Source organism: Streptomyces sp. NPDC003032 (genome assembly GCF_053591415.1).
In genome coordinates this window covers 54,869-109,528 of sequence record NZ_JBSFTT010000019.1, presented here as the reverse complement: position 1 = coordinate 109,528, position 54,660 = coordinate 54,869, and the positions used below count along the sequence as shown (strand labels likewise).

The window sequence follows — 54,660 nt, the reverse complement described above, 5'->3', positions numbered from 1 at the left end:
GGGCGCGCGCGCCCGCATCGCGAGCACACAGATGGAGTACTCCCTGCTGCAGCGCGGCGTCGAGCGGGAAGTGCTGCCCGCGGCCGTCGACCTGGGGGTGGGCCTGCTGCCCTCCTCGCCGCTCGGCCGGGGTGTGCTCACCGGGAAGTACCGCCACGCCACGCCCGCCGACTCGCGCGGCGGCTCCGACCACATGGCGCCCTTCGTCGCGCCGTACCTCGACGACGCGGCGGGCCACATCGTCGCCGCCCTCGCGACGGCCGCCGACGGGCTCGCGGCGACCCCGCTCCAGGTCGCCCTCGCGTGGGTGCGGGACCGCCCCGGGGTGACGGCCCCGATCGTCGGCGCGCGCAACGCGCAGCAGCTCACGGCCGCGTTGTCAGTGGAGACCCTTAGTCTTCCTGACGAGATCTGCCAGGCGCTCGACGACGTGTCGGCGCCGGTGCACCGCTATCCCGATCACGACTGGAGCACGCTGTGAGTACGGAACCCGCCGCCGCGGAGGACCCCGAGGCCGGGGTCGAGGCCGACGCCGACGCCGAGGTCGAGGCCGAGCGGGACTCCGAGGCCGCGACGGAGAGCGACGCCGCATCGGAGGCGGCCGAGGCCGGCGCCGAAGGCACGGTCGAGAGCCCCGCCGTGGCCACGGCCGACGGCACCGTCAAGGCCACCGAGCTGTCCGAGGCCGAGGCGGAGATCGCCGCGCAGCGGGAGTTGCGGGAGCGGATCGAGCAGCGCAAGGCGTCGAAGGAGGGGCCGATCGAGGCGGGGACGAAGCTGAGCGGAACGGCCGCCGACCTGCTGGCGGCCGTGCGCGCCGTGGAGAGCGGCGAGAAGCCCGTCGCCAGCGCCTTCCGGGAGCCGGAGACGGCGCGGCGCAGGCCCGCGCCGTCGCCCGCGCAGGAGCCCGTGCGCCCGCGGCAGCCGGCGGTGGCGGCGCCCGCCGAGGAGACCGTCGACGCGGTCCGCGCCGTGCTCGCCGAAGGAGGTGCCCCCGCCGCGCTCGCCGCGCCGACGGCGGCCGCACTCGGCGAGGGCGCCGAGGGGCAACTGCGCGCCGATCCCTGGCAGCTGCTGCGGGTCACCGGAGTGCGGCCCGAGCAGGCCGACGGCTTCGCCAGGGCGCTGCTCGGCTCCGAGTGCGGGCCCGACGACGAGCGCAGGGGCCGTGCGATCACCGTCTGGCTCCTGGAGCAGGCGGCCGTCGCGGGGCACACGGCGCTGGACGCCGCCGCGCTCACCGCGGCCCTGGGGCAGCGCGCGGTCCCGGATCCGGACGCCGCGGTGCAGGGCGCGCTGGCGGAGGGCGACGCCCTGGTCTTCCAGGACGCCGTCGAAGGGGCCGGGGTGCCGGTCCAGCGCTCGGACGACGAGAGCACAGGGGACGAGGAGGGCGAGGAGGGTGAGTCGGAGCGCCCGGTGCGCGTCTTGATCGGCCTCGAACGGTACGCGATGGCGGAGGAGAGCCTCGCCGACGGGCTCGCCCGGATCATCAACTCCCTGCCCAAGGAAGATGGCGGCTCGGGCCCCCAGGACACCGGCTGGGAGGCCGCCGCGGCTCAGGCGTCCGGATCCGCGGCCGAGCTGATCCGCGCCGTCGCCGGGCACGGCCTCGTGCTGCACTCCGGGGGCGAGGCGGCCCGCGCCGAGCCCGCCGCGCTGGTCACCGCGGCCGCGGCGCTGGGCCTTCGGGTCTGCGCCGCCGCGCACAGCGCCGACGGACGGCGCCGCCTCGCGCGGGCGACCGGCATGGACGAGGCGACCGTGACCGTGGCGGGGCTGCTCTCCGGGGCCCAGGGCCCCGGGCGCGACGCGGACGGCGCCCTCGCGCTCGACCTGCTGGTGGTCCTGGACGCCCCTCAGCTGGACGTGGAGACCGCGGCGATGCTCGTGGAGTCGCTGCCCGACGGTGCCCGGCTGGTGCTCAGCGGCGACCCGGGCGTGCTGTGGTCGGCGGGCCCCGGCCGGGTCTTCGCGGACCTCGTCGCCGCCCGCTGCTGCCCGCAGGTCGTCTCGCGCACGCCGGACCCCGGCCCCCTCGGGGAGCTGACGTCCGGCATCGGCATCGGCGAGCTGAACCAGGTCGAGGCGCCCGGCAAGGAGGTCGTGCTCGTCCCGGTGCGCGACGCCGCCGAGGCGATCCACCGCACGGTGCAGCTCGTCGCGGACTCGGTGCCGAGGGCGATCGGCGTGCCCGCCGAGCAGACGCAGGTCATCACGCCCGGACACGGCGGCGCCGCGGGCACCCGCGCGCTCAACACCGCGCTGAAGGAGCGGCTGAATCCCGGCCCGGGCCGGTTCGGCGGCTTCGACCCCGGCGACCGGATCGCCCATGTCCCGGCGGCAGGCCGCACGACGCTCGGCAGTGTGGTGCGGGCCGACGCGGAGGGGCTGCACCTGGAGTGTGACGGCGCCCCCGTCGTCGTACGCAAGGAGCGGGTGGAGCAGGAGGTGCGGCACGCCTGGGCGCTCACGGCGCACCAGGCGACGGGGCTGCGCTGGCCCGCGGTGGTCGTGGTGCTGCCCGGCGACGCGGCGCAGCTGCTGACGCGGCCGTGGGTCTACACCGCGTTCAGCCGCGGCGAGCGGCATCTGTCGGTCGTGCAGGGCGTCGAGCAGGCGCTGCCCCAGGCGGTGGCGGAGCGCCTCTGGAAGGACCGTACGACGCGCCTGGGGACGCTGCTGCGCCCGCAGGTTCCGTCAGCCACCTCCTGAGCGGCGCCCGCCCGCCTCGGCCATGAGCGGGCGCGCCGCCCCTGAGGGAGCGGCGCGCCCGTCGGCGTGACCGTAGGCCGTCAGCGACCGGCCCCGCGGAGACCGGAGCCGGTCCCGTCGGCCTCGCCGGCCTCGCCGGTCTCGTCAGCCCCACCGCTCACGTCGACCTCCTCGATCTCCTCGATCTCCTCGATCTCCTCGATCTCGTCGAAGGGCACCGCCACATCGGGGTCGATGTCGGGATCGATGTCCGGGTCCGCGTCGAGCCCGTCGAGCCCCTCGTCGTCCAGGTCGTCGTCGAAGACCGCGCTGACGTCGAAGCGGCACACCACCCGGTGCGGGTCGGCCTGGTCGAAGGGGGTCTCCAGCCACTCCCCCGGCTCGGCGGGGGCGTCCGACGCGGTGACCCACAGCGTGGAGTCGCCCTCCTCCAGGCCGAACTCCTTGTGCCGGGAGGCGATCTCGTCCGGTTCGAACTCGCCGAAAAGGACACCGAGCGCGCCGTGCACGGTATCGGCCGGTCCGGCGCCCCCCTGCCCGGTCGCGTCGATGTCGGCGACCCGCTGGGCCTGGGCGAGGAGTCGCTGCGGCTCCGCCACGGCGTAGTCGCGGCGGATCAGCACGCTCAGCGCGTTCGCCTCCTCCGGGCCGCGGTACGGCGGAAGCGCGCCCTCCGTGGCGGGGATCTCGAAGGGCGTGACCTCGTCGTAGCGGTCGTAGAGGAGTTCGTCGTACTCCTCGGCCGCGGCGGCGAGTTCGTTGAACGCTTCATAGACGGCCGGATCGTCCTCGCCCGACCTGCGTTCGACCGCGGCCAGGTGGCGGTCGAGCGCGGTCTTGACCGCCTCGGCGGCGGCACGTACCTCGGCAGCGGTGGGCTGCGCAGCATCAGACATAGTGCAGACGCTATCCGTACCGGGCCCGTGCCCGCACAATAGATGCGATGCCGGAATACGAATTTGTCGACGTGTACGTACCGCGCGGGGTCACCCGCAAGGAAGCCACACGTCTGCTGACGGACCACGCGGAGTACGGACACTGGGAGTTGGACCGACTGAGCCTGCATCCCGACGGAAGCCGCAGAGTGCGGCTGAAACGGCGCATCATCCGCCAGGTGCGGGCCACCTGGTGAGTGGGTGCGGGCCGGATTGAGCCGCGGACGGCGCAGACGCCGAGCCGCGGACGGCGGAAACGCCTCGCCGGAACGCCTCGCCGGGAACGCCACGCCGGGAACAGGAGAACGGAGCGGGTCCCCGCCGCTGCGGGGCCCGCTCCGTTCCGGTGTCCTCGGCTCAGACCGGCTCAGGCGGCCGCCCGCGCCCTCCGGTACAGCACGGTGCCCGCGAGCAGCACGCCCGCGCCGACCGGCAGCGCGAGGCCGACCGGTAGCGAGCTGCCGGTCTCCGCGAGCCGCGAGGTGCCCTCGGGCGGGGCGGCGATCTGCGTGCCCGGGTGGTTCGGCTTGACGTGATCGACCGGGTCGTGGGGCTTCCCGGGCTCTCCCGGCTTGCCCGGGGTCTCCGGCTTACCGGGCTGTTCCGGCTTGCCCGGCTCACCCGGCTCACCCGGATTGCCCGGCTCCTCAGGCTTGCCCGGCTCTTCCGGCTTGCCCGGCTCCTCGGGGTCCGTCGGGGGCTTGTCGCCGCCCGGCGGGGTCACCGAGTCCCCGGAGTCATTGGCGCATTTGTTGCCGGCGGCCGCGTTGCCGAGGCCGCCGACGTTGACGCTGTTGCCGCAGACGTTGACCGGCGCGTGCACCGGCGCCTGGACGTTGTTGCCGGAGCCGACGCCCGGCGAGTCGCTGGCGCGACCCTCGGCCTTGGCCCCGCCGGAGGGCCTGGGTGCACCGCCGCCGCCCCCGTGGGATGAATTGGCGCATTTGTTGCCCGCCGCGGAGTTCAGGGCCCCGACGACGTTCACTGTGTTGCCGCACACGTTGACCGGGGCGTGAACGGGAGCCTGGACGGTATTGCCCGACAGCACACCGGGCGAGTTCGAACTGCCCCCTCGGGCGGTCGAGTCCGCGTGCGCGTAGCCGCCTGACACGGCGAGTACGCCGGTCGCGGCCGCCACAGTGATCAAGCCTTTGCGTGTGACCTGTCGCATAGCTGTTCCCTGCCTATTGCCTTCCGAAGTACGTCCGGACGTGTTCGCCCGGACGTGGAATGCCCGTCGGCCCCGAAGCGCATGGCGTGCACTCCGGGGCCGACGGACTCAGACCCTCAAGGGGTGAGGCACAACGTCACTTGTTGACGCAGTAGTTGCCGAAGGTGGGGTTCAGCAGCCCGACCACGGAGATCGTGTTCCCGCAGGCGTTCACCGGCACGTGCACGGGGACCTGGACAACATTGCCCGAGGCCACACCGGGAGAGTTCACGGCGGCACCCTGAGCACCGGCATCGGCAGTGGCGATACCCGCACCGGCGAGCACGAGACCACCAGTAGCAGCCGCAGCAGCGACGACCTTCTTGATCATTATTCCTCCTTGTTGGCAATGCAGTCCCAGCCGCGGACTGCACCACCTGTAACGAGGAGAAAACTGCGGGGCTACGAACCTATGGTCTCTTTCACTCTTTTCAGTCAAGTACGCACGCCCTGGCGATTATTGGAGGGTCGTTTCAGCATGTAAAGCCGCTGCTGTCAGGAAGCGTCGATGAATCGGTCGAGTACCCGGACCCCGAACTTGAGGCCGTCGACCGGCACCCGCTCGTCGACGCCGTGGAACATGCCCGCGAAGTCCAGCTCCGGCGGCAGCTTCAGCGGCGCGAAGCCGAAGCCGCGGATGCCGAGGTCGTCGAAGGACTTGGCGTCCGTGCCGGCGGAGAGCATGTACGGCACGGCGCGCGCGATCGGGTCCTCGGCCCGCAGGGCGGTCTGCATGGCGTCCACGAGCGCGCCGTCGAACGTCGTCTCCAGGGCCTTGTCCGCGTGCACGTCCTCACGCCTGACGTTCGGGCCGAGGATCCGGTCGAGGTCGGCGAGGAACTCCTCCTCGTGGCCGGGCAGGTAGCGGCCGTCGACGTGCGCGGTGGCCTGTCCGGGGATCACGTTCACCTTGTAGCCGGCGCCGAGCTGTGTCGGGTTGGCGGTGTTCTGCAGGGAGGCGCCGATGAGCTTGGCGATGCCGCCGAGCTTGGCGAGCGTCTCGTCCATGTTCTCCGGGTCGAGCTCGGTGCCGAGGGCGTCGCCGAGCTCGTCGAGGAAGTGCCGCAGCGTCTTGGTGACGCGCACCGGGAACTTGTGCCGCCCCAGACGCCCGACCGCCTCGCTCAGCTCGGTGATCGCGTTGTCCTTGTGGATCATCGATCCGTGGCCGGCGGTGCCGTCCACGGTCAGCTTCATCCAGTGCATGCCCTTCTGGGCCGTCTCGACGAGGTAGAGCCGCAGATTCTCGTTGACGGTGAAGGAGAAGCCGCCGACCTCGCTGATCGCCTCCGTGCACCCCTCGAAGAGGTCCGGGTGGTTGTCCACGAGGTACCGCGCTCCGTACGTGCCGCCCGCCTCCTCGTCCGCGAGGAAGGCGAGGACGATGTCACGCGGGGGCTTGCGGCCGGTGCGCAGCCTGTCCCGGACGACCGCGAGGGTCATCGCGTCCATGTCCTTCATGTCGACGGCGCCCCGCCCCCACACGCAGCCGTCCGCGACCTCCCCGGAGAACGGGTGGTGCGTCCAGTCCGCGGCGTTGGCCGGTACGACGTCGGTGTGGCCGTGGATGAGGAGCGCGGGCCGCGACGGGTCCTCGCCCTCGATCCTGGCGACCGTGGAGGCCCTGCCTGGGTGCGACTCGAAGATCTTGGGTTCGAGACCGACCTCGGCGAGCTTCTCGGCGACGTACTCGGCGGCCTTGCGCTCCCCCGGGCCCGAGTGGTCGCCGTAGTTGCTCGTATCGATCTGGATCAGTTCGCGGCAGAGGTCGACGACCTCGTCCTCACCGGTGACGGCCTTGCCCGTGCTGGACCCGCTCACGCTGGGCTCCTCCCGCATTCGCAGCTGGTGGTCCCCCACATCCTCTCTCTCCGTGGCCCCGCGCCCAAGGCCGGGCAGGTGCCGTCATCAGCAGTTCACAGCCCCGGCGGGGGTGATCGAGCGCCCCCGGAAGCCTGGTAATGTTCTCTGTGTCGCCGCGGGGAACACCCCGCGAAGACAGACACCTGGTCCGGGTGGCGGAATGGCAGACGCGCTAGCTTGAGGTGCTAGTGCCCTTTATCGGGCGTGGGGGTTCAAGTCCCCCCTCGGACACCGGCAAGACCCCACTTCGCGTGGGGTTTTTTGCTTTTCCGGGCTGTGGCGTGACCAACCACGTGACCAACAGCCCAGAGACTTCCCAGGTTGGTGTAGCCCGGCGAGTGGTGCCGGACGTTCGCGGAGACCTCCACGGGGTTCTCCCCGGCCTCCAGATCGTTCGTGACCTTGCTGTGCCTCCAGTCGTGGATGCGGAAGTCGTCTGGCAGGTGCAGACGGTTCCGGAGAGTGCGCCACCGCGCCGAGACCTTCTCGGGGTCCTGCGGTCCGCCTGCCTCGCCCCGGTAGAGCTTGAAGCCGTCGCGGGCGAACACGAGGTCATGATCAGTCCACGCGGAGCCGAGGCGCCCCCGCTCCGCGTCCTGGCGCTCCTTCTGCCACTTGAGGACGTTCATCACGGACTGATCCACGTAGATCATGGCGTTGGCGTCACCGTCTTTGGTCAGCTTCCGCAGCCGGTAGGTGTTGCCTTCCTCAACTACGACCCAGCCCAGTTCGATGGAGCACTCCGCCCAGTTGACGAGGGACCACTTCATGCCCAGGGCTTCGCTGCGCCGCACTCCGGTCGCGGCGTAGACGGTCCACAGTGGGGCGTCCCGCAGACAGTAAGGCACTGCCGGACGTGGTGGTGACCGTCATGCAGAGGAACGGGAAGCGCAGCCGGAACCGGTCCCCGATTCGGGGCCGGCCAGAGCGCAGCGGAATGGAGCCACGGTTCTACGGATGGACGCCTACCGTCCAGCGCCCAAGCAGGCCCCGGAGTCCGCGCCCGAACCGAAGCGCCCGGAACCGCTCGGCGACTCCAACCCCTTCCGAGCGCTCCTTTAACCAACCAATGAAGCGAGCCCCCGCCCATCTTTGGCCGGGGCTCTTTTGTTGCTTTGGCCCTACTCGGCCCGTTCGACCAAGGCGACCGATGTGCACAGGCGCCGGAACCGGGTATGCCCTGTCCGGCCGGTGTGGCTCATGCACTCCACATCCACTGTCGCGCCGTCCGCCGCAGGCTTGGCCTCCCAGGCACACGTCAGGCACTTCGCCTCGAACGTCACCTCTGTGTCCGCCTGCTGAGTGATCCGGTGCTTCGTATACCGCAGGATCGAACGGGGCATCGTGGTGCGCTCCCCTCATCAGGTGTGGACGGTCGGGCAGACAAGGTCCGGTGCGGCACGGTTCGGGGAGCACGTCACCAGAGCTACAGATAGAAACGCGGGCCTCTCCAGGTAGAAGCCGTGGGACACGTCTCCACCCCAACTCAGCCGATCGGCAGCGCAGTGAACCAGTAGCGCCAGCCGCGTACTGTCGCGGTCCGACTCGGAGGCGAACCGGGGCGCGTACTCCGCCAGTCGTTGCCCGAGCCATTCCGCCGCTTCCTTCGGCTCCTCCCAGGTACCGCGCACCAGCTTCGCGGGCTTGATCAGCCAGTGCGCCGTTTCCAGCGGCGGCAGGTCCACGGTCGGGAACTCCGCCTTCACTTCCTTGTACCGCGCGATCAGATCCGGCTTACCGGCCGGAGGAGGATCAGGATGCGGAGGCCGCCTCAGCGCCTCGTCGTCGAACCGTTGCTTGGAGCCGGTCCACAGGTAGCCGTGGTGGTGCAACTGTCGTCCCGTTCAGTGCAGGAAGAAGACGAGCGCCCACCGGCCCTGCCTCTCGGGGGTGAGCCAGGACCGGGGGCGCCAGGGATGGCCCGTCAGGCGGACAGGCCGAAGCGGGCCGGGTCGATACCGGCCGCGTCCAGTTCGGCGGTGGTGAAGCGCAGCGGGGCCAGGTCGGGGCGCTTGTCGTCGCCCAGCGCCCATGCGTCCGGGCCGATCTTCGCGAGTGTCGCGCACGACTCGCCGTCCGGATGCGTGTTGCCTCCGCACGCCTTGAAGAACGTGGCTCCGTCGAGAGGCAGGCTGTACAGGTCGGTTCCGGGCATGGGTGTGCCTTCCTGTGAGGTCAAAGACGAGACAGACTCAGAGCTGGTACTGATCCGACTTCGACACGAACACGACACCCGGGCCAAGAGCCGTTGCGCTCTCCCGAAAGGTCTCGTGCAGTATCGACCTGGAGTTGTCGCGCATCGCGTTGGTCAGGTTGTCGGCCAGCAAGGCGGCTTCAGACGGGAGCAGGACCATTTCTGTGTCTGCCATATGCCGACCGTTCTTCGTCAGCCACACGGGGACGCGAATGTTCCCATCACCATCCTGGTACGCCGGACGGCTCGGGATAGGGTCCATCCGCCAACCGCTGGGGGCTGTCTGCTGGCTTGGCTCTTTGTCGGTCGGCATGTACGCATCGTTCTCGCGGGCGATGCCCCCGATCCACAAACTTGCATGAGCTTGCACAGCGATTAGCGTGGCCAGTAGCTGTATTGACGATGTCTCTGCTGGTCGACGACGCTCGTGCAAGTCCGAGCAAGCCCCTAGACCAGGGAGCCAGCCATGGCTGCGAAGTTCGTCGGCATCGACCCTGACACTGACCGGGACCACTGCCCCACCGTGTGGGCGGACGAGGAAGCGCAGGAGATCTTGTTGCAGGGGTGGAAGCCGACCCCAGAGACGCAGGCGGAATGCGAGGGCACCAGCCCCGCGAATGGTCCGGTGCCCGACAGCGAGGCCATCGTCAGGATTCCGGCCCGGATGATTCCAATGATCAGGGAGGCATGTGATGCCGTCGAGCGTGCCCAGCTTCGCTGAGCTGCTTGGCCAGTGCGAGCGATCCGCCGTCCACCTGGAGCTGCGGGACTCGTACGCCACAACGGACCGGTTCGAGGCGTGGAAGCGTGGCGAGCGGATCAATTGGGAGGATCGCGAGTCCTGGTGGCACCCCTATGACCAAATGATCGCTGACACAGTGGCCAGAGGCGTAGTGATCCGAAGGGCGCGGGTGGTCTCCGAGCCGGTATCGGAGTACATCCGCTGGGAGCACTACGTCACCCACGCCAACGTCACGGCAGGTGAGCGAGTCCGCTGGCTGCCACGGCGACGGGCCACAACTGTCGCCCTGCCGGGGAACGACTTCTGGCTTTTCGATGACACCGTGCTCCGGGTGCACCACTTCTCGGGCGATGGCGCGGTGGTGGAGGACGAGATCACGGCCGATCCGGAAGCCGTGAAGCTGTGCTCCGCCGCGTTCGAAGCGGTCTGGGAGCGAGCGATCCCGCACCACCAGTACAAGATCTGACGAGGGCCGGCTTCATGACCCAGCATCCCTCTTCACGCGTCCAGAAGGCCCGAGAGAATCTTTCGGGCCGCCTGAGTGAGATCCGGAAGGACGCGGGGATCAGCGGGCGTGAGCTGGCTGTCAGGTGCGGCTGGTCAGAGTCGAAGTCGTCCCGGATCGAGAACGCCAGGACGCCTCCGTCCGACGCCGACATCCGAGCGTGGTGCCGGGCCTGCGCCGCTGAGGAACAAGCACCCGACCTGATCGCGGCCAACAGGCAGTCCGCTGAGGCACATGTGGAGTGGAAGCGGCTCCAGCGAACGGGTCTCCGGAGACTCCAAGAGAGCACCGGCGACCTGTACCAACAAACTAAGGCCTTCCGCGTCTACGTATCCGACGTGATTCCCGGATTCCTTCAGACTCCGGGGTACGCCTCCGCGTTGCTCTCCTCCATTGCGGATTTCCGTGGGACACCGGATGACGTGAGCGACGCCGTGACAGCTCGGATACGGCGTAACGAGGTGTTGAGCAAGGGCGGACGCCGGTTCTCCTTCGTCTTGGAGGAGTCGGTGTTGCGATACCGGTTGTGCGGTGCCGACACCATGGCGGCGCAGCTTGGTCACCTGCTCGGGGTCATGGAACTTCAGAACGTCGCAGTGGGCATCGTTCCGTTCTCGGAACAGCGGGTCATCTGGCCCATGCCGACCTTCACGATCTTCGACGACCAGAGGGTGCACGCTGACACGCTGGATGCCGCCTCCACCCTCACACAGCCGAGTCAGGTCGAGCTGTACGCCCGTGCCTTTGAACGCCTCTCTCAGCAGGCCGCTCGGGGAGCGGCGGCCCGCTCTCTCATTGCGGGCGCGGTGGCGGCCCTGGGCTGACCAGAGATCGCGACACCATGCCACAGACGATCGTGGGTGGATGGGCGAAGGGGCCCTGCCCTGCCCTGGTTGGTCACGTGACCAACGCATGACCAACGCCAGCCGTCAACTCCGCGGCGTGTTGGGCATATCAGTGCAGGTCAACAAAGTAAACTGCTGGTGCCCGAGTGGAGAGTTCAAGTCCTCCCTCGGATACCGGCAAGACCCCAGTTCATCGAACTGGGGCCTTTCGCGTTGGGGGCGCCCGCCGTCGGCCGTTGGGCCCGTCAGCTGTTTCCGGCCTCTTCCCTGAGAGCGATGTTGAGCTTGAGGACGTTGACGCGGGGTTCGCCCATGAAGCCGAGGGTTCGGCCTTCGGTCTGGTCGTCGACCAGTTTCTGGACCCGCGCCACGCTCAGGTGGTTCTTCTTCGCCACGCGGTGGACCTGGAGGTCGGCGTAGGCCGGGGAGATGTGCGGGTCCAGGCCCGAGCCCGAGGAGGTGACCGCCTCGGGGGGCACGTCGGAGGGCTTGACGCGGTGGGTCGCGGTGGAGTTGTCCTTGATGACGGCCGCCTTGGCGTCCTTGATCTGGGCGATCAGGGCCTCGCTGTCGCCGGACAGGTTCGTGGCGCCGGACAGGAGCAGCTTGTATTCGGTGTTGACGCTGTTCTCACCGAGGCCGTTGGAGGGGCGCGGCTGGAACCACCTGAGGTCGGGCCCGGGTGTCTTCCGGCCCTTCTTGGGCGGCAGGTCGTAGCGCTGGCCGATGAGTTCGGAGCCCACGACCTTGCCGTGCGACTCGATCTCGGAGCCGTTGGCCTTGTCATGGAAGAGGGCTTGGGCTGCGCCTGTTACCGCGAGCGGGTAGAGGACGCCGCAGACCACGGTCAGGACGGTCAGGGCGCGCAGGCCCGCGCCGAGCAGCCGGGCGGTGTTCCGTACGGAGTTGTTCATGGGCGCGTCATCCAATGCCGGGGATGAGAGAGATGAGTACGTCGATGATCTTGATGCCGACGAACGGGGCGACGAGCCCCCCGAGGCCGTAGACGCCGAGGTTGCGGCGGAGCATCCGGTCCGCGCTCATCGGCCGGTAGCGCACGCCCTTCAGGGCCAGCGGCACGAGCGCGACGATGATCAGGGCGTTGAAGACGACCGCGGAGAGGATCGCCGACTCGGGCGACGAGAGGTTCATGATGTTGAGCTTGTCGAGGCTCGGGTACGCCACCGCGAACATGGCCGGGATGATCGCGAAGTACTTCGCGACGTCGTTGGCGATCGAGAAGGTCGTCAGCGCGCCCCGGGTGATCAGGAGTTGCTTGCCTATCTCGACTATCTCGATGAGCTTGGTGGGGTTGGAGTCCAGGTCCACCATGTTCCCGGCCTCCTTGGCGGCCGAGGTGCCGGTGTTCATGGCCACGCCCACGTCGGCCTGGGCGAGCGCGGGGGCGTCGTTGGTGCCGTCGCCCGTCATCGCCACCAGCTTGCCGCCGGCCTGCTCGCGCTTGATCAGGGCCATCTTGTCCTCGGGCGTGGCCTCGGCGAGGAAGTCGTCGACGCCCGCCTCGTCCGCGATCGCCTTGGCGGTCAGCGGGTTGTCGCCCGTGATCATGACGGTCTTGATGCCCATGCGGCGCAGCTCGTCGAAGCGCTCGCGCATGCCCTCCTTGACGACGTCCTTGAGGTGGATGACGCCGAGGACCCGGGCGCCCTCGGCGTCTTCGACGGCCACCAGGAGCGGGGTGCCACCGGCCTGGGAGATGCGGTCGTTGAGGGCCTGCGTGTCCGCCGCGACGGCTCCTCCGCACTCCTTGACCCAGGCGATGACCGAGCCGGTCGCGCCCTTGCGGACCTTGCGGCCGTCCAGGTCCACGCCCGACATGCGGGTCTGTGCCGTGAAGGGGATCCAGTCGGCGCCGGTCAGTTCTCCCTGGTGGCGTTCGCGCAGGCCGTACCTCTCCTTCGCGAGTACGACGATGGAGCGGCCCTCGGGCGTCTCGTCGGCCAGCGAGGAGAGCTGGGCGGCGTCGGCCAGCTCCGCCTCGGTGGTGCCGCGTACCGGGACGAACTCGGCGGCCTGGCGGTTGCCGAGCGTGATGGTGCCGGTCTTGTCGAGGAGGAGGGTGGAGACGTCGCCCGCTGCCTCGACGGCGCGGCCCGACATGGCGAGGACGTTGCGCTGCACCAGGCGGTCCATGCCCGCGATGCCGATCGCGGAGAGCAGGGCGCCGATGGTCGTCGGGATCAGGCAGACGAGCAGCGCCGTCAGGACGATGAGGGAGGTCTGGTCGTCGGCTCCCGCGTAGATCGCGAACGGCTTCAAGGTCACTACCGCGAGCAGGAAGACGATGGTGAGGGACGCGAGGAGGATGTTGAGCGCGATCTCGTTCGGCGTCTTCTGGCGTGCCGCGCCCTCGACCAGGTTGATCATGCGGTCGATGAACGTCTCGCCGGGCTTCGTCGTGATCTTGATGGTGATGCGGTCGGAGAGGACCTTCGTACCGCCCGTCACGGCGGACCGGTCGCCGCCCGACTCGCGGATGACCGGCGCCGACTCGCCCGTGATCGCGGACTCGTCCACGCTCGCCACGCCCTCGACGACGTCACCGTCGCCGGGGATGATGTCGCCCGCCTCGCAGACCACCAGGTCGCCGACGCGCAGTTCGGTGCCGGGCACCGACTCCTCGGAGGAGCCGGTCAGGCGGCGGGCCACGGTGTCGGTCTTGGCCTTGCGCAACGTGTCGGCCTGCGCCTTGCCGCGGCCCTCGGCGACCGCCTCGGCGAGGTTGGCGAAGACCGTGGTCAGCCAGAGCCAGGCGGTGATCGCCCAGCCGAACCAGTCCCCCGGGTCCAGAGCCGCGAGCACGGTGGTGACCACCGAGCCGATCAGGACGACGAACATGACCGGTGACTTGACCATGACCCGCGGGTGCAGCTTGCGGAAGGCGTCCGGCAGGGACTTCAGCAGCTGGGCGGGGTCGAAGAGACCCGCGCCGACCTTGCCCTCGCCGGTGGAGCCGTGCCGCTGGGTCGCGTCCTGGCGGGGCGCGTCCTGGCGGGTCGCGTCCTGGCGGGTCGCGTCGTGGTGGGGAGCGGTGACCGGACCGGTGTCCGGTGCGGCCGTCTCCTGCTTCTTGGTGTGTGTGCTCATGACGCCAGCCCCTCGGCAAGCGGTCCCAGCGCGAGCGCGGGGAAGTAGGTGAGACCGGTGATGATCATGATTGCGCCGACCAGCAACCCGGTGAAGAGCGGCTTTTCGGTGCGCAGCGTGCCCGCGGTCCGGGGGACGGGAGTCTGCGCGGCCAGCGAGCCCGCGAGCGCGAGGACGAACACCATCGGCAGGAAGCGGCCGAGCAGCATGGCGAGGCCGATCGTGGTGTTGAACCAGTCGGTGTCCGCGCTGAGGCCGCCGAAGGCCGAGCCGTTGTTGTTGGCGCCGGACGTGAAGGCGTACAGGACCTCGGAGAAGCCGTGCGCCCCGGAGTTGAGCATCGAGTCCTTGGGCGTGGGCAGCGCCATGGACACGGCCGTGAAGCCGAGTACGAGTGCCGGGGTGATGAGGATGTAGCAGGCAGCCAGTTTGATCTCGCGGGTGCCGATCTTCTTGCCCAGGTACTCCGGCGTACGGCCGACCATCAGGCCCGCTATGAACACGGCGATGATCGCCATAACGAGCATGCCGTAGAGACCGGAGCCGACACCGCCGGGCGCGATCTCGCCGAGCTGCATGCCGAGCATCTCGATGCCGCCGCCGAAGCCGGTGTAGGAGGAGTGGAAGGAGTTCACGGCGCCCGTGGAGGTGAGCGTGGTGGCCACCGCGAAGATCGACGAGCCGCCGACCCCGAAGCGGGTCTCCTTGCCCTCCATCGCCCCGCCCGCCAGGTCCAACGCCGGGCCGCCGTGGTGGAACTCGGTCCACATCATCAGCGCGGTGAAGCCGAGCCAGATCGTCGCCATCGTGGCGAGGAGCGCGTAGCCCTGCCTGACCGAGCCGACCATCTTGCCGAAGGTGCGGGTCAGCGCGAAGGGGATGAGGAGGATCAGGAAGATCTCGAAGAGGTTCGAGAAGGGGCCCGGGTTCTCGAAGGGGTGGGCGGAGTTGGCGTTGAAGTAGCCGCCGCCGTTGGTGCCGAGCAGCTTGATGACCTCCTGCGTGGCGATCGCGCCGCCGTTCCACTGCTGGGTCCCTCCCGAGAACTGGCCGACCTCGTGGATGCCGGAGAAGTTCTGGAGGGCCCCGCAGGCGACCAGGACGAGCGCGCCGATGACGGAGATCGGCAGGAGGACGCGGACGACGCCGCGCACCAGGTCGGCCCAGAAGTTGCCCAGCTCCCCGGTGCGGGAGCGGGCGAAGCCGCGTACGAGGGCCACCGCGACGGCGATGCCCACCGCCGCCGAGACGAAGTTCTGCACGGCGAGGCCGGCGGTCTGCACGACGTGGCCCATGGCCTGTTCGCCGGAGTACGACTGCCAGTTGGTGTTCGCCACGAACGAGGCCGCGGTGTTGAACGCCTGGTCCGGGTCGATGGCCTTGAAGCCGAGCGAGCCGGGCAGCGAGCCCTGGAGCCGCTGCAGCAGGTAGAGGAAGACGACGCCGACCGCGGAGAAGGCGAGGACTCCGCGCAGATACGCGGTCCAGCGCATCTCGGTGTCGGGATCGGCGCCGATGGCCTTGTACATCCACTTCTCGACGCGCAGATGCTTCGTCGAGCCGTAGACGCGGGCCATGTGGTCGCCGAGGGGGCGGTATGCCAGGGCGAGCGCCGCTATGAGAGCGAGCAGCTGGAGCACGCCGGCAAGGACGGGGCTCATATCCGTACTCAGAACCTCTCCGGAAAGACGAGGGCGAGGACGAGATAGCCCAGGAGGGCGACGGCCACGATCAGGCCGACGACGTTCTCGGCGGTCACAGCTTCGTCACCCCCTTGGCGACAAGTGCCACCAGCGCGAAGACCGCGATCGTGGTGGCGACGAAGGCCAGATCGGCCATCGTGAGCTCCTGAGGAAGTGGACGGGTGAATTGCTTGGTCCGAGACAAACTCCCTTTCAGCCGTTTCCGGCCGCCGTTGACGCCGTCCATACGGCGTCAACAGGCGTCTTGACGGGTCTCTTACGAAAGTCTGAAAACCGGGGCGGCTACAGGACTGGGTCGGCTATGCGGAGAGCGCGTGACCCGTCGTGGCGTCCACGTGGTCGGGGACCTCCTCGTGGCGGTCCCCGACGGTCGGGGTGCCGGTGGGCTCGAAGAGCAGGATTCGGGCGCCTTTCGGGGCGTACGGCTTGTGTTCGGTGCCGCGCGGGACCGTGAAGACGGAGGCGAGGGCCGCGTCGAGAGCGATGGGTTCGCTGCTCGTGAGTTCCGTGTTCGTGGGTTCCGTGCTCGTGGGTTCCGTGTTCATGAGTCGATCTTGCGGCGTTACGGGCCCCCGCCACGAGTGCTAGAAACCGCATATGACGCAAGGATCCTCGCAACCGCTCGTGGGACAGAGGCCGCACCGGGTCGTGGTCGTCGTCGACGAGGGGACCAATCCCTTCGACGTCGGGGTACCACGGGTTCTTCACCCTCACCGGCGTGCCCGGACTCGACGCCGTGGAGAGCGCGGACACGTTGATCATGCCGGGACGGCCGGACGACACCGTGCCGCGCGCCCCGGCCGTACTCGACTCCATCCGGCGGGCCCACGCCCGCGGCGCCCGGATCCTGAGCCTGTGCACCGGTGCCTTCGGTTTCCGGCCGTGCGGCTCGAACCGGACGTGCTCTTCGTGGACGACGGCGACATCCTCACCGCGGCGGGCAGCGCGGCCGCCCTCGATCTGGCCCTGCACGTCGTGCGCAAGGACTTCGGCGCCGAGGTCACCAACTCCGTGAGCGGGCGGCTCGAGCGGCTCGGTGATCCCCTCACCGTGGCCGGCCTCGCGGCCCGCGCGGGGGTCAGCCCGGCAACGCTGCACCGCCGCTTCCGCGCCCGGCTCGGCACGACCCCGCTGGCATGGCTGACCGGTGAGCGGCGCAGGTTCGGGCCCGGCGGGCCCCCGGCGGCTGGCCGGATCCCGGCTGCCGCCATGGCCCGCACCCCGTGAAGACTGGCCTATCCCACGCACCCGGGCGCCGGCGCCCACCGCGCGCCCCGGCCACCGAGCAGAGGCGGAACGCCATGCCGAACGGAGCGCAGATCCTGATCAACGGCCTCGTGGACGCGGGTGTCCGCGCGTGCTTCGCCAACCCCGGCACCTCCGAGATGCACTTCGTGGCCGCGCTCGACGAGGTCCCGGAGCTGCGGCCCGTGCTGTGCCTCTTCGAAGGCGTGGCCACGGGCGCCGCCGACGGCTACGGGCGGATGACCGGGCGCCCCGCGTGCACGCTGCTGCATCTGGGGCCGGGGCTCGCGGGCGGCCTGCCCAATCTGCACAACGCGCGGCGGGCCGCGACGCCCCTCGTCAACGTCGTCGGTGACCACGCCCTCGGCCACAAGCGGTTCGACGCGCCCCTGGAGTCCGACATCAGGGCGCTCGCGCGCACGGTGTCGGCCTGGACGCGGCGTACGTATCACGCCACCGACATCGCCGACGACGTCACGCGGGCCGTCGCCGCGGCCACCGGGCCGCCCGGGGCCATCGCGACGCTGGTGGTGCCCGCCGACGTGTCCTGGTCCGAGGCGGGGCCGCCGCCCGTGGCCGCGCCCGCCGCCGTCGCGCGGCGGGGCCTCGTGTCGGTGGACGCGGTGACGGGCGCCGCCGAAGCGCTGCGGTCCGGCGCCGGCGTCGCCCTGCTGCTCGGCGGGGAGGCCGCGCGCGGCGCCGGGCTCGTGGCGGCGGGACGCGTGGCCGCGGCGACCGGCGCGAAGCTGCTGTGCGAGACCTTCCCCGCCCGTCTGGAGCGCGGCGCGGGGCGGCCCGTCGTGGAGCGGCTGGCCTACCTCGCGTCCGGCGCGGGGCAGCAATTGGCGGGCGTACGGCACTTGGTGCTCGCCGGGGCGGCCTCGCCGGTCGCCTTCTTCGCCCACCCGGGGGCGAGCGGCGCTCTGGTCCCCGAGGGGTGCGCCGTGCATACGCTCGCGGCGGGCGCGGAGGATGTGACGGCGGCGCTCGAAGGGCTCGCGGAGGTGGTGGGTCCCGGCGCCTCTCCTCTACGGGAAGGCGCCGCCCGGCCCGCGCTGCCCTCCGGTGAGCTGACCGCCGAGTCGGCCGCCGCCGTGATCGGGGCGCTGCTCCCGGAGGGTGCCGTCGTCGTCGACGAGGCCAACACCTCGGGCATCTGGCTGCCGGGCGCGACGGCCGGGGCGCCGCCGCACGACTGGCTGACGCTGACCGGCGGTTCGATGGGGCAGGGTCTGCCGCTCTCGGTGGGCGCGGCGGTGGCCTGTCCCGGCCGGCCCGTGCTGGCGCTGGTGGGGGACGGCGCCGCGATGTACACGCCGCAGGCGCTGTGGACTCAGGCGCGGGAGGGGCTCGACGTCACCACGGTCGTCTTCGACAACCGGGCGTACGCGATTCTCGGCCTGGAGCTGGGTGCGGCGGGCGGGGCGCGGGCCCGGCGGCTCCTCGATCTGTCCGGGCCCGCCCTGGACTTCGTCTCGCTGGCGCGCGGGATGGGCGTCCCGGCGGAACGGGCCACGACGGCCGAGGAGTTCGCGGCGTCGCTCAAGCGTGGCTGGGCGGAGCCGGGGCCGTTCGTCATCGACTGTGCCGTACCGGCGCTGGCATGAAGCGCGCGTAAAGCGCATGAAGCGCGTGAAGCGCATGAATCCAGCCCCTCCGGCGATCGAGGAGCGGGGGCCGGGGCGTCAGCCGTCCCACAGAGCCCCGTGCCGCCGGTGCGCGTCCGTCAGCCCGTTGGTGAAGTACCTCTCGTAGTACTCGGTCTCGACATGGTGGACCTGGAGCCACACCCCCGGCACGTGGATGGCGTCCGTATGCGCCGGGAAGCGGCGGTGCGTCCGCAGGATGTACGTACAGATGTCCCGCGCGCAGTCGACCACCCGCTCCTCGTACTCGCTCGCCTCCGCCAGGTACCGCTGCCCGTAGTCCTCCCGGTAGATGCGGGTGAAGACGTCCTTGTCGGCGTAGACGCCGCCGGCGCCGAACTTGGCGCGCATCACGGAGTCGACCGCCGCCGCCATCGTGCGGTGCGCGGGCGGGCACGCGGCCTCGATCAGCGGCTCGCCCTCGGGAGAGGTGAGGCCCACGGGGTGCGAGCGGACGGCCGCGTACTTCGGGAGCGGGACGTGCCAGCGCCACAGGTCCGGCAGGCGCCAGCGCGGGGTGACGAAGGTGAAGCCGAGCATCTTGCCGTAGGTGCGGGAGAACTTCGGGTCGCCGAGGGCGATCTGCGGGTTGATGGAGGCGTGTATCCAGGCGCCGAGGCCCATCGCCTCGGCGGTGAGCATGAGGTTCTGCAGGAGCAGGTCCGCCTCGATCTGGGTGCGCAGCGGGCCGAGCGCGCCGAGCGGCAGCTTCAGATCGCCGTTCAGGAAGCCGTTGCGGACCCACTTCTTGACGCCCGCCGGACGGTGGAAGTTGCGGTCGTCGACCAGGGTGGGGCGGGCGTCGTCGGGCTGCGTGAGCAGATACATCAGGGCGTTGATGTACTGGTGGGAGAGGTCCACCACCGGGAACAGGACCGTCGTACCGGGAAGGTTGGACAGGAAGCGGTTCGAGTCCAGGTAGGCGGGGAAGTCGCGCAGGTCGTCGGCGACGTCGAGGCGGTGGTCGAGGACGCGGACCTTCGCCTGCCGCGCCCGCTCCACCAGGCTCGTCGCGTCGAGGGGTTCGGAGGGTGCCGGGGGCAGTCTGCGCAGGAAGTACGTCCCGGAGTCGTTGATCAGGAAGAAGTGCGTGCCCTGCGCGTTGTCGGGGCTGCCCGCGGTGCGGCCGGCCATGGTCATGTTGGGCTTGGCCATGATCGGTTTGCCGTCGCGCGGGTCGTCGAAGGGGCGGTCCGGCATGGTCAGGCCGGTGCAGCCCGTCAGCGCGATCAGGACCGCCTCCTCCAGCTCCGTCAGGGGGCGCGGCTCGTGCGGCGAGCGGTAGGTCATCGAGCCCGCCGGCACGGTGGCGCCGCGGCTCACCCGGTGGGTGCGGCGGCGCCAGACCGTTTCCAGGAGGGGCCGGGCGAACAGGTCGGCCAGCCCCTCGTGTCCGTCACCGTTCGCCACGCCCGCCGCCTTCGCCCATCGGCTGCACGTGCCGCCACGGCGCGAACGCGCTCGCGCCGCGCGGCAGCAGGCCCGCGAGTTCGGGGCAGTGCCGCAGCAGGACGGAGTTCATGCCGCCCTTCTGGACCCAGTCGATGCCGAGCGGGGTGTAGATCTCGGGGCGGAAGTCGACGGTCAGGAAGCGGTCGCTCTGGAGCCGCCGGGTGGCCATCAGGATGAAGACGCGGAAGGCCGTGTCGCTGAAGCCGAAGCCGTGCGGCGGGTTCTCGGCGAAGAGGCCGACCACCGTGTCGATCTCGTCGACCGAGCGGTAGACGTCCTTGAGGCGGGCGACGGTCTCGGGGTCCTGCGAGAGGTCCTCGAAGCGGCGTATGCGCTGCTTGTGCAGGCCTTCGCGGAAGTCGTTGTAGCGGGGCACGCCGCGCCTGCGGGTGCGGACCAGGTCGACGACGGACAGGTCGATGATCTCCCCGTCGCGCTCGAACTGCTGGAGTGCGCGCGGGAAGTTGTGGAGCGTGATCGCGCCGGGGTGGGCGATGCCGAAGGAGTAGAGCGTGTCGGCGAGGCCCGTCTTGCGGATGGCGCCCTCGGCGGCGGCGCCCTGGATGTCCCGGAAGCCGAGCGTCTCCAGGCGCTGCCCGAAGTGGTGCTCGCGCATCTCGAAGTCGTCGGGGATCAGCGGGTGCATGCGGTAGACGGTGACGAAGTCCTCCGTGAGGGAGTACGGCGCCGTGTGGTGGTCGGGCAGGGTCTTGGGGATGCCCGTCAGCGAGTGGGATTCGAGCAGCCACAGGCCGAGCTTCTGGAGCCACTTGTCGGGCGCTCCGTCCCAGTTGGTGTGCAGGCCGAGGTCGATGGCCTCGGTGGCGAGGATCGCCGGGGTCCACTCCACGGTGTGGATCTTGGCGATGAGGGCGGAGACGACGAGGCGCGCCGTGTGGTAGACGCTCTCCTGGCTCATCGACGGATAGGTGTGCCGCAGCGCGTCGCAGACCGCGTTGTGCTCGCGGGCGAAGAGGGTGTGCATGGCGCTGAGGCCCGTCCACCAGCTCTCGGCGAAGCCGGTCAGCGGTACGCCGTTCGGGCCGAGCGGCAAGTGGCCGTCGTCCAGGCGGAGTTTGGCGCCGCCGTCCGGCTCGCGCAGGTACTTCGCCGTCTGTTCGTTCTCGCCGTACACCTCGGAGCCGTCCCACCAGTGGGAGGCGGTGTTGGCGAAGAGGATGGGCGGCCGCTCGCCGGGGACTTCGATGCCTTCGTTCTCGGCGAAGCGCATCACGCGCTCGGCGGGCCCGCCGGGCGTGTTCTGCCAGGTGCCGCCGGGTGGCAGCGGCACCTCGACGGCCTTGCCGCCCGGCTTGTGGCGGCGGTGGTTGACCCAGTCGTGGACCTGGAACTGGATCCAGGCGGCGGCCAGGACGTTCAGCGAGGTGGCGGGCAGGAACGTGTCGCGGTACAGGAGCTGCCTGCTGACCGTCACCGGGTTCGGTACGTCGAAGAGGTCGGGCCGGTAGACGGGCTTGAGGTTGCGTCCGAAGGGCGCGCCGACGGCGCCCATGGCGGGGCGCGAGAGGTCGTTGTACGACCCGTCGTAGGACCGGACGGTGCGCAGCCGCTCGTCGGGCGGGGCGGGCACCGCCATGGTCTTGGGCGGCGCCTCGTGCACGTCGGTGTCGATGAGGTTGGAGCGGCGCAGCGCCTTGCGCAGGAAGACGAGGTTGAGCAGGCTCGCGTCCAACGGCAGCTTGTGCCAGGGCACATAGCGGTTCAGCCGCCGGAAGACGGCGTCGACCGGGGCGCCGAGCAGCTTGTTGCGCAGCGGCTCCTCGGTGACGAAGCGCAGCCCGTGGCGGTGTGCCGCGCTCGCCTCGTACGTGGCCTTGCGGGCCCGGTTGAGGTTGCCGAGGGGGCGGAAGTCGTCGGTGGTGAACCACGGGTTGAAGCCGATGGTCTCGACGCGCCGGCCCGCGGCGCGCGCCCCCGCGGTGTCGAGGTCCTGGCTCGGCACGGTGAGCGTGGCGACGGGCAGCGCGGGCGCGACGGACTCCGCCCACTCCACGGAGCCGTCCTCGACGGGCGTGCGCTGCTCGTCGACGTACCTCTGGACGCACAGGTCGAAGGTGATGTCCTGGCGGGCGAGGCGGGTCTCCAGGTCGCGGCGCAGGAACTGCGGGTCGCGGCGCGCCGGGTCGGACTTGGCGGTGGGGCCGCGGCCGGAGGGGCGCAGCAGATAGCGGACCGGGCCCGCGTCGGCCCACAGGATGGCGCTGCGGCTCCAGTACGTCTCGGCCGCGAGGCTGGTGACCGTGCGGCGGGCGGCCGACTTGACGTTGCGGCGCATACGGGCGGCCGTGGACGGGCCGACGGCGAGCGGGAGTTTCACGTACAGCGCGACGGCCTTGCGCGGACGGGTCGTGGCGCCCGCCATGGCCTTGGCGAAGGCCACGAACTCGCGGGCGTCACGGGCGTGCGACACCGGATGGTTGGTGGCGAGCAGATCGTGGCTCTCCTCGGCGGACACCGCCACGCGCACGGCGACGCCCCGCAGGTCGGGTGCCCCGTCGGCCTGCCGGAAGCCGCTGGCGTTGGAGAGCCGCACGGTCGCCGGGTACGCGGCGCCGGGCTGCGCGAAGCCGCCGCGCAGGGCGTCGGGGAGGTCGTCGTAAAAGCGCAGCCGGGCGTTATCCACGCCGAGGGCGGGCTTGGCGTGCAGGGTGCGTTCCAGGTCGCCGGACCGGCTCGCGCGCCGGTTCCTCTCCTGGACCCTCATCAGCTCGTGGGCCAGGCGCTCGAAGATCCGGCGTTCCGCTTCGGGAGTTCCTCCCATGTAGCGCTCGTAAGTCTGCTGGGACTGCTGGTGCTGCTGGTGCTGTCCGGTGTCGGCCATCGGGAGCCTCTTCCATCGCACGGCGTACGGCGTACGGGACTGCGTGAGGGAGGGGGGCAGGCAGACGCTACTGGCGGTGCCGGGCGGCCGCAGCGAGGGTTCCCGCCTATGTGCGCGGCGGTCCAGGGGGCTCGAACAGGCGGCCGGTACAGGACGTTTGGGCCCGTCGGCGGCCTCGCGGCGGCTCCGGCGAGCGGCCGCGCGCCGCCGGAACACACCCCGTGTGAACCTCCGCTTCCCAGCAGTCCCATGCGCACGGGTGCGCGGGTGGCCGGGTCCCGACGGGTGTGTGCGTACGAGGTGTGCGCGTACGCAGTGTGCGCGTACGGGGGTACGCGTCAGCCGTGTGCGTCGGCTGTGCGCGTCGGCTGTGCGCGTCGGCTGTGCGGTGTCCCGGCCTCAGTCGATGAACGTGCCGTCGACGTACACCCACGCCCCGTCGAGCCGCTCGAAGCGGCTGCGCTCGTGCAGCGCGTCGGGGCGGCCCCCATCGGTGTACCGGGCGCGGAAGGTCACCGTGCCAGTGGTGTGGAACGCGGTGCCCTCGGTGGTGTCCTCGATCTCCAGGCCCACCCAGCGCAGCGCCGGGTCGAACTCCACGCGGGGCGGCCGGGTCCCCGGATGCCAGGTGCGCAGCAGATAGGCCTCGTCCCGCACCGCGAAGGCGCAGTAGCGGGAGCGCATCAGCTCCTCGGGCGCGGTGGCCGCGGCCTCGCCCCGGTGCAGTCGGCCGCAGCACTTCTCATACGGCTCGGGGTGCCCGCAGGGGCAGGACGTGGGGCGTGGCGTGGCGCGTCGGGACATGGCGTCCATTGTCGCCGACCCGCTGACCCGTCTGCGCGCCCGGCGTCAGGGTGCCAGGATGTCCAGTTCCTCCAGCGCGCCGAGGGCGATCTCCCGCGTCAGCGCCTCGGCGCGGGCCGCGTCGCCCTCCCTGACGGCCTCCGCGACCTGGACGTGCAGGGAGACGGCGGGCGGGTCGGGGTCCTCGAACATCACCTGGTGCGCGGTACGCCCGGTCAGGACCTCGGCGACGACATCGCCGAGCCGGGCGAACATCTCGTTGCCGCAGGAGTTGAGGATGACCCGGTGGAAGGCGACGTCGTACTTCAGATAGCCCTCCAGCTGGTGGCCGCGCGAGTGGGCGACCATGCCGAGCGCGCACTCGGTCAGCTCGGCGCACTGCGCGGCCGTGGCGTGCCGGGCGGCGAGCCCTGCCGCGACCGGCTCGATCGCGGAGCGCAGCACGGTGAGGGAGCGCAGCTGCCGCGGCCGGTCGGCGCCGGCGAGCCGCCACCGGATGACCTGCGGGTCGTAGACGTTCCACTCCTCGCTGGGCAGCACGGTCACGCCCACGCGGCGCCGGGACGCGACAAGGTGCATGGACTCCAGGACCCGGACCGCCTCGCGCATCACGGAGCGGGACACCTCGAAGCGCTGGGACAGCTCGTCCGTGCGCAGCACGCTGCCCGGAGGGTACTCGCCCGCGGTGATGGCGGGCCCGAGGCTTTCCAGTACGCGGGAGTGCAGCCCTCGGGCCTGTGCGGTCATGACGAAAGCGTACGAGGAGAGCCACGTGAACAATAAGTCAGACTTTTATGTCACAGGCTCTTGAATTCGTCATACCTAATGGGTTTCAGTGACGTGAACGAACCGACCGACCGATGCCGATGAAGACAGCGAGGCAAGCGATGAGCACCCCCCACGTCGTGGTGATCATGGGCGTGGCAGGGACCGGCAAGACCACGATCGGCCCCCTGCTCGCGGACCGGCTCGGCGTCCCGTACGCCGAGGGCGACGACTTCCATCCGCCGGAGAACGTGCGGAAGATGTCGTCCGGCACTCCCCTCACCGACGACGACCGTTGGCCCTGGCTGGACGCCATCGGGGCCTGGGCGCAGGGGCGGGAGGGGCGCGGCGGGGTGGTCAGCGGCTCGGCGCTGAAGCGGAGTTACCGGGACCGGCTGCGGGCCGTGGCGCCCGGCGTCGTCTTCGTGCACCTCACCGGGGACCGGAAGCTCATCGAGGACCGGATGAGGCAGCGCAAGGGGCACTTCATGCCGACGGCACTCCTTGATTCGCAGTTCGCCACGTTGCAGCCCCTCGGGGCGGACGAAGCGGGGGTCGACGTCGACGTCTCGGGTGCCCCCGAAGAGATCGCCGGCCGGGCCTTCGAGGCCCTGCGGAGCCTCGACTGAGCGCTGCGCCGGAAGGCCGCTTTCCACACCTGCGGGCCGCATGTGGCTGGTCGCGCAGTTCCCCGCGCCCCTGACGGGGCGCGCCCACACCCACGTCCAAGGAACCCACCGTGACCCATCTCAGCGTCGAGATGCTGGCAGCGGACCCCGCCGTCGAACCGATCACCTCGGCGGGCCATGCCCAGCTGGGGATCGCCGTCCTCGCGGGCATCGCCGTCATCGTCCTGCTCATCACCAAGTTCAAGCTGCACGCGTTCCTCGCGCTGACCGTCGGGTCGCTCGCGCTCGGGGCCTTCGCCGGCGCCCCGCTCGACAAGGCCATCACCAGTTTCACCAGCGGCCTCGGCTCGACCGTCGCGGGCGTCGGTGTGCTCATCGCGCTCGGCGCGATCCTCGGCAAGCTGCTCGCCGACTCCGGGGGCGCCGACCAGATCGTCGACACGATCCTCGCCAAGGCGGGAGGGCGGGCGATGCCCTGGGCGATGGTCCTCATCGCCTCCGTCATCGGTCTGCCGCTCTTCTTCGAGGTCGGCATCGTGCTGCTGATCCCGGTGGTCCTGATGGTCGCCAAGCGCGGCAACTACTCGCTGATGCGGATCGGCGTCCCGGCCCTCGCCGGCCTCTCCGTGATGCACGGGCTCATCCCGCCGCACCCCGGCCCGCTCGTCGCCATCGACGCGGTCAAGGCCAACCTCGGCGTCACGCTCGCGCTCGGCGTCCTCGTCGCGATCCCTACGGTGATCATCGCGGGGCCGCTGTTCTCGAAGGTCGCGGCCCGCTGGGTGGACGTACCGGCCCCCGAGAAGATGATCCCGCAGCGCCCGTCGGAGGACCTGGAGAGGCGTCCCGGCTTCGGCGCGACGGTCGCCACCGTGCTGCTGCCCGTCGTACTGATGCTGGCCAAGGCGCTGGTGGACATCGTGGTCGACGACCCCGGGACCACCGTGCAGCGGGTCTTCGACGTCATCGGCTCGTCGCTGATCGCCCTGCTCGCCGCGGTGATCGTCGGGATGTTCACGCTGGGCCGTGCGGCCGGGTTCACCAAGGACCGCCTGTCGACGACCGTCGAGAAGTCGCTCGCCCCGATCGCGGGCGTGCTGATGATCGTGGGCGCTGGCGGCGGCTTCAAGCAGACGCTCATCGATGTCGGCGTGGGCGAGATGATCCTGGACTTCTCCAAGGACTGGTCGATCCCCGCGCTGCTGCTCGCCTGGCTGATCGCGGTGGCCATCCGGCTCGCGACGGGCTCGGCGACGGTCTCGACGATCTCGGCGGCGGGCCTGGTGGCACCGCTGGCGGCGGACATGTCGACCTCGCATACCGCGCTGCTGGTGCTGGCCATCGGTGCGGGGTCGCTGTTCTTCTCGCATGTGAATGATGCGGGGTTCTGGCTGGTCAAGGAGTACTTCGGACTGGACGTCGGTCAGACGATCAAGACCTGGTCGGTCATGGAGACGATCATCTCCGTGGTCGCGGGGGGCCTGGTTCTGCTGCTGTCCCTCATCATCTAGCGGCCTGCGGTCGACACCGCCTCGGGGCTCCGGCCCGTGGCCGCGCTGCTGATGTGGCGCGGCCACGGACTTTTGAGCCGTCCGGCGATTGAGGACGAACTCGGCGAAGCCGGTGATCCGACCGAGCGAAGAGCAGCGCAGCGCAACGCGGCCCCCGTCACGCCCCCGGCGAGGAAGACGCCTTCTCCAGTTGGAACGCCTCGTTCCCGAGGCCGATCCGCGCATGCGCCGCCGGGTTCCGCGAACGCAGAATCGCGCCGTAGACGACGCCGATGGCCGCCGCCAGGAAGATGATGCCGGGCAGCAGCCAGCTGAGTGCCGAGTCCGGGCCCGCGCTCACCAGGACGTCGAAGTCCTTGACGGTGTATCCGGCGATGACGAGCAGACCGACCGCCGCGAGCGCGGACGCGGCGATCCGCCAGGCCTGGGCGCGGGCGGCGCCCCTGCGGGCGAAGAAGACGATGACGGCGACGGACGCGGTGGCCATCAGCAGGATCACGCCGAGCGCCCCGATGTTGCCGCCCCAGGTGAACAGGTGCAGCACGGGCGCGGTCGGGTCGCCCGCCTTGCCGTCGTCGGCGACGGCGAAGCCCACGACGACCACGACGGAGACGACGGTCTGGAGCAGCGAGCCGGTGCCGGGCGCCCCGGTGGAGGTGTTGGTGCGGCCGAACGCGGCGGGCAGCAGCCTCTCGCGGCCCATCGCGAAGGCGTAGCGCGCGACCACGTTGTGGAAGCTGAGGATCGCCGCGAACATGCCGGTCACGAACAGGACGTGCAGGACGTCGGTGAAGGTGCCGCCGAGCCGGGACTCGGTGAGGTTGAAGAGGAGTCCGGCGCTCTGTTCCTGAGCGGCGGGGACGATGCCGGAGGGGCCCGCGGCGACCGTCAGCGCCCAGGAGCTGAGCGCGAAGAAGACGGCGACGAAGCCGACGGCGAAGAACATCACGCGGGCGACGACGACCTGCGGGCGGCTCGTCTCCTCGGCGTACACGGGCGCCTGCTCGAAGCCGGTGAAGGCGGCGATGCAGAAGCACAGGGACGTGGCGACGCCCGCGCCGGTGAGTGTGTCCGGGTTGAACGCGTGCAGGGACAGGCCCTCCTTGGCCGGGTCCGCGATGGCCGCGATGTCGAAGATGACGACGAGCGCCACCTCGATGAGCAGCAGCACACCGAGCACGCGCGCGTTCAGGTCGATCTTCAGCCAGGCCAGGACGGCGACGACGGCGACGGTGACCAGCGCCGGGATCCACCAGGCGACCTCGATCTCGAAGTACGTCCGGAGCAGCCCGGACACCTCGAAGCCGAGCAGGCCGTACAGGCCCGCCTGGAGGGCGCTGTAGGCGACGAGCGCGACCAGCGCGGCGCCCGCGCCCGCGGTGCCGCCGAGGCCGCGGGATATGTACGCGTAGAAGGCGCCGGCGTTGTGGACGTGCCGGCTCATCTCGGCGTACCCGAGGCTGAAGAGCGCGAGGACGACGCCGAGGATGAGGAAGAGCAGGGGCTGCCCGACGATGCCCATCACGCCGTACGTGGTGGGCATGACGCCCGCGACGACCATCAGCGGCCCGGTCGCGGCGAGCACGGAGAGCAGCAGGCCCGCCGTGCCGAGCCGGCCGGCGCGCAGCGCGCGTTCCTGGCCCTTGTACGTGCTGATCTTGCTGTCGCCCGTCTGTTCGCCGACGGATCTGGTCCCGCTCGTGCTCGAACTGCCCGTCGCCATGGCGCGGTTGTCCTTTCAGGGAGTACGGATGTTCAGGCCGATCCGAGCGCGGTGGCGCGCGCGGCGGTGAACGCTTTGTACGGGTCCCGGTCCGGGTACGACCAGGGGGCCGGGGTCGCGTGCCGTCCGATGCGGTGGAAGAGGACGGCGGCCTCGGCCGCCCTGCCCTCGCAGGACTTCGCGTGGGCGAGGAAGTTGAGGTCGATGTGGCAGCGCGGGTGGGCCGGCTCGTCGGGCGTCTCCCACTCCAGCCACCAGTCGAAGGCGGCCTTCATGACGCCGCGGGCGCGGCGCCCGGTCCAGTGCCCGGAGGCGATCGGGTCGGCCGGTTCCATGCCGGCGGTGGCGAGGACGCGGTAGCGCTCGGCGTGCGCGACGACGGGCAGGACGGCCAACGGCGAGTCGGCGGGTGCCTGTTCGGCCGCCCAGGAGGCGAAGTCGTAGACCTCGTGCAGCGGGTCCTGGCCCGCGCCGGGGCGCCGCTCGGCGAGCCGGGCGACCATCAGATGGTGGGCGTGGTGGTGCTCGGGGTGGCGGTGGCGGACCTCGTCGAAGAGGCGTACGACGTCCTCCTCGCGGCCCAGTGAGCGTTCGAGCAGGAGCAGCGCGAGCCAGGGCGTCGGGTCGGCGGGGACGCGGGTGGCCGCCTCGCGGCACAGGGCGCGCACCTTGTCCGAGCGTTCCTTGCCGCGCAGCGCCTTGTGCACGGCGGCGAAGGCGAGCAGCACCTCGGCGTCGTAGCTCTCCGGCTCCACGAGCCGCCAGTCACGGGCCCAGGCGGTGGTGGTGGGTTCCTTCCCGAGGACGTCGAAGCGGTGCCCCCTGCGGTCCCAGTCGTCACCCGTGGCGGCGAGCAGCGCACGGACCTCGTTCCAGCGGCCCTGGCCCAACGCGGCGCGGGCGTCGACGAGTTCGGCGTCGTCGAGTGCGGCGTCGAAGGCGTGCGCCGCGGCCCTTTTGCGGGAACGGCCCAGTGGAGGCGGGGGTGGTGACACCGCGGGACTTCCTCCCCGGCGCGGCTCGCGTACGGATGATCACGCACAGCAAAGCGGTAGATACTGGTCCGCGTCAAGGCCAGCCTAACCTTCGTTGTTCACCAACTCGTTTCCTAATCCGCGCACTTCGCCCGCGACCTGGACCAACCTCTTTGGCAAAGAGCTGCTCAACTCACCTCGCGGGCCGCCGCACGGCCCGCCGTGCGGCCCGAGAAGAGGCAGCCGCCGAGGAAGGTGCCTTCGAGCGAGCGGTAGCCGTGCACTCCCCCACCGCCGAACCCGGCGGCCTCCCCGGCCGCGTACACGCCGGGAAGGGGTTCGCCGCCCTCGGTCAGGACGCGCGAGGAGAGGTCGGTCTCCAGGCCGCCGAGCGTCTTGCGCGTGAGGATGTTGAGGCGTACGGCGATGAGGGGGCCCGCCTTGGGGTCCAGGACGCGGTGCGGGGCCGCTGCCCTGATGAGGCGGTCACCGAGGAACTTGCGGGCGCCCCGGATGGCCGTCACCTGGAGATCCTTGGTGAAGGGGTTGGCGATCTCGCGGTCGCGGGCGGCGAGGGTGCGGCTCAGCGCGGCCTCGCCGATGAGGGGCTCCTTGGTGAGCGCGTTCATGCCGCGCACCAGCGCGCCGAGGTCCTTCTCCACCACGAAGTCGACGCCGTGGTCCATGAACGCCTTGACGGGGCCCGGCACTTCGGAGCGCGCCCGGCCGATGACGCCGCGCACCGACTTGCCGGTCAGGTCGGGGTTCTGCTCGGAGCCGCTGAGCATGAACTCCTTGCCGATGATGCGCTGGTTGAGGACGAACCAGGTGTAGTCGTACCCGGTGCTCATGATGTGGTGCAGCGTGCCGAGGGTGTCGAAGCCGGGGAAGAGCGGCACGGGCAGCCGGTCGCCGCGGGCGTCCAGCCACAGGGACGAGGGGCCGGGCAGGATGCGGATGCCGTGCCGGTCCCAGATGGGGTTCCAGTTCTCGATGCCCTCGGTGTAGTGCCACATGCGGTCGCGGTTGATGAGGTGCGCCCCGGCGTCCTCGGCGATGCCGAGCATCTTGCCGTCCACGTGTGCGGGCACTCCGGAGATCATCTTCTCGGGCGGGGTGCCGAGCCGCTCCGGCCAGTTGGCGCGTACGAGGTCGTGGTTGCCGCCGATGCCGCCCGAGGTGACGATCACCGCCTGGGCCCTGAACTCGAAGGTCCCGGCGACCTCGCGGCTGCTGGCCTTGCCCCGCTCGGTGCCCGAGGGCTCAAGGACCTCGCCGCTGACGGTGTCGACGGCGCCCGCGCTGCGCGAGAGCCCGGTGACACGGTGGCGGAACCTCAGCTGGACGAGGCCGCGCGCGACCCCGGCGCGCACCCGCCGCACGAACGGCGCGAGCAGCCCCGGGCCCGTCCCCCAGGTGATGTGGAAGCGCGGTACGGAGTTCCCGTGGCCCTGCGCGTCGTAGCCGCCGCGCTCGGCCCAGCCGACGACCGGGAAGAACCGCACGCCCTGTCCGCGCAGCCAGGACCGCTTCTCACCGGCCGCGAAGTCGACGTACGCCTTGGCCCACTCGCGCGGCCAGCGGTCCTCGGGCCGATCGAAGGCCGCCGTCCCCATCCAGTCCTGGAGCGCCAGCGCGTGGGAGTCCTTGATCCGCATCCGCCGCTGTTCGGGCGAGTCCACGAAGAAGAGCCCGCCGAACGACCAGTGCGCCTGACCGCCGATGGACTGCTCGGGTTCCTGGTCGACGAGGATGACCCGGCGTCCCGCGTCGACGAGTTCCGCGGTGGCCGCGAGCCCGGCGAGTCCCGCCCCGATCACGATCACATCTGCGTCGTACGCCATAAGGGGTCGTCCTCCTCGACAGGGGCCCGCGAAGTTACCGGTGGGTCAGATCCTGGGTAGCGGAGTGCCGCACGTCAACCGGCCGAGCGGGGGAGATTGCCCGGCCGGCGTGGCCCCTCGCTTTTAATAATGGCCAGCATTACAGTGGGTCCATGGCCAGGACATCAGGTCCCGAGACCCGGGAGAAGCTCATCCGCGCCGCCGAGGAGGTCTTCGCCGCGCAGGGCGTCGACGGCGCCCAGCTGCGGGACATCGTCCGGCTCGCGGGACAGAGCAACCCCTCCGCCGTGCAGTACCACTTCGGCTCGCGCGGCGGTCTCCTCGACGCCGTGATGGCGGCGCGCCAGGAGCGCACGGAGCGGGTGCTCGCCGCCGAGCTGAAGCGGGCCGAGCCGAAGCATGCCGAACCGAAGTGGGCCGAACTGGAGCATGCCGAACCGAAGCGGGCCGAACTGAAGCGCGCCGGGGACACCGCGGCGGACTTGCGCGCGCTGCTCACCGCCCTGGTCACCGCCGAGGCCACCGAGCTGCGCACCGAACGCGGCCGCCGCTGCCTGCGGATCTCCGCGCAGCTGAGCCACGAGAGCGGCGTGCGCGGCCGTTCCCCTCACCCGACCATCGACGGCACCGTCTACTGGGAGCTGATCGGGAGGCTGGAGGACCGCCTCGCCCCCGGTCTGCCGGAGCCGGTCCGCCTGGAACGGCTCGACCTCGCCCTGACGATGATCGGCGCCGCGATGGGCGACCGCGCCCGCCAGTACCTGGCCGGTACCGCCCCCCTGACCGGCGAGGACCTCTTCCTTGCCGACCTCGTCGAGACCACCGCGGCGCTGCTGCGGGCCCCCCTTCCCCCTCTTGCCCTTGTTCCCACCCCTGGAGAGACGACATGACCGAGCAGGACCTCACCGGCAGGACCATCGTCATCACCGGCGCCGCCCGCGGCCTCGGCGCCGAGGCCGCCCGCCAGGCGGTCGCCGCCGGGGCGAACGTCGTCCTGACCGACGTGCTCGACGAGGAGGGCGCGGCCACCGCCGCCGGGCTGGGCGGGCGCGCCCGCTTCGCGCACCACGACGTGACGTCCGAGGAGGACTGGCGGCGCGTCGCCGAGCTGGCGGTCGGCGAGTTCGGCGGCATCCACGGCCTGGTGAACAACGCCGGGATATCGGCCGGCCAGTTCCTGGAGTCGGAGTCCGTCGAGCACTTCCGCAAGGTCGTCGACATCAACCTCACCGGCGTCTTCATCGGCATGAAGACCGTGGTCCCCGCCATGAAGGAGGCCGGCGGCGGCTCGATCGTCAACATCTCATCGGCGGCGGGCCTGATGGGCCTCGCGCTCACCGCCGGGTACGGCGCCTCCAAGTGGGGCGTGCGCGGCCTCACGAAGATCGGCGCGGTGGAGATGGGCACCGCCCGCATCCGCGTCAACTCCGTCCACCCCGGCATGACGTACACCCCCATGACCGCCGAGGTCGGCATCGAGAAGGGCGAGGGCAAGTACCCCAACACGCCGATGGGCCGGGTCGGTGAGCCGCACGAGATCGCGGCCGCCATGGTCTTCCTGCTCTCGGACGCCGCGTCGTACGTGACGGGCGCGGAGCTCGCCGTCGACGGCGGCTGGACGGCGGGGCCCACCGTGAAGTACGTCATGGGCCAGTGATCACCATGGGGTTGGATGGGCGGCATGACTGATGCCGCCGTCGGACGATCCGACCCCCGCGAGGAGATCCTGACCGTCGTCGACGAGCACGACGAGGTCGTGGGCACGGCCCCGCGCGGTGAGGTCTACGCGCGCGGCCTGCGCCACCGCTGTGTGTTCATCCAGGCACGCGACGCCGAGGGCCGCGTCTTCGTGCACCGCCGCACCCCGGTCAAGCTGGTCTTTCCTTCCCTGTACGACATGTTCGTGGGCGGCGTGGTCGGGGCGGGCGAGTCGTACGACGACGCGGCGCTGCGCGAGGCGGAGGAAGAGCTGGGTGTACGGGGGCTCCCGCGCCCCACACCGCTCTTCAAGTTCCTCTACGACGACGGCGCCGGGCACTCCTGGTGGTCGTACCTCTACGAAGTGCGCTGCGAGCTGCCGGTGAATCCGCAGGCCGAAGAGGTCGCCTGGCACTCCTTCCTCACCGATGACGAGCTGGAGCGCAAGCTCGGCGTGTGGGAGTGGGTGCCGGACGGGCTCGACGCCTACCACCGTCTGAGGGCCTTCCGCGCGAGCTGATCACCACGGCTTAGGGTGCGGCCGTGAGCAATTTCGTACAGGGTCTGAGGCTGTGGTTCGCGCCCGAGCGCATCCGCGAGGAGGGCGACACCCCCGACTACCGCTTCTCGCTCGCCAATGAGCGCACCTTCCTGGCCTGGCTGCGCACCGCGCTCGCGCTGATCGGCGGCGGCTTCGCCGTGGACCAGTTCCTGCCGGACCTGCGGTGGGGCTGGCGGATCGGGCTCGCCCTTGCGCTGCTCGCCGCGGGCGTCCTGTGCTCGCTGCGGGCGGTCAACCACTGGGTGCGCTGCGAGCGGGCCATGCGGCGCGGCGAGGATCTGCCCGTCGGCCGCTTCCCGACGGTGCTGAGCCTGGCGGTCGCGGTGGTCGCGCTCGCCATGGTGGTGGTCGTGCTCTTCGGGTGGGAGGGGTGACGGAGCGGGAACAGGTCCGTGATCCCGGGCTCCAGCCGGAGCGGACGCGGCTCGCGTGGCGGCGTACGACGTTGTCCTGCACGGTCGCGGCGGTCCTCGCCGGGCGCGCGGTGCTGCACCGGGGACTCACCGCGTCCGGCGTCCTGGTCTGCGCCCTGTGCCTGCTGCTCTGGCTCGGCTTCCTGGCGGTCGCGCACCGCAGGATGGTCGCGCTGACCGCCCACGCGCCCCGGACGCTCGGCGTGCGGGGCGCGTGGGCGGCGGCCCTGTGCACGCTCGCGCTCGCCGTGTGCGCCGCGGCGATGGTGGTCTGAGCGGTCAGTCCGCCCTGCCCGGTTGAGCGATCAGCCCGCCCTGCCCCGGTCGAGCGGTCAGTCGCCCCAGTCCACCCTGACGACGACCTTGCCCCGGGTGCGGCCCTCCTGGCTCAGCCGGTGTGCCTCGGCGGCCCGCTCCAGCGGGAACGTCTCGTCGACGTGCACCGTCACCACGCCCTGCTCCACCAGCTCGGTCAGCCGCCCCAGATCGGCCGCGTCGGGACGTACGAAGCAGTAGCGGCCGCCAAGGCCGATCACCCCGCCGTCCGCGATGGACGCCAGCCGCCCGCCCTCCGCGAGGAGCTCGACGGACGCCCTGAGGGTGTCACCGCCGACGGTGTCGAACGCCGCGTCGACGCCCTCGGGGGCCAGGCCGCGGACCCGCTCGACGAGTCCCTCCCCGTACGTCACCGGCTCCGCGCCCAGCTCGCGCAGGTAGTCGTGGTTGCGCTCGCTGGCGGTGCCGATGACGCGGGCGCCCGCGTGCCGGGCGAGCTGCACCGCGATGGAGCCGACGCCGCCGGCCGCCGCGTGCACGAGGACGGTGTCGCCCTCCTTGACCTCAAGCGCCTCTTCGATCACCTGGTAGGCGGTGAGCCCGGCGAGCGGCAGGCCCGCCGCCTCCTCGAAGGAGAGGTTGCGCGGCTTGCGGGCGAGGGTGCGCACGGGGGCGGCGACGTACTCGGCGAAGGTGCCGCGCGAGAGGAAGTCCTCGCGTACGTAACCGATGACCTCGTCGCCGACGGCGAACTCCGGGACGGAGGCGCCCGGCTGGACCACCACTCCGGCGACGTCCCAGCCCGGGATCACGGGGAAGACCGCGTCGAGGGCCCCGTCGAGGTGGCCCTCGCGGCACTTCCAGTCGACGGGGTTCACGGCGGCGGCCCGCACCTTCACCAGGACGGAGTCGGGGCCGACCTTGGGGTCGCGCACCTCGCCGTACTCAAGGACTTCCGGTCCGCCGTAGCGGTGGTAGCTGATCGCCTTCATGGGTCGCCTTCCCGGAGGACAGGGAAACATCGACAAGACTTGCATAACGGGATCAAAGGGGCATCGGGGGCTAGCCTGAGAGGGTCAGTCCTCCCCGCAGTCACAGAAGGTGCGCGCCATGACCACGCTCCACCACGAACACCCGGTGCACGACCACATCCATGGCCCGGCCTGCGGCCATCCCGAGGTCCCGCACGGCGACCATGTCGACTACGCGCACGACGGTCATCTGCACCGGCTCCACTCCGACCACTACGACGAGTGCGAGCCGACCGGCCATACGGCCCACCGGGGTCACGACCACGCGCACGGTGACGGCTGCGGGCATGACGCCGTCACGCATGGCGATCATGTGGACTACGTCCACGACGGGCATCGGCATGCCGCCCATGACGGGCACTGGGACGATCACTGATCGGTCCGCCCGCCCACGTCGGAGCCCCGCGCCCCTTAGGGGGCGGGGCCTCTGGACGGCATACCGACTGGTCGGCATCATGGGGTGGCACGCCACCGCCACGCCGATCAGGAGCGAAGATGAGCTCAGACCACCCGCCGGGCCTGGACCTCGACCAGTTGCGCGGCCACCTCGACCGCGAGCGGCCAGGCCTGGCCGGCGGGCCGCTCACCGCCCGGCTGATCGAGGGCGGCCGGTCCAATCTGACGTACGCCGTGACGGACGGCGCGGCGCGCTGGGTCGTGCGGCGGCCCCCGCTCGGCCACGTGCTGGCCACCGCGCACGACATGAAGCGCGAGCACCGCGTGATCGCGGCCCTGCATCCGACGGACGTGCCGGTACCCGCGCCGGTCCTGCTCTGCGAGGACGACTCCGTCCTCGGGGCGCCCTTCTACGTCATGGAGTTCGTGGACGGTACGCCGTACCGCACCGCCGAGGAGCTGGCGCCGCTCGGCCCCGAGCGCACCCGCGCCGCGGTGCTCGGTCTTCTCGACACGCTCGTCGACCTGCACGCCGTGGACCCCGCGGCGGTCGGGCTCGGCGACTTCGGGCGGCCCGACGGCTTCCTCGACCGGCAGCTGCGCCGCTGGGGCAAGCAGCTGGACGCCTCCCGCAACCGCGACCTCGCCGGGATCGACGAGCTGCACGCGGCGCTCGGCCGCTCCCTGCCCGCCTCGCCCGCGCCGACCGTCATCCACGGCGACTACCGCCTGGACAACGTCCTGATCGGCGACGACGACCGGATCAAGGCCATCCTCGACTGGGAGATGTCCACGCTCGGCGATCCGCTCACCGACCTGGGTCTGCTCGTGATGTACAGCGCGCGGCTGGAGGTGCCCGACTCCCCCGTCAGCACCACGGCGGGCGCGCCGGGCCACCCGGACCCCGCCGAACTGATCGAACGGTACGCCGCGCGCTCGGGGCGCGACGTGTCGGCCGTCTCCTGGTACACCGCCTTCGCGTGGTTCAAGCTCGCCGTGATCCTGGAGGGCATCCACTACCGCTACACGCTCGGCCAGACGGTCGGCGCGGGCTTCGACCGGATCGGCGAACTCGTACCCGTGTTCATCGAGCACGGCCTGACCACCCTTCAGGAAGGCTGACCGCACCATGGACTTCGCGTTCGACGCACGCACCGAGGAACTCCGTGCCAAGCTGCTCGCCTTCATGGACGAGTACGTCCATCCGGCGGAGGCCGTCGCCGATGAGCAGCGCGCCCACCTGGCCTCTCCGTGGGACACCCCGGCCGCGGTCGAGGAGTTGAAGGCCGAGGCCCGCCGCCAGGGCCTGTGGAACCTCTTCCTTCCCGACCCCGAGCACGGCGCCGGGCTCACCAACCTCCAGTACGCGCCGCTCGCCGAGATAACCGGCCGCTCCCCGCAGCTGGCGCCCACCGCGCTGAACTGCGCGGCCCCGGACACCGGCAACATGGAGGTGCTCGCGCAGTTCGGCAGCGAGGAGCAGAAGAAGCGGTGGCTCCAGCCGCTGCTGGCCGGTGAGATCCGCTCGGCGTTCGCGATGACCGAGCCGGAGGTGGCCTCCTCCGACGCCACGAACATCACGACGCTCATCGAGCGCTCCCCGGACGGCTCCGAGTACGTCATCACCGGCCGTAAGTGGTACATCTCCGGGGCGATGAACCCCGACTGCGAGATCTTCATCGTGATGGGCAAGACCGACCCGGACGGCTCCGACATCCGCCGCCAGCAGTCCATGGTGCTCGTCCCGCGCGGCACCCCGGGCCTTGAGGTCCGGCGCGCCATGCGGGTGTACGGGTACGAGGACCACTACCACGGCGGCCACGCGGAAGTCGTCTTCGACCGCGTCCGGGTGCCCGCCTCGAACCTGATCGGCGAGGAGGGCGGCGGCTTCGCCATCGCGCAGGCGCGGCTCGGCCCCGGCCGCATCCACCACTGCATGCGGCTGATCGGCATGGCCGAGCGGGCCATCGAGCTGATGTGCGAGCGGGCGGTTTCGCGCACGGCGTTCGGGAAGCCGCTGGCCCAGCAGGGCGTCGTACAGGAGTGGATCGCGGACGCGCGGGTCGCCGTGGAGCAGCTGCGGCTGCTCGTCCTGAAGACGGCCTGGCTGATGGACACCGTCGGCAACCGGGGTGCCCATACCGAGATCCAGGCCATCAAGATCGCGACCCCGCGCGCGGTGGTCGACATCCTCGACCGGGCGGTGCAGCTGCACGGCGCGGGCGGTGTCAGCCAGGACTTCCCGCTGGCCGAACTGTGGGCGGCGGCGCGGACGCTGCGCCTGGCGGACGGTCCTGACGAGGTGCACCAGCGATCCCTCGCCCGGCGGGAGTTGAAGAAGTACCTCTGAAGCACCCTGAAGCACCTCTGAAGCACCTCTGAGGGTTCCGTACGCCCCGTACGCCCCGTGCGTCCTTCTCCACGCCCCTTCTGATGTCGTCCTTCCGGCGTACCATCGCATACGCCGGGAGGGCGACATGACCGACTCAGCACATGCGGCGCTGGAGCGCCTCGTCGTGGGGCAGGCCCAGGCGGTCACGGCCCTGAGCCGCCTCATCGACATGCACTTCTCGTGGTTCGACATGCCGGACCCCCAGCACCGGCCGCCGAACGCGCTCATCATCGGCCCGACCGGCACGGGCAAGACGCACGCCATCAAGGTCGCCGCCGACGCGCTCAGGATTCCCTGCCTGGTGGTCGACTCCACGCGCCTGGTGAGCACGGGCAGTTCGACGAACCTCACCCTTGAGGACATCCTGCAGTCGCTCGTGAAGCGCGCCCGCCCGATGTCCGGGGGCGACGCTCCGGAGGACGTCGCGGCCCGCGGGATCATCTTCCTCGACGAGTTCGACAAACTGCGCTACACCAAGGCCACCGACGACACCGCGGCGGTCCAGCGACGCCTGCTGCAGTTCATCGAGGGCGACAGCCTCGACCTGGCGCCCGGCGAGTACGACACCCCACGCGATCTGGACACCCAGGGAATCCTGTTCATCGCGGCCGGCGCGTTCAGCAACATCCAGAGCGTCAAGCACAAACGCGGGGGGACCGTCTGGGGGGATCTCATCAGGCCCGAGGACGTGCACCGGTACGGCTTCCTGGAGGAGCTCGCCGCCCGCCTCCCGATCATCATCCGCTTCGACGAGCTCGACGCGGAGGACCTGCGCGAGATCCTCGGCCGGGACGAGGTGTCGCCGCTGAAGTTCTACCGCGAGTACTTCAGCCGGCACGGATTCCAGCTGGACATCGCGCCCGAGGCGCAGATCGAGATCGCCAAGGCCGCCGCCGAGTCGAAGCTCGGCGCGCGCGGCCTGCACCAGGAGCTGTTCCCCGTCCTCAACGACCTCGCGAATCAGCTGATCCCCGCCGACTCCACCACGCGCGACGCCCCACCGCACACGCGTTTCGAGGTGACGTCGACGATCCACCGCCAGCTGAAGAGCGGCAGCTTCGAGCTGCAGCCCGAGCACCTGAACCTCATCGACCGGCCAGCGACGGAGCCCGATCTGTGAACGACGAACTGGAGCGCGCCCTGCGCGACCGCAACTACGCGGGCGTCTTCCTCGACCAGGTGACGTGGGACGACTTCTGCACCGGGTTCACCGAGTTCGTGGGGAACATCCGGGGGTTCACCTTCGAGGCGATCCTCTCCGGTGTGGGGCGGTGGGCGAATCTCATCGACGCGAGCCGAGTGGCGCTCCGGCTGCACGGCGCCATCGAGGAGGCGCTCATCGAGGCGCGGTTCGCCAACATCCCGAACCTGGAGACGAACATCAACGACGAGCGTCTCAACTTCCAGTTCCGGGACACCGACTACGCCTTCGGCCTGGATCTCCACGGCGACGGACGGATCCAGATCAGCCGTCCCGGATCCACCCTGCGCACGTTCCACCGCTGGTACACGCACTTCATGCCCGCCGTGCCCGGCATCCTCATCAAGGCCATCGCCGCCTTCGACGCGGAACTGCACCGGACCCTGGAGGGCAACGACAGCGGACCGGTGGCGGCCGACGAGATCGAGCAGCGGGTGAAGCTGCTCACCGCCTCCTTCGCCTTCGATGTCGTCTGCCACAACTTCCGCCCGCACCGCGAGCGCGACCGGCAGGTCCGCAATCTCGACGTCATGATGAAGAACATCGCGATCCGGCTGCCCGACGCGGACGGCCGTATCGACCGCGGCGCCGACGGCGCCCCGCACCACCGGGACTTCGGCAGCTACGGCCGCATGGACTACCGGGTGAGCCGCACGCACCCGGTCCGCGAGGGCATCATCCAGCAGCTCCAGGTCATGGCGCCCTCGGCCTCCGACTGGAGCGGCCTGTTCTTCCAACTGGCGTACAGCGGAGCGGACTTCGGCTCCGACGCGCAGGGGGAGCGGGTCCGTATCGACTCGCAGTACTTCCTTCAGCCCGCCGCCGGGGCCGACGCCTACATCTCCTTCTTCCGCGACATCGGGCTCAGGGGTTTCGTCCACTCCGTCACCGAGGGGTACGACTTCGACACCACGTCCGGAAGCCTCGCCTGACGGAGGCGGGAGAGACGGGGGAGACTCGGGAAAGGACGCGACAGCCATGGCGCAGAACCCGACCGACAGCCTCCTGCGCACATCGCGGGGCGCGGACCATCCGCACCGGGTCGCGATGGGCCTCGCCGACGACGCCGTGCAGCGCTGCGAGGTCCTCCAGCCGTTGATCGTCTTCGGCCCGCAGCGCAGCGGCAAGACCACGAGTGTCGTCATCCCCGCGGTCCTGGAGTGGGCCGGTCCCTGCCTGGTCACCTCGGTGCGGTTCGACGTGGTCGCCGCCACCCTCGAACACCGCAGCTCGCTCGGTGAGGTGTTCATCTTCGACCCGGCCGGGCTCACCGAGTCCATCGGGCAGCGGTTCGCGGCGCACTGCGTGGGATGGAGCCCCCTGGACTCGATCACGGTCTGGGACGACGCGGTGCGCCAGGCGGACGCGCTCTCCACCGGCACCGACTTCAAGAGCGTCACCAACGGCGACTTCTGGTCCAGCCAGGCACGGCTGCTGCTCACCCCACTGCTGTTCGCCGCGGCACGCACCGGCGGCACCATGGGTGACGTACTGGAATGGCTCGGGATGAACGCGGCGGAGCTGGTGGACGTCCTGGCGGAGCGGCGTCTGCTGCTGAACAGCGAAACGCAGTCCAGCGGCTGGCGCCGCTGCCTCGGCCGCCTGATCAACTACGAGAACTACGACAGCACCACCTACGGCTCCATCTGTGCCACGGCCGCGACGACCCTGGAGGCCTTCGCTCTCGAAGGTGTCGACCGGCGCTGCGCCCAGACCAGGCGCCTGTCGCTCCAGACGCTCCTCGACGGCGGCCACCACACTCTGTTCCTGTGCGCACCGCCCCATCAGCAGCGGCAGTTCATGCCGTTGTTCACCGCCCTGGCCCGGCAGGTCGTCAACGAGACGATCGACCGCAACGGCAGGCCGGACAAGAAGGACGGCCAGGGAGTCATCGAGGTCCCGCTCATGCTCTGCCTCGACGAGGCGGGGAACATCGCCAAACTCGACGACCTGGACACGTTCGCCACGACGGCGGCCGGCAGCGGCATCCAGCTGATCTCCGTCTTCCACGACATGAGCCAGTTGTACGCGACCTACGGCCAGGACCGCGGCGCGCTCATCGTCAACAACCACCGGGGCAAACTGTTCCTGCCCGGCAACAGCGACACCCGCACCGGCGTCTTCCTCCACGAACAGCTGGCGACGTCGGACGTACGCCGCCACAAGCGCCGCGGCTGGGACCGCTCCGACCTGCGCGAGATGTCGGCCAAGTCCGCGCTGTGCCTGTACGGCGGGCTGCAGCCCGAGCTGCTCGACCTGCGGCGCTGGAAGGACGATCCGGCGCTGAACGGCCTCGTCGAGGCGGCGCGCGCCGCCTACCGCATGCCGGCGGCGGGAGCGGCGCCCCCGCCGCCGCCCGCGAGCGCGTCCGAGCCCGAGTCCGCCGCCACCCGTGAGGAGCTGGTGCGACTGCGGGACTTCGTCCTGGACATCATCGAGCGGCACGACCTCGACAGCTCGGTCCTCTCGTGCTGGTACGCGCACCGCGGCGTCATCGACGAGCTGCTCGCCCTCAAGACGGCCAAGGGGACCAGCGCGGCCGTCGACTGGTACTACATGCTGGACAATTCCGCACGGCGCATCGCGCTGCTGCTGCGCCGCTGCCGGGCGGGCCATGTGCCGACGGCCGCGTACCGGGCCCGCGAGGAGCACCGCGAGCAGATCGACCGGGTGATCGCGGCACTGCCCGCGCCCGCGCCTCCTCCGCCACCACCCGACGGGGACGTCCCCTTCTGAGGGGGCGCGCGGCCTCAGGCCGTCGGAGCCGCCAGGCCCGGATAGCTCCGGCGGCGCTTGGCGACGGAACCACGGACGACGTCCAGTTCCCGCAGGGTCAGCCGGGACACGTCGCCGACATCGAAGACCGTGATCTCACGTGCCCAGGTGTGGGTGTCCAGGACGTCACCGCCCAGGTCCTCGGCCAGGACCTCGATGGTGTGCTGCCAACGCCCGTGCCGCGCCTGCCAGTCGCCCACCGCGCACTCGCGCTCGTAGAGGAAGGTGTGCTCCGCCGAGGGCGAGACGCGCACATCCTCGGTGCCGGACGGCGTGAGCGGGTAGCGCACCACGACGGGTTCCGTCCCCCAGTTCTTCACCACCCAGCGGGTCGCCAGGCGCACGGCCAGGCCGGGCGGCCCTTCCGGGACGGGCGTGCCGGGCCGGATCGTGGTGGTGCGCCCGTTGCTGACCAGGCACGCCGTCCAGGTGTCGAAGGTGACGCTCACCCGGGGCGCGGACTGGTCGAGGCGGGCGCGCACGGCCTCGCGGTACGTGTCCAGGGCGTTGCTGTACTCCCTGCGCCACGCCTCGTTCTGGGCCCGCGCCTCACCGCGCATCTGGGCCAGCTGGTCCTGGCCCGCCTTGAAGACCGCCCAGGTGAAGATGACGAACGCCACGTTCGCGCCGGCCACCACGGCGTTCACGAGGTTGCCGCCGAGGTTGCTGTCGCTGAGAGGCACCACCAGACCGATCAGCAGCACCAGCGCGGCGCCGCCGAGTACGGCGGCCCACCGGGTGACGGCACGCTGCCACAGGTCGGGCCCCGGTGGACTCACGGCCGCAGCGCCCTCAGCAGCAGGTCCGCCAAGTGGTCCGCGACCTGCTGCGGAGTGAGGGGGCCCTCCGGGCGGTACCAGGTGGACAGGTGGTGGACGGAGCCGAAGTGGTAGTCCACCACCAGGTCCGCCGGGGTCGCCGTGGAGAAGACGCCGGACTCCTGGCCCTCCTCGATCAGGGCCCGGAACCGCTCGTGGTAGCGGCGCCGCTCCGCGCGTACCTGTTTGTTCTTCTCGGGGCCGAGGTGGTGCATGGAGCGGAAGAAGATCGAGGCGTCGTCGAGGTTGTCGATGGTGGTGACCACGACGTCCGCGGCTGCGTCGCGGACCCGCCGCTCGACCGGGGCCTTCGCGTCCGCGATGGCGTCGAGCCGCTCCTGCTGGACGCGGAGCACACGGGCGTAGACCTCGTGGAGCAGGTCGTCCTTGGAGCCGAAGTAGTGGTAGAGCGCGCCCTTGGTGACGCCGGCCGCCTCCACGATCTCCTGCACCGAGGTGCGGTCGTAGCCCTGGTCGGCGAAGAGCCGGGTGGCGGCGGCCAGCAGCCGCTGCGGGACGGGCGTGCCGTCACCGTCCGTCGTCCTGGCCACTGCCGCCACCTGCCTTTCGTGTCACTGACTGTTCTGTGCGCGGGAGCGCAGCTCCCGCCGGAGGATCTTCCCACTTGTGGTCTTCGGCAACTCCGCCAGGATCTCGACCTCGCGCGGGTACTTGTACGCGGCGAGCCGCTCCTTGCAGTACGCGGTCAGCTCCTCCGCGTCGGTCCCACTGCCCGGACGCAGACTGACGCACGCCTTGACGCTCTCCCCTCGGTAGCTGTCGGGCACCCCGACGACGGCCGCCTCGCGCACGCTCGGGTGGGAGTAGAGGACGTCCTCCACCTCGCGCGGCCAGACCTTGAAGCCGGAGGCGTTGATCATGTCCTTCTTGCGGTCGACGACGTAGAGCCAGCCTGCCGGGTCCATGAAGCCGATGTCCCCGGTGCGCAGTTCTCCGTCGGGGAACGCCTCGGCGGTGGCGTCGGGGCGTTGCCAGTAGCCGGGGACGACCTGGGGGCCGCGTACGACGATCTCGCCGTGCTCCCCGAAGGGGACCTCCCGGCCGGAGTCGTCCAGGACGCGTACGACCGTCTCGGGGCCCGGCACGCCGACGGCGAGGGTCCCCGAGACCGGGTCGACGGGCGCCTCCTGGCCCGGCGGCACGGAGGCGCAGGGCGCGGTGCACTCGGTGAGGCCGTAGCCGTTGTGGAGGTAGGGCCCGAAGGCCGCGCGGAACTTCTCCACGAGGGCCGGGGGCAGCGGCGCGCCGCCCGAGGAGATCAGCGCGAAGGAGTCGAAGTGGGCGCGGGTGACGGAAGGGTGGGCGGCCAGTGCCATGAAGGCGGTGGACGGGCCGACCGTGTAGGCGGGGCGGTGCTCGGTGAAGGCGTCGAGGACCACGCCGGCCTCGAAGCGGTAGGCGAGCGCGAGGGTGCCCGCGTTGGCGATGCACCCCGCGACCTGCGCGACCATGCCGGTGATGTGGAAGAGCGGCGCCATCGCGAAGTAGCAGGCGCCCTCCGGGATTCCGGAGCCGGTGCGCTGGCGTTCCGCGTTGTAGGTGATGTTGCGGTGGGTGTTCATGGCGCCCTTGGGGGTGCCGCTGGTGCCCGACGTGTAGCTGATGAGCGCCACGTCCGAGGGGCCGAGTCCGCGGCCGTCGGGGGCCTGGAGCCCCTGGCGGGCGACCGCCAGGAGGTCGTCGGCGTCGGCGGCGACGGGCAGGCGCTCGAAGTCGAGGACCCGGGGGTCGTCGCGGCTCTGGAGGTCGAGCTGGCAGGCGGTGAGCACGACCCGCACCGGCGAGTCCGCCGCCGTGTCGCGCAGATACGTCTCCCAGGCGCGGTCCGCGCAGATCAGCGCGGTCACGTCGGCGTCGGCGAGGACGTGACCGACCTCCGCCGACTTGTACATGGGATTGACCGGCACCACCGTCGCGCCCGCCTTCCACGCGCCGAGGAGCGCGAGCACGAAGTGCGGGGTGTTCTGGAGCAGGATCGCGACGCGGTCGCCCCGTGCGACGCCGCGCGCGGCGAGGTGTCCGGCGACGGAGTCGCTGAGGGCGTCGGTCTCGCGGTAGCTCAGGCGGCCGTCGAAGTAGGCGAGGGCGGTGTGCTCGGGGGCGCGGGCGACGGCGGCGCGGAAGGCGTGGACCATGGAGGGGGCGGGGTTCACGGGGCCGCGCTGGGCGTCGTTGAGGCGGACGAGCCAGGGCTTGGCGGCGTAGATCGAACCGTTCGGGGCCTCGGGGGACTTGGTCACCGCTGCGTCGCCTCCCACTTCTGCTGGATGTGGTTCATGCCGGTCAGCCACTTGTCGGGGGTGGCGGCGCGGGCCTCGTAGTACGCGGCGACCTCGGGGTGGGGCAGGATCAGGAAGCGGTCCTCGGCCATGCCCGCGAAGAGGGCGGCCGCGACGTCCTCCGGTTCGATCGCGGTGGGCGTGAGCACGAGGTCGCCCGCGGTGCCGGTGGCGGCGAGCATGTCGGTGCGCACGCCCTGCGGGCAGATCGCGTGGACCTTGAGGCCGCGGTGGCGGTAGGTGAGCGAGAGCCACTCGGCGAAGGCGTACGCGCCGTGCTTGGAAACGCTGTAGGGGGCGGCGCCGATCATGGTGAGCAGCCCGGCCGCGGAGACGGTCGATATGAATCGCCCGTGGCCGCGCTCCAGCCAGCCGGGCAGCAGCGCCTGCGCGGCCCGTACGTGCGCCATGACGTTGACGTCCCAGGCCGCGGCCCAGACCTCCTCGGACGCGGCCTCGCTGCCGCCGGAGCCGAGCCCGGCGTTGGCGCAGTACACGTCGACCGAGCCGCCGAGCGCCTCGGTGGCCCGCGCCGCGATGCGGGAGGCGTCCCCGGGCACGGCGATGCCGCCCACCTCGTCGGCGACGGCCTCGGCCTTGGCTCCGTCCAGGTCGTTGACGACGACACGTGCCCCTTCGGCGGCGAAGCGGCGGGCGAGCGCGGCTCCGATCCCGCCGCCGGCGCCGGTGACGACTACTCCCTTGTCCTGCAGGGTCTCCACGACCGGTCTCCTTCGGCCTCGGGCTCGACCACGGCTCGCGCGGCCCGTCTGTGACAGCAGACTAACCAGTCGGTATGTCACGGCGAAAGGGGGCGGCCACGAGGAGGCGGAGGGCGCGGCGCCTCCGCCGCACGGGGGAAGCGGATCATGCGCTGGTCTGATCCCCGCGCGCCTGGGATCCGGAACAGTGGCCCCATGACGAGGGACCATCTGTGACGATCTGGCTGATGTCGTTCCCGGCGTTCACGTGTGCGCTGGCGTTGTTCGCCCTGATGGAGAGCGTGTGGCGGTGGTTCACGGGGCTGGGCCTGATCCCCTGGCTGCGCAGGCGCACGGGGCGGTCGCTGTCGAACATCGCCTTCGACGAGTTCACCGCGGTCGTGAACGGAAACAAGACGGCGGAGCTGGAGCAGCGGCGGGTGGAGCTGCTGCGACGGGACGACGAGAGCGACGGCGCGCCACCCCGCTCCCGAATCGACCTGGCCCAGGGCACGGCGTTCATCGTGCTGCCCCAGGCAGTCCAGGAAAGGCCTGGACGCCGGGCCGTCCGCGGTGATACTGACCCGGTCTCAGCTTCCGAGACAGGCCGTCCCAGGTATTGACTGCTCCCTACATCCACCGTGAGAGTGCCGCTCGTGCACAGCGAAGCGACAGCATCACAGAAGCAGCAGAAGCCGCAGGTCCAGGACTTGCAGAACGCCGACGGCAGTCCCGAAAGCATGCGCCGGGTCGCCGTCGCGTCCTTCATCGGGACGGCCATCGAGTTCTACGACTTCTACATCTACGGCACGGCCGCCGCCCTCGTCCTGAACCAGGCGTTCTTCCCGACCCTGGACCCGGTCAACGCCACGCTGGCGTCGTTCTCCACGTACGCGGTGGCGTTCGCGGCGCGGCCCATCGGCTCGGTGATCTTCGGGCACTTCGGCGACCGGGTGGGCCGCAAGTCCGTCCTGGTGGCCTCGCTGCTCCTGATGGGACTCTCGACCGCCCTCGTCGGTCTCCTGCCCGGCTACGGCACATGGGGGATCTGGGCGCCGCTGCTGCTCATCCTGCTCCGCTTCCTCCAGGGCATCGGGCTCGGCGGCGAGTGGGGCGGGGCGGCGCTGCTCGCGGTGGAGCACGCGCCGAAGAAGAAGCGCGGACTGTACGCCGCCTTCCCCCAGCTCGGCCCGTCCGTCGGGTTCTTCGCGGCGACCGGCGTCTTCTGGCTGCTCTCGTCCGTGCTGTCCGACGACGCGTTCCGCACCTGGGGCTGGCGCGTGCCGTTCCTGCTCTCCTTCCTGCTCGTCGGCGTCGGACTCTTCGTACGGCTGCGGATCAGCGAGACGCCGGTCTTCGCGAAGGTCATGGAGGCGCAGGAGGCCAGCAAGGTCCCCGCGCTCGACGTGCTCCGCCGCCACCCGCGCGAACTGCTGCTCGGCGCCGGCGGCATGGTCGTCGCGTACGGCCTCTTCTACACCGCCACGACGTACTGCCTCGCCTATGCCACCGGCACCCTGCACATCTCCCGCAACACCATGCTGGGCCTGTCCCTCGTGGCCTGCCTCTTCCTCGCGGCCGGCACCTGGCTCGCCGCGACGCGCTCCGACGGCGCGGGGCGGCGCAGGCTCGTCCTCGTGGGCACGGGGCTCGCGGCGGTGTGGGGGCTCGTGCTCTTCCCGCTCCTGGACACCGGGCAGCCGGTGCTCATCGCGCTCGCCCTGGGCGGCGCGCTGTTCTGCATGGGCGTGGTCTACGGCCCGATGGGCGCCTATCTGCCGGAGCTGTTCGGCGCGAACGTGCGCTACTCGGGTGCCTCGCTCGCCTACAACCTGGGCGGCGTGCTCGGCGGTGCCGTCTCGCCGCTGGTGGCGACCCGGCTGCAGTCGGCGTTCGGTTCCTCGTCGGTGGGCTGGTACGTGAGCGCGATGGCCGTCGTGTCCCTGCTCTGCGTCCTCGCGCTGCCGGAGACCCGGGAGCGAGAACTGTCCTGAGCCGCGCGGAGTCTGGTCAGGCGGGCCCGGCGGCAGGACCATACCGGCGTGGAGCCCTACTGGGAATTGACCTTCGACGCCGACGGCGACGTCGACACCGAGCAGCGCGCGCGGCTGCTGTCCGGCACGGAGCGCGAGAGCGTCACCGACCTGCTGGTCTTCGCGCACGGCTGGAACAACGACAAGAAGGACGCCCGCAAGCTGTACCGGCGCTTCTTCGCCCCCTGTCAGGAGCTGGCCGGAGCGGGGGTGCGCCTCGGCTACGTCGGGCTGCTCTGGCCCGCCATCCGCTTCCCCGACGAGCCGATCCCCGACTTCGATCCCTCGGCCGCCGCCGCGGGCGCCGCGCCGCCCGGTGGTCCCGGCCTCGACGCGGCCACCCGGGAGGCGCTCGACCGCGCCTTCCCCGACCACGGTCCGACGCTCGACCGGATCGCCGAGCTGCTCGCGGAGCGCTCGGATGTCCCCTCACGCGTCTACGAGTTCGGGCGGCACGTCCGTGAGCTGGTCTCCCTGCGTGAGACGAGCCCGGCCCGGAACCTGGGCGAGGACACCGGCGGGGGCGAGCCCGCCATGCTCACCGACGACGCGGTCCAGGTCTGCGAGGTGCTCGCGGCGGCCCGCGCCGACACCGGGCAGCCCGCGCTCTTCGGGGACCTGCGTGACCGGGTGTGGAACGGCGCGCACGAGCTGCTGCGGCAGGGCACCTACTACGCGATGAAGCGGCGGGCGGGCGCGGTGGGCCAGCTGGGGCTCGGCCCCGCCATCGGCCTGCTCGCCGCCGACGTGTCCGGCATCAGGGTGCATCTGATCGGGCACAGCTTCGGCGGCCGGCTCGTCTCGTACGCGCTGCGCGGCATGCCAGCCGACGTACGCGCGGTGAAGTCGGTGACGCTGCTCCAAGGGGCCTTCTCGCACTACGCGTTCGCCGAGCGCCTGCCGCACGACCGGTCGCGCGGCGGCGCCCTGCACGGTGTGCAGCACCGCATCGACGGCCCCCTCATCTCCTGCCACTCGCGCCACGACGACGCCCTGGGGCGGCTCTATCCCCTGGCGTCGAAGCTGGCCGGTGACTCCACGAGCTTCCTGAACCTGTTCGAGCGCTGGGGCGCCATCGGCTACGACGGCTTCCGGGCGGTGGACGGCTGCAAGCGCGTCAAGCTGGGCGAGAAGCTGCCGACCAAGGGGTGTGTGAGCGTGGACGCGGCGTCGGTGGTGCGGCGCGGCGGTCCGCCCGCCGGCGCGCACAGCGACGTGTGCCATGAGGAACTGGCGCGTGCCGTGTTCGCCGCCGGGCGGATCGCCATGGCCTAGTTCCCTCCGGCCCGGTGGCGGGGGAACTCGACGACCTGCTGGTACGTCGGGCGGTTCTGCCACTGGACCGGCTTGTGCGTGACGCCGCCGAGCGCGCGGTGGATGATCGCGTCCGCGCACCACTGGTCACCGGACCGGCACGCGTCGTCGCCGGGGTAGACCTCGGTGGCGGGCTTGGCGACGGCCTGCGCGAGGGTGGCGAGGAGGGTGTCGCGGCACGCGTCGAGCTTGCCGTCGCCGCAGTAGGCGTCGGCAAGCTCGCCCTTCACCGGCTGCCCGAGGACCTTGCGCAGGTCCTTGTCGGCGTAGCCCCACCAGCCGTACTGGAAGGCCGACCCGGCGTGCGCCCCCGTGGGCCCGTGGCCCGCGGAGGGTGCCTCGTCGGTGCTCAGCTGCGCGGTCAGGGCGTCGTACAGGTCCTTGCCCAGGCCCGGCTTGAACTCGGCCTCGATCAGCAGTGGCCACCAGGCGTCCATGACGCGTACGGCGTCGGGGTGGGCGTACGTCTTGGAACCCGCCGACGCCTGGTCGCGCCGCGCGCCCGCCTTGCGCCAGGCCTCCAACTGCTGGACGGCCTTGGAGAGTCGCGGATCGGTGACCGGCTCGCTGCGCACCACCTTCAGCAGTTCGGGCAGCACCTGCTCGCCGCGCAGGTCGGTGACGGCCGCCTCGGACATGGCCTGTGTGAGCGCGGCGCGGGTGACGCCGCCCTCCTCGGTGAGCTTCTTGACCCGCCCGTCGAGCAGGTCGCCGCGGTGCACGGCGCTGACGCCGAAGCCCGCCGTGCTGAAGTCCTTGGCCTGCTTGTTGTTCCAGGAGATGTAGTAGTCCTGGTCGACGGACTGGGGGTGTTCGGCGGGCGGGGTCCGCGCCGAGGTGTTGTTCTCCGGGTCGAAGTCCCGCCACTCGTACGCCTGTCGGCCTTCGACCGGCAGCGCCGGGTCGACGCTCCCGGCGCGCTCGGGGTTGGCGCCGCTGTTGTAGTACGCGATGTCGCGCGAGTCGGCGTAGAACCAGTTGAAGGCGTAGCTGATGTTCTGCGCCGCCTTCTTGAAGCTCGCGGCGTCCTTGACGTACGAGGGGTCGTTCAGCATCTGGAAGCCGATGATCGAGTCGGCCTCGTGGCGGTAGGTGGAGCGCAGGGAGACGTACGCGACGGGCTTGGAACCGACGCTCGCGCGGTGGGTCACGATGCCGTACTTGGTGCGGAAGACCTGCATGCGGTAGGAGCCGGCGGCCGTGGAGTCGGCGAGGGTCGGCTTCCAGGCGTTCTTGCGCTCCAGCTTCTCCATGGGCGTGCAGGTGCCCCGGTACAGGTAGCCGGTGGACTGCTTGGTGGGCGTGCCGCCGCCCGGCTCGCAGAGCTCCACGGCGTACGTGTCCGTGATGTCCTGCCCGGCGGAGGTGGCCGACCACGCGTAGTCCTGGCCGCGCCCCAGCTGGACGTACATCCCGACGCCCGCGAAGGAGACGCCCCGGGCGCTGATGCCGGGCCCCTGGAGCTCCTGCTGCATGAGCAGCTGAGGGGCGAAGTAGCCGGTCTGGGGGCCGAAGACGGCGACCGGGTTTCCGCTCGCGGTGTGCTTGCCGGAGACGAGCAGGGCGTTCGACATGCCCTTCTTGTGGCCGTCGGGCCGGAAGAGGTCGGCGGGCAGGACGCCCTTGTCGAACATGCCCTGGAGCGGCTTGAGTTTCTCGGGCGCCTTGACCGGGTCCTTCGCGCCGGACTTGGCGCCGCCCTCACGGTCGTACACGAGCTGCTCGCGTTCGACCGAGCCCGGGTCGGGCAGGGCGGTGCCGCGTGCCTTCTCCGGCTTGCCCGCGTAGGGGAAGCTCGTGCCGTCGTGGACGGTCTGGACGGCCTCGGGGTCGTTGCGGGCGCGGAAGGACTCCCAGACCTCCGTGCCCTTCTCGACGCCGTACTTCTCCTGGGACTTCAGGAGGGAGAGGGCGGATTCGACCTCTCCGCCGCCGCCGTTGCCGAAGAGCCCGCCGACGACCGAGGCCAGCGCGATCATGTCGGTGACCTTGAAGGGTTCGATCTCGCCGATGTTGGTGATCGCGTCGATCTTGCCGGTCAGGACGTACTCGCCGGGGAAGTAGCGGCCGTTCTTGGACTTCTCGCGGTAGGCGTTGAGCCCGTCGATGTAGGCCTGCGCGTCCTCCATGGCCTGCCTGCCGCGCTCCCCCTGCGTCGACCTGATGTACTCGACCTGCTTCTCCAGGTCCTTCTCCGTGTACGGGGCCTGCGGCCAGAACTGCTGCTCAAGGCCCTGGTTGGCGGGCGCGCCGCCCGCGAAGGACGTCAGCTCGCCGCGGCCTATGTGCCGGAAGAGGTCGATGAGCCAGAGCCGGTCCTGCCCGGCGGCGAAGCCCGCGCCGAACTCGGTGCCGTAGCGCGTGGTGCCCTTGATGTGCGGGATGCCGTACTTCTTGTCGCGCGTGATCGTCACGTCGTCGCGCGGCTTGGTGACCGAAGCGATCTGGCCGTCGCGCACCCCGAAGGAGGTGTCGTTGAAGAACTCTGTGAGACGGTCGTCGGTGAGGGAGGGGTAGCCGGAGGGCAGCGCGTCGTACGGGCCCAGCTGATCGTCGGCGTGCGCGGGCCGGGTGCCGAGGAGCCGGTGGGAGAGGATCTCGGCGAGTGTCGCGTTGCCGTTGGCGCCGGGCGGCAGGATGTCCGCGCACTGGCCCCCGCAGTAGTCGGCGCCCTGCTCGGCACCACTGCGCTCGGCGGTGGGCTCCCGGGGCGCCGCGCCCGCCCCCGGCGGTGGCGCCAGCAGGCAGGCGCCGAGTGCGAGCGCCGCTCCCGCCGTGAGCGTTCTGAGTCTGACGACGCGTCGTCGCATGGCTGCTCCTCCGGGTACTGCGGAAGGCGGACGCGGCGGAGGTTACTGGCGAGTCGGCGATCCCGGAAGATGAACAAGCGTCGCTTTTTCCGAATCACCACAACGCGCCCCCTTCGTGGGCGCATCAGTACTGCTCAGGCGGGCAGGCGAAAAGCTGTCGCCTCGAAAGGGAGCCGATTCGCGTGTCGATACGTCTACTCGGCGACGTCGTTTCGACTTCGGTTCGATTGCGACGCCGGCAGATACGGAACACGGGGTACCAGTACGGAAGTACGTGTGACGGAGGTGCAGGGCGATGGCCGGATTCCGGAGTCTCGCGAGACAGGTGCGTGATCCACAGAGCGATCTGGCACTGCGGCGCTACTCGCTGCGCAAGTGCCTGGAGAGGTTCGCCCCCTACGGACACCGGGCGACCTGGGACCATCTGTGCTCACGGGCGGGTTTCGGGCCCGAGGACAGGTCGCCCGAACCGGCGAGGCTGGTGGCCGCGCTGGAGGAACTCGAGGCGGCGCGCGCGGTCTGGCTCACCTACGAGGCGGGCTTCGCCGAGCGCCGCCGCAAGGAGAAGCACGACGGGCTCAGGCGCCCCGGCAGCGAGGACGACTGGCACCGCCGCACCTGGGGCGGCTGCGGCGTCGCCTGGTGCGACGACCCGGACGTCCACCCCCGCGCCCCCCTCGCCGAAGTGCTGCGGCGGCTGATCGCGGCGCTGGAGAGGGAGCCGGGCGCGTCCTGCCCCGTCTGTGGGGACACGTCCCTGGTGTGGAAGCGCGGTCTGGCGCACGAGCCGTCCTCGGGGGCGGTCTGCACGGGCTGCGGCATCGTCGTGCCCGCTCCCGTGCTCACACCGGACGCGGTGGCCCGGGCGCGGGCGCGCAGCCTGCGGCCCCTGGTCTCGGCATGAGGAACGGAGCGGTCAGGGCGTGATCACGTCCGTGTGGATGGCCAGTTTGAACTGGGCGTGCGTCAGCGGCGTGGCGAGCTTCACGTCTCCCACGCCGCGCGCCGATATCTTCAGCCCGACGGGCGTCTCCGGGTGCACGAACATCTGCCAGACGTAGGACCTGAACTGACTGCCACGGGTGGGCGCGGAGTCGGTCGTCGCGGTCGAGTCGTACCCGGTGGTCAGGTTCAGCGGGTCACGGACGAAGCGTGAGCGGTACTCGGTGGGACCGCTGTCCGGCCGCCAGAAGACCAGCGCGGAGAGCACGCCCCAGCCGTCGTGGCTCGGCCAGATCAGCCCCGAGTGGGCGTGCGGGAAACTTGAGGGGCCGCTGCCGCTCTTCGCCGGGTCATGCATGCGCCACGGATCGTACGACTCCTCGCCCGCTCCGTACGGGAAACGCACGAGGTGGTAGCCGTCGCTGTCGTACTTGATGGTCTGCGGCCCGTGCTGTGCGGCGTCCCACTTCAACGAGCAGATGGCAACCGACATCGGCCCTCCCCCTGAGTGATGTTGTGTGAGCCCCTGCTTCGTGCTTCCTGCTTCCTGCTTTCTTCTTCTACTGCTTCTCTTGTACTACTTCCCGGGGCGGCCCTCCACCATCAGGCGGGAGCCCGTGAGCCGTTCGCCGAAGGCGTCATCAGGGTTGGACAGCACGCACGTCTCCAGGGACAGACAGCCGCAGCCGATGCAGTCCGTGAGGTGGTCGCGGAGTCGGCCCAGCTGTTTGATGCGTGCGTCCAGTTCCGCGCGCCAGTGCTCCGAGAGGTGCGCCCAGTCCTCGCGGTTGGGCGTGCGCTCCTCGGGCAGCGAGTCGAGGGCCTCGCGGATCGTGGCGAGCGGGATGCCGACGCGCTGGGACGCGCGGATGAAGGCGACGCGGCGCAGCGTGTCGCGGTGGTAGCGGCGCTGGTTGCCCGAGGTGCGGCGGCTGCTGATGAGGCCCTTGGTCTCGTAGAAGTGCAGGGCGGAGACGGCGGCGCCACTTCGGGCGGAGAGCTGGCCGACCGTGAGTTCGTGGACCTTCTCTGGAATCTGGGGCACCCCTGGAACCCTAATGGCCGGTGCGTTGACACGCGTCGGCGCGCCCCGCACGCTGAGCAAGCGCTTAGTCGCACCTACTGATGACTTGATGACTTGATCGCACATGTCTAGGAGGCCAGGGATGGCGGAGCCGAGGATCTTCACGTCGGCCGAGGAACTGCGCGCCGGAGTCGGCGGGCAGCTCGGGTACAGCGACTGGCTGGAGATCGACCAGAAGCGGATCGACCTCTTCGCCGAGGCCACGGGCGATCACCAGTGGATCCACGTGGACGCCGGGAAGGCGGCCGCCGGTCCCTTCGGGACGACCATCGCGCACGGCTATCTGACCCTGTCGCTGCTGCCGAGCCTGGTACCGCAGGTCATGCGCGTCGAGGGCATGAAGATGGGCATCAACTACGGCACCAACAAGGTCCGCTTCCCCTCCACGGTGCCGGTCGGCTCGCGACTGCGGGCCACCGCCACGCTCACGGACGTGACGCCCACGAAGGACGGCGGCGTGCAGGTGACGGCCCAGGTGACCGTGGAGCGCGAGGGCGCCGACAAGCCCGCGTGCGTGGCCGAGTCGGTGTCGCGCTACTACTTCTGAGCCGGGGGCCTGCTTCCCGACTGCTTCTGAGCTGCCGGGGCCCTACTTCCCGGCACCCACCATGCGCAGTACGAGGTCGGCGTAGAGCGCGCCGACCTCGTCGGGCGTCCGG

55 protein-coding genes, 1 tRNA gene and 2 pseudogenes (2 of these 58 only partly in view) are annotated in these 54,660 nt (G+C 70.8%); 27 read left to right on the top strand and 31 right to left on the bottom strand.

Annotated features, from left to right (window positions below; all coding sequences use genetic code 11):
* Positions 1–481, top strand: the 3' portion of a protein-coding gene (locus ACWDZ7_RS25725; RefSeq protein ID WP_451800142.1) for an aldo/keto reductase. It extends 500 nt beyond the left edge of the window; only the last 481 of its 981 coding nucleotides appear in the window; the start codon falls outside the window, past its left edge; the stop codon is at positions 479–481.
* Positions 478–2,715: a helix-hairpin-helix domain-containing protein gene (locus ACWDZ7_RS25720; protein WP_451800141.1), complete on the top strand. Its 2,238-nt coding sequence runs from the start codon at positions 478–480 to the stop codon at positions 2,713–2,715. The genes ACWDZ7_RS25725 and ACWDZ7_RS25720 overlap by 4 nt, the downstream gene beginning before the upstream one ends.
* 80 nt (positions 2,716–2,795) lie before the next feature.
* Here ACWDZ7_RS25720 and ACWDZ7_RS25715 read toward each other — a convergent pair whose 3' ends face one another.
* Positions 2,796–3,611: a hypothetical protein gene (locus tag ACWDZ7_RS25715; RefSeq protein WP_451800140.1), complete on the bottom strand. Its 816-nt coding sequence runs from the start codon at positions 3,609–3,611 to the stop codon at positions 2,796–2,798.
* A 47-nt stretch (positions 3,612–3,658) separates the two neighbouring features.
* Between ACWDZ7_RS25715 and ACWDZ7_RS25710 the strand changes: the two genes are divergently transcribed.
* The gene (locus ACWDZ7_RS25710; RefSeq protein ID WP_127911640.1) at positions 3,659–3,847 is read left to right on the top strand and encodes a DUF5703 family protein; all 189 of its coding nucleotides are present in this window, start codon (positions 3,659–3,661) and stop codon (positions 3,845–3,847) included.
* A gap of 170 nt (positions 3,848–4,017) precedes the next feature.
* Here ACWDZ7_RS25710 and ACWDZ7_RS25705 read toward each other — a convergent pair whose 3' ends face one another.
* From ACWDZ7_RS25705 to ACWDZ7_RS25695, 3 genes are all read right to left on the bottom strand, one after another.
* Positions 4,018–4,821 (bottom strand): chaplin, encoded by an 804-nt coding sequence (locus tag ACWDZ7_RS25705; protein WP_451800138.1) that lies wholly within the window; start codon positions 4,819–4,821, stop codon positions 4,018–4,020.
* Between the two features lie 136 nt (positions 4,822–4,957).
* Positions 4,958–5,191, bottom strand: a complete 234-nt coding sequence (gene chpH / locus ACWDZ7_RS25700) for a chaplin ChpH (protein WP_451800137.1) — start codon at positions 5,189–5,191, stop codon at positions 4,958–4,960.
* A gap of 164 nt (positions 5,192–5,355) precedes the next feature.
* Entirely contained in the window at positions 5,356–6,699 is a 1,344-nt protein-coding gene (locus ACWDZ7_RS25695; RefSeq protein WP_451800214.1) for a M20/M25/M40 family metallo-hydrolase, read from the bottom strand.
* A 170-nt stretch (positions 6,700–6,869) separates the two neighbouring features.
* On the opposite strand from ACWDZ7_RS25695, the gene ACWDZ7_RS25690 reads away from it, so the two are divergent.
* Positions 6,870–6,954: transfer RNA gene (locus ACWDZ7_RS25690), tRNA-Leu, on the top strand.
* On the opposite strand, the gene ACWDZ7_RS25685 is transcribed toward ACWDZ7_RS25690, so the two are convergent.
* The 5 genes from ACWDZ7_RS25685 to ACWDZ7_RS25665 all read right to left on the bottom strand — a co-directional run bounded on the left by ACWDZ7_RS25685 (position 6,936) and on the right by ACWDZ7_RS25665 (position 9,230).
* Complete coding sequence (locus ACWDZ7_RS25685; protein WP_451800213.1) at positions 6,936–7,517, bottom strand: tyrosine-type recombinase/integrase; 582 nt, start codon at positions 7,515–7,517, stop codon at positions 6,936–6,938. The two genes, ACWDZ7_RS25690 and ACWDZ7_RS25685, sit on opposite strands and share 19 nt — an antisense overlap.
* 327 nt (positions 7,518–7,844) lie before the next feature.
* Positions 7,845–8,066 (bottom strand): DUF7848 domain-containing protein, encoded by a 222-nt coding sequence (locus ACWDZ7_RS25680; protein WP_451800136.1) that lies wholly within the window; start codon positions 8,064–8,066, stop codon positions 7,845–7,847.
* An 18-nt stretch (positions 8,067–8,084) separates the two neighbouring features.
* A complete protein-coding gene (locus ACWDZ7_RS25675; protein ID WP_451800134.1) occupies positions 8,085–8,555 on the bottom strand; it encodes a hypothetical protein in 471 nt (156 codons plus the stop codon).
* 92 nt (positions 8,556–8,647) lie between these two features.
* On the bottom strand, positions 8,648–8,878 hold the full coding sequence (locus tag ACWDZ7_RS25670) for a DUF397 domain-containing protein (RefSeq protein ID WP_451800133.1): 231 nt from the start codon (positions 8,876–8,878) through the stop codon (positions 8,648–8,650).
* Positions 8,879–8,915: 37 nt separating this feature from the next.
* On the bottom strand, positions 8,916–9,230 hold the full coding sequence (locus tag ACWDZ7_RS25665; RefSeq protein ID WP_451800131.1) for a hypothetical protein: 315 nt from the start codon (positions 9,228–9,230) through the stop codon (positions 8,916–8,918).
* Between the two features lie 153 nt (positions 9,231–9,383).
* On the opposite strand from ACWDZ7_RS25665, the gene ACWDZ7_RS25660 reads away from it, so the two are divergent.
* The 3 genes from ACWDZ7_RS25660 to ACWDZ7_RS25650 are packed head-to-tail and all read left to right on the top strand — an operon-like array spanning position 9,384 to position 10,988.
* The gene (locus ACWDZ7_RS25660; protein WP_451800130.1) at positions 9,384–9,638 is read left to right on the top strand and encodes a hypothetical protein; all 255 of its coding nucleotides are present in this window, start codon (positions 9,384–9,386) and stop codon (positions 9,636–9,638) included.
* Positions 9,610–10,125 carry a DUF6879 family protein gene (locus tag ACWDZ7_RS25655; RefSeq protein ID WP_451800128.1) on the top strand — a complete coding sequence of 172 codons (516 nt, stop codon included), beginning with the start codon at positions 9,610–9,612 and terminating at the stop codon, positions 10,123–10,125. Before ACWDZ7_RS25660 ends, ACWDZ7_RS25655 begins: the two co-directional genes overlap by 29 nt.
* Positions 10,126–10,139: 14 nt before the next feature.
* Positions 10,140–10,988 carry a helix-turn-helix domain-containing protein gene (locus ACWDZ7_RS25650; protein WP_451800126.1) on the top strand — a complete coding sequence of 283 codons (849 nt, stop codon included), beginning with the start codon at positions 10,140–10,142 and terminating at the stop codon, positions 10,986–10,988.
* 266 nt (positions 10,989–11,254) lie between these two features.
* Here ACWDZ7_RS25650 and ACWDZ7_RS25645 read toward each other — a convergent pair whose 3' ends face one another.
* From ACWDZ7_RS25645 to ACWDZ7_RS25620, 6 genes and pseudogenes are all read right to left on the bottom strand, one after another.
* Positions 11,255–11,923 carry a potassium-transporting ATPase subunit C gene (locus ACWDZ7_RS25645; protein WP_451800124.1) on the bottom strand — a complete coding sequence of 223 codons (669 nt, stop codon included), beginning with the start codon at positions 11,921–11,923 and terminating at the stop codon, positions 11,255–11,257.
* A gap of 7 nt (positions 11,924–11,930) precedes the next feature.
* Complete coding sequence (gene kdpB, locus ACWDZ7_RS25640) at positions 11,931–14,117, bottom strand: potassium-transporting ATPase subunit KdpB (RefSeq protein ID WP_451800122.1); 2,187 nt, start codon at positions 14,115–14,117, stop codon at positions 11,931–11,933.
* Positions 14,114–15,778, bottom strand: a complete 1,665-nt coding sequence (gene kdpA / locus ACWDZ7_RS25635) for a potassium-transporting ATPase subunit KdpA (protein ID WP_451800120.1) — start codon at positions 15,776–15,778, stop codon at positions 14,114–14,116. Before kdpA ends, kdpB begins: the two co-directional genes overlap by 4 nt.
* Before the next feature lie 8 nt (positions 15,779–15,786).
* Positions 15,787–15,876 (bottom strand): K(+)-transporting ATPase subunit F, encoded by a 90-nt coding sequence (kdpF, locus tag ACWDZ7_RS25630; protein ID WP_037896654.1) that lies wholly within the window; start codon positions 15,874–15,876, stop codon positions 15,787–15,789.
* Positions 15,873–16,046 carry a hypothetical protein gene (locus tag ACWDZ7_RS25625; protein WP_451516793.1) on the bottom strand — a complete coding sequence of 58 codons (174 nt, stop codon included), beginning with the start codon at positions 16,044–16,046 and terminating at the stop codon, positions 15,873–15,875. Before ACWDZ7_RS25625 ends, kdpF begins: the two co-directional genes overlap by 4 nt.
* Positions 16,047–16,119: 73 nt before the next feature.
* Positions 16,120–16,281: pseudogene (locus ACWDZ7_RS25620) on the bottom strand (cupin domain-containing protein); the annotation flags it as partial.
* Positions 16,282–16,417: 136 nt separating this feature from the next.
* On the opposite strand from ACWDZ7_RS25620, the pseudogene ACWDZ7_RS25615 reads away from it, so the two are divergent.
* Together ACWDZ7_RS25615 and ACWDZ7_RS25610 are read left to right on the top strand one after the other, a co-directional pair.
* Positions 16,418–16,975, top strand: a pseudogene (locus ACWDZ7_RS25615) (AraC family transcriptional regulator); the annotation flags it as partial.
* 146 nt (positions 16,976–17,121) lie between these two features.
* Positions 17,122–18,672, top strand: coding sequence for an acetolactate synthase large subunit (locus ACWDZ7_RS25610; RefSeq protein ID WP_451800118.1), 1,551 nt, complete (start codon positions 17,122–17,124; stop codon positions 18,670–18,672).
* Positions 18,673–18,750: 78 nt separating this feature from the next.
* On the opposite strand, the gene ACWDZ7_RS25605 is transcribed toward ACWDZ7_RS25610, so the two are convergent.
* The 4 genes from ACWDZ7_RS25605 to ACWDZ7_RS25590 form a co-directional block, all read right to left on the bottom strand.
* Positions 18,751–20,121, bottom strand: coding sequence for a hypothetical protein (locus tag ACWDZ7_RS25605; RefSeq protein ID WP_451800116.1), 1,371 nt, complete (start codon positions 20,119–20,121; stop codon positions 18,751–18,753).
* Positions 20,108–23,005, bottom strand: a complete 2,898-nt coding sequence (locus ACWDZ7_RS25600; protein ID WP_451800115.1) for a peroxidase family protein — start codon at positions 23,003–23,005, stop codon at positions 20,108–20,110. Before ACWDZ7_RS25600 ends, ACWDZ7_RS25605 begins: the two co-directional genes overlap by 14 nt.
* A 399-nt stretch (positions 23,006–23,404) precedes the next feature.
* The gene (locus ACWDZ7_RS25595) at positions 23,405–23,818 is read right to left on the bottom strand and encodes a YchJ family protein (protein WP_451800114.1); all 414 of its coding nucleotides are present in this window, start codon (positions 23,816–23,818) and stop codon (positions 23,405–23,407) included.
* Positions 23,819–23,854: 36 nt separating this feature from the next.
* The gene (locus ACWDZ7_RS25590; RefSeq protein WP_451800112.1) at positions 23,855–24,556 is read right to left on the bottom strand and encodes a FadR/GntR family transcriptional regulator; all 702 of its coding nucleotides are present in this window, start codon (positions 24,554–24,556) and stop codon (positions 23,855–23,857) included.
* A 140-nt stretch (positions 24,557–24,696) separates the two neighbouring features.
* Between ACWDZ7_RS25590 and ACWDZ7_RS25585 the strand changes: the two genes are divergently transcribed.
* Both ACWDZ7_RS25585 and ACWDZ7_RS25580 read left to right on the top strand, forming a co-directional pair.
* Positions 24,697–25,203: a gluconokinase gene (locus ACWDZ7_RS25585; RefSeq protein WP_451800110.1), complete on the top strand. Its 507-nt coding sequence runs from the start codon at positions 24,697–24,699 to the stop codon at positions 25,201–25,203.
* A 110-nt stretch (positions 25,204–25,313) separates the two neighbouring features.
* A complete protein-coding gene (locus ACWDZ7_RS25580) occupies positions 25,314–26,714 on the top strand; it encodes a GntT/GntP/DsdX family permease (protein WP_451800108.1) in 1,401 nt (466 codons plus the stop codon).
* Positions 26,715–26,871: 157 nt separating this feature from the next.
* On the opposite strand, the gene ACWDZ7_RS25575 is transcribed toward ACWDZ7_RS25580, so the two are convergent.
* From ACWDZ7_RS25575 to ACWDZ7_RS25565, 3 genes are all read right to left on the bottom strand, one after another.
* A complete protein-coding gene (locus ACWDZ7_RS25575) occupies positions 26,872–28,437 on the bottom strand; it encodes an APC family permease (RefSeq protein WP_451800107.1) in 1,566 nt (521 codons plus the stop codon).
* A gap of 32 nt (positions 28,438–28,469) precedes the next feature.
* Positions 28,470–29,432 carry a hypothetical protein gene (locus tag ACWDZ7_RS25570; RefSeq protein ID WP_451800106.1) on the bottom strand — a complete coding sequence of 321 codons (963 nt, stop codon included), beginning with the start codon at positions 29,430–29,432 and terminating at the stop codon, positions 28,470–28,472.
* 167 nt (positions 29,433–29,599) lie between these two features.
* Positions 29,600–31,255, bottom strand: coding sequence for an FAD-binding dehydrogenase (locus ACWDZ7_RS25565; RefSeq protein ID WP_451800104.1), 1,656 nt, complete (start codon positions 31,253–31,255; stop codon positions 29,600–29,602).
* A 152-nt stretch (positions 31,256–31,407) separates the two neighbouring features.
* On the opposite strand from ACWDZ7_RS25565, the gene ACWDZ7_RS25560 reads away from it, so the two are divergent.
* From ACWDZ7_RS25560 to ACWDZ7_RS25540, 5 genes are read left to right on the top strand one after another with little or no spacing between them, the layout of a single operon-like run.
* Positions 31,408–32,145: a TetR family transcriptional regulator gene (locus ACWDZ7_RS25560; protein ID WP_451800103.1), complete on the top strand. Its 738-nt coding sequence runs from the start codon at positions 31,408–31,410 to the stop codon at positions 32,143–32,145.
* Positions 32,142–32,912, top strand: a complete 771-nt coding sequence (locus ACWDZ7_RS25555; protein ID WP_451800102.1) for a glucose 1-dehydrogenase — start codon at positions 32,142–32,144, stop codon at positions 32,910–32,912. The genes ACWDZ7_RS25560 and ACWDZ7_RS25555 overlap by 4 nt, the downstream gene beginning before the upstream one ends.
* A 24-nt stretch (positions 32,913–32,936) precedes the next feature.
* On the top strand, positions 32,937–33,473 hold the full coding sequence (locus tag ACWDZ7_RS25550; protein ID WP_451800100.1) for an NUDIX hydrolase: 537 nt from the start codon (positions 32,937–32,939) through the stop codon (positions 33,471–33,473).
* Between the two features lie 23 nt (positions 33,474–33,496).
* Positions 33,497–33,889, top strand: a complete 393-nt coding sequence (locus tag ACWDZ7_RS25545) for a YidH family protein (protein WP_451800098.1) — start codon at positions 33,497–33,499, stop codon at positions 33,887–33,889.
* A complete protein-coding gene (locus ACWDZ7_RS25540) occupies positions 33,877–34,203 on the top strand; it encodes a DUF202 domain-containing protein (RefSeq protein ID WP_451800097.1) in 327 nt (108 codons plus the stop codon). The genes ACWDZ7_RS25545 and ACWDZ7_RS25540 overlap by 13 nt, the downstream gene beginning before the upstream one ends.
* A 57-nt stretch (positions 34,204–34,260) precedes the next feature.
* Here the strand turns inward: ACWDZ7_RS25540 and ACWDZ7_RS25535 are convergent, their stop codons facing one another.
* Positions 34,261–35,196, bottom strand: coding sequence for an NADP-dependent oxidoreductase (locus tag ACWDZ7_RS25535; RefSeq protein ID WP_451516777.1), 936 nt, complete (start codon positions 35,194–35,196; stop codon positions 34,261–34,263).
* Positions 35,197–35,314: 118 nt separating this feature from the next.
* Here ACWDZ7_RS25535 and ACWDZ7_RS25530 point away from each other — a divergent pair, with 118 nt between their 5' ends.
* From ACWDZ7_RS25530 to ACWDZ7_RS25505, 6 genes are all read left to right on the top strand, one after another.
* Positions 35,315–35,611 carry a hypothetical protein gene (locus ACWDZ7_RS25530; protein ID WP_451800095.1) on the top strand — a complete coding sequence of 99 codons (297 nt, stop codon included), beginning with the start codon at positions 35,315–35,317 and terminating at the stop codon, positions 35,609–35,611.
* 119 nt (positions 35,612–35,730) lie between these two features.
* Complete coding sequence (locus tag ACWDZ7_RS25525; protein ID WP_451800093.1) at positions 35,731–36,753, top strand: phosphotransferase family protein; 1,023 nt, start codon at positions 35,731–35,733, stop codon at positions 36,751–36,753.
* 7 nt (positions 36,754–36,760) lie between these two features.
* Positions 36,761–37,981, top strand: a complete 1,221-nt coding sequence (locus ACWDZ7_RS25520) for an acyl-CoA dehydrogenase family protein (RefSeq protein ID WP_451800091.1) — start codon at positions 36,761–36,763, stop codon at positions 37,979–37,981.
* Between the two features lie 127 nt (positions 37,982–38,108).
* On the top strand, positions 38,109–39,143 hold the full coding sequence (locus tag ACWDZ7_RS25515; RefSeq protein ID WP_451800090.1) for an AAA family ATPase: 1,035 nt from the start codon (positions 38,109–38,111) through the stop codon (positions 39,141–39,143).
* Positions 39,140–40,156 carry a hypothetical protein gene (locus ACWDZ7_RS25510; RefSeq protein ID WP_451800089.1) on the top strand — a complete coding sequence of 339 codons (1,017 nt, stop codon included), beginning with the start codon at positions 39,140–39,142 and terminating at the stop codon, positions 40,154–40,156. The genes ACWDZ7_RS25515 and ACWDZ7_RS25510 overlap by 4 nt, the downstream gene beginning before the upstream one ends.
* Before the next feature lie 46 nt (positions 40,157–40,202).
* Positions 40,203–41,960: a type IV secretory system conjugative DNA transfer family protein gene (locus ACWDZ7_RS25505; RefSeq protein ID WP_451800088.1), complete on the top strand. Its 1,758-nt coding sequence runs from the start codon at positions 40,203–40,205 to the stop codon at positions 41,958–41,960.
* Between the two features lie 14 nt (positions 41,961–41,974).
* Here ACWDZ7_RS25505 and ACWDZ7_RS25500 read toward each other — a convergent pair whose 3' ends face one another.
* From ACWDZ7_RS25500 to ACWDZ7_RS25485, 4 genes are read right to left on the bottom strand one after another with little or no spacing between them, the layout of a single operon-like run.
* Complete coding sequence (locus ACWDZ7_RS25500) at positions 41,975–42,778, bottom strand: hypothetical protein (protein WP_451800086.1); 804 nt, start codon at positions 42,776–42,778, stop codon at positions 41,975–41,977.
* A complete protein-coding gene (locus ACWDZ7_RS25495) occupies positions 42,775–43,368 on the bottom strand; it encodes a TetR/AcrR family transcriptional regulator (protein ID WP_451800085.1) in 594 nt (197 codons plus the stop codon). Before ACWDZ7_RS25495 ends, ACWDZ7_RS25500 begins: the two co-directional genes overlap by 4 nt.
* A gap of 21 nt (positions 43,369–43,389) precedes the next feature.
* Positions 43,390–45,078 (bottom strand): class I adenylate-forming enzyme family protein, encoded by a 1,689-nt coding sequence (locus ACWDZ7_RS25490; protein WP_451800083.1) that lies wholly within the window; start codon positions 45,076–45,078, stop codon positions 43,390–43,392.
* Positions 45,075–45,839 carry an SDR family oxidoreductase gene (locus ACWDZ7_RS25485; RefSeq protein ID WP_451800081.1) on the bottom strand — a complete coding sequence of 255 codons (765 nt, stop codon included), beginning with the start codon at positions 45,837–45,839 and terminating at the stop codon, positions 45,075–45,077. Before ACWDZ7_RS25485 ends, ACWDZ7_RS25490 begins: the two co-directional genes overlap by 4 nt.
* A gap of 212 nt (positions 45,840–46,051) precedes the next feature.
* Between ACWDZ7_RS25485 and ACWDZ7_RS25480 the strand changes: the two genes are divergently transcribed.
* The 3 genes from ACWDZ7_RS25480 to ACWDZ7_RS25470 all read left to right on the top strand — a co-directional run bounded on the left by ACWDZ7_RS25480 (position 46,052) and on the right by ACWDZ7_RS25470 (position 49,126).
* Positions 46,052–46,441, top strand: a complete 390-nt coding sequence (locus tag ACWDZ7_RS25480; protein ID WP_451800080.1) for a DUF6191 domain-containing protein — start codon at positions 46,052–46,054, stop codon at positions 46,439–46,441.
* A gap of 117 nt (positions 46,442–46,558) precedes the next feature.
* Positions 46,559–47,812, top strand: coding sequence for an MFS transporter (locus ACWDZ7_RS25475; RefSeq protein ID WP_451800212.1), 1,254 nt, complete (start codon positions 46,559–46,561; stop codon positions 47,810–47,812).
* A 48-nt stretch (positions 47,813–47,860) separates the two neighbouring features.
* Positions 47,861–49,126 (top strand): serine-threonine protein kinase, encoded by a 1,266-nt coding sequence (locus ACWDZ7_RS25470; protein ID WP_451800078.1) that lies wholly within the window; start codon positions 47,861–47,863, stop codon positions 49,124–49,126.
* On the opposite strand, the gene ACWDZ7_RS25465 is transcribed toward ACWDZ7_RS25470, so the two are convergent.
* A complete protein-coding gene (locus tag ACWDZ7_RS25465) occupies positions 49,123–51,975 on the bottom strand; it encodes a penicillin acylase family protein (protein WP_451800076.1) in 2,853 nt (950 codons plus the stop codon). The two genes, ACWDZ7_RS25470 and ACWDZ7_RS25465, sit on opposite strands and share 4 nt — an antisense overlap.
* Before the next feature lie 295 nt (positions 51,976–52,270).
* On the opposite strand from ACWDZ7_RS25465, the gene ACWDZ7_RS25460 reads away from it, so the two are divergent.
* On the top strand, positions 52,271–52,879 hold the full coding sequence (locus tag ACWDZ7_RS25460) for a hypothetical protein (RefSeq protein ID WP_451800075.1): 609 nt from the start codon (positions 52,271–52,273) through the stop codon (positions 52,877–52,879).
* A 12-nt stretch (positions 52,880–52,891) separates the two neighbouring features.
* Here ACWDZ7_RS25460 and ACWDZ7_RS25455 read toward each other — a convergent pair whose 3' ends face one another.
* The gene (locus tag ACWDZ7_RS25455; RefSeq protein ID WP_451800073.1) at positions 52,892–53,410 is read right to left on the bottom strand and encodes a hypothetical protein; all 519 of its coding nucleotides are present in this window, start codon (positions 53,408–53,410) and stop codon (positions 52,892–52,894) included.
* An 84-nt stretch (positions 53,411–53,494) separates the two neighbouring features.
* On the bottom strand, positions 53,495–53,962 hold the full coding sequence (gene soxR, locus ACWDZ7_RS25450; protein ID WP_451800071.1) for a redox-sensitive transcriptional activator SoxR: 468 nt from the start codon (positions 53,960–53,962) through the stop codon (positions 53,495–53,497).
* A 121-nt stretch (positions 53,963–54,083) separates the two neighbouring features.
* Here soxR and ACWDZ7_RS25445 point away from each other — a divergent pair, with 121 nt between their 5' ends.
* Positions 54,084–54,548 carry a MaoC family dehydratase gene (locus ACWDZ7_RS25445; RefSeq protein ID WP_451800069.1) on the top strand — a complete coding sequence of 155 codons (465 nt, stop codon included), beginning with the start codon at positions 54,084–54,086 and terminating at the stop codon, positions 54,546–54,548.
* Positions 54,549–54,590: 42 nt separating this feature from the next.
* On the opposite strand, the gene ACWDZ7_RS25440 is transcribed toward ACWDZ7_RS25445, so the two are convergent.
* Positions 54,591–54,660: the final stretch of a TetR/AcrR family transcriptional regulator gene (locus tag ACWDZ7_RS25440; RefSeq protein WP_451516756.1), read on the bottom strand. Its footprint extends 554 nt past the window's final position; the window shows 70 of its 624 coding nt (coding positions 555–624); its start codon lies off the right edge, out of view — the gene reads right to left on this strand; the stop codon is at positions 54,591–54,593.

Coding starts and splice junctions, on each gene's coding strand:
- ACWDZ7_RS25715 (WP_451800140.1), bottom strand. CDS start 3,611: ATGTCTGATGCTGCGCAGCCCACCGCTGCCGAGGTACGTGCCGCCGCC.
- ACWDZ7_RS25710 (WP_127911640.1), top strand. CDS start 3,659: ATGCCGGAATACGAATTTGTCGACGTGTACGTACCGCGCGGGGTCACC.
- ACWDZ7_RS25705 (WP_451800138.1), bottom strand. CDS start 4,821: ATGCGACAGGTCACACGCAAAGGCTTGATCACTGTGGCGGCCGCGACC.
- chpH (WP_451800137.1), bottom strand. CDS start 5,191: ATGATCAAGAAGGTCGTCGCTGCTGCGGCTGCTACTGGTGGTCTCGTG.
- ACWDZ7_RS25695 (WP_451800214.1), bottom strand. CDS start 6,699: ATGCGGGAGGAGCCCAGCGTGAGCGGGTCCAGCACGGGCAAGGCCGTC.
- ACWDZ7_RS25680 (WP_451800136.1), bottom strand. CDS start 8,066: ATGCCCCGTTCGATCCTGCGGTATACGAAGCACCGGATCACTCAGCAG.
- ACWDZ7_RS25670 (WP_451800133.1), bottom strand. CDS start 8,878: ATGCCCGGAACCGACCTGTACAGCCTGCCTCTCGACGGAGCCACGTTC.
- ACWDZ7_RS25665 (WP_451800131.1), bottom strand. CDS start 9,230: ATGCCGACCGACAAAGAGCCAAGCCAGCAGACAGCCCCCAGCGGTTGG.
- ACWDZ7_RS25660 (WP_451800130.1), top strand. CDS start 9,384: ATGGCTGCGAAGTTCGTCGGCATCGACCCTGACACTGACCGGGACCAC.
- ACWDZ7_RS25655 (WP_451800128.1), top strand. CDS start 9,610: ATGCCGTCGAGCGTGCCCAGCTTCGCTGAGCTGCTTGGCCAGTGCGAG.
- ACWDZ7_RS25650 (WP_451800126.1), top strand. CDS start 10,140: ATGACCCAGCATCCCTCTTCACGCGTCCAGAAGGCCCGAGAGAATCTT.
- ACWDZ7_RS25645 (WP_451800124.1), bottom strand. CDS start 11,923: ATGAACAACTCCGTACGGAACACCGCCCGGCTGCTCGGCGCGGGCCTG.
- kdpB (WP_451800122.1), bottom strand. CDS start 14,117: ATGAGCACACACACCAAGAAGCAGGAGACGGCCGCACCGGACACCGGT.
- kdpA (WP_451800120.1), bottom strand. CDS start 15,778: ATGAGCCCCGTCCTTGCCGGCGTGCTCCAGCTGCTCGCTCTCATAGCG.
- ACWDZ7_RS25625 (WP_451516793.1), bottom strand. CDS start 16,046: ATGGACGGCGTCAACGGCGGCCGGAAACGGCTGAAAGGGAGTTTGTCT.
- ACWDZ7_RS25610 (WP_451800118.1), top strand. CDS start 17,122: ATGCCGAACGGAGCGCAGATCCTGATCAACGGCCTCGTGGACGCGGGT.
- ACWDZ7_RS25600 (WP_451800115.1), bottom strand. CDS start 23,005: ATGGCCGACACCGGACAGCACCAGCAGCACCAGCAGTCCCAGCAGACT.
- ACWDZ7_RS25595 (WP_451800114.1), bottom strand. CDS start 23,818: ATGGACGCCATGTCCCGACGCGCCACGCCACGCCCCACGTCCTGCCCC.
- ACWDZ7_RS25590 (WP_451800112.1), bottom strand. CDS start 24,556: ATGACCGCACAGGCCCGAGGGCTGCACTCCCGCGTACTGGAAAGCCTC.
- ACWDZ7_RS25585 (WP_451800110.1), top strand. CDS start 24,697: ATGAGCACCCCCCACGTCGTGGTGATCATGGGCGTGGCAGGGACCGGC.
- ACWDZ7_RS25575 (WP_451800107.1), bottom strand. CDS start 28,437: ATGGCGACGGGCAGTTCGAGCACGAGCGGGACCAGATCCGTCGGCGAA.
- ACWDZ7_RS25565 (WP_451800104.1), bottom strand. CDS start 31,255: ATGGCGTACGACGCAGATGTGATCGTGATCGGGGCGGGACTCGCCGGG.
- ACWDZ7_RS25560 (WP_451800103.1), top strand. CDS start 31,408: ATGGCCAGGACATCAGGTCCCGAGACCCGGGAGAAGCTCATCCGCGCC.
- ACWDZ7_RS25555 (WP_451800102.1), top strand. CDS start 32,142: ATGACCGAGCAGGACCTCACCGGCAGGACCATCGTCATCACCGGCGCC.
- ACWDZ7_RS25550 (WP_451800100.1), top strand. CDS start 32,937: ATGACTGATGCCGCCGTCGGACGATCCGACCCCCGCGAGGAGATCCTG.
- ACWDZ7_RS25535 (WP_451516777.1), bottom strand. CDS start 35,196: ATGAAGGCGATCAGCTACCACCGCTACGGCGGACCGGAAGTCCTTGAG.
- ACWDZ7_RS25530 (WP_451800095.1), top strand. CDS start 35,315: ATGACCACGCTCCACCACGAACACCCGGTGCACGACCACATCCATGGC.
- ACWDZ7_RS25525 (WP_451800093.1), top strand. CDS start 35,731: ATGAGCTCAGACCACCCGCCGGGCCTGGACCTCGACCAGTTGCGCGGC.
- ACWDZ7_RS25520 (WP_451800091.1), top strand. CDS start 36,761: ATGGACTTCGCGTTCGACGCACGCACCGAGGAACTCCGTGCCAAGCTG.
- ACWDZ7_RS25515 (WP_451800090.1), top strand. CDS start 38,109: ATGACCGACTCAGCACATGCGGCGCTGGAGCGCCTCGTCGTGGGGCAG.
- ACWDZ7_RS25505 (WP_451800088.1), top strand. CDS start 40,203: ATGGCGCAGAACCCGACCGACAGCCTCCTGCGCACATCGCGGGGCGCG.
- ACWDZ7_RS25475 (WP_451800212.1), top strand. CDS start 46,559: ATGCGCCGGGTCGCCGTCGCGTCCTTCATCGGGACGGCCATCGAGTTC.
- ACWDZ7_RS25465 (WP_451800076.1), bottom strand. CDS start 51,975: ATGCGACGACGCGTCGTCAGACTCAGAACGCTCACGGCGGGAGCGGCG.
- ACWDZ7_RS25460 (WP_451800075.1), top strand. CDS start 52,271: ATGGCCGGATTCCGGAGTCTCGCGAGACAGGTGCGTGATCCACAGAGC.
- ACWDZ7_RS25455 (WP_451800073.1), bottom strand. CDS start 53,410: ATGTCGGTTGCCATCTGCTCGTTGAAGTGGGACGCCGCACAGCACGGG.
- ACWDZ7_RS25445 (WP_451800069.1), top strand. CDS start 54,084: ATGGCGGAGCCGAGGATCTTCACGTCGGCCGAGGAACTGCGCGCCGGA.